This window comes from Azotobacter chroococcum (genome assembly GCF_004339665.1).
Classification (GTDB): domain Bacteria; phylum Pseudomonadota; class Gammaproteobacteria; order Pseudomonadales; family Pseudomonadaceae; genus Azotobacter; species Azotobacter chroococcum.
The window spans coordinates 1-57,045 of the sequence record NZ_SMMU01000021.1 but is presented as its reverse complement, the minus strand read 5'-3'; the positions used below and the strand labels follow the sequence as shown (position 1 = coordinate 57,045).

Here is a 57,045-nt window from a genome sequence, read left to right as displayed (position 1 = left end):
TGTGCGAAGGCTTCGCCAGAGGCTGCAAACCGCCCGATGACAACAACACGGGAAAACCCGAAAGGATCGTTGAATGGGAATATCGACATCGAGCACAGGTAAGCTGCTCATGGATATGGCCGGAGGGCACGATCACGGCTATGGCCTGGCTCTGCAATCCGATGGCAGGATTCTGATAGGCGGTCAGGGCTCATCGAACTTCGGCGTGGTCCGGTTGAACGCCAACGGCACTTTCGACCCCAGCTTCAGCGGCGATGGTAAGGCCACCTTCGATATCGCCGGCGACTACGATTACGGTCGAAGCCTGGCCGTGCAGCCCGACGGCAGGATCCTGCTGGCGGGGTACAGTTTCAACCCCGGCACTGGCAATCACGATTTCAGCGCGATCCGGCTGAACGCCAACGGCACTCTCGATACCGGCTTCAGCGGCGACGGCAGGTTCATCTTCGACAGCAGCGACGATTACGGCTATGACCTGGCCGTGCAGGCCGATGGCAAGATCCTGCTGGGCGGCAGCATCAATAGCGACTTCGGCGCGATCCGGCTGAATGCCGACGGCAGCCTCGATACCGGCTTCGGCAGCGCCGGCATGGTTACCTTCGATATAGCGGGCGACTCCGATTATGTTCATGGCCTGGTCGTGCAGCCGGACGGCAAGATCCTGCTGGCGGGATTCAGCTTCAACCCCGGCAACGGGACTTACGATTTCAGCGTGAGCCGGCTGAACGCCGACGGTACCCTCGATGCCGGCTTCGGCAGCGGCGGCACGGTCACCTTCGACGGTGGCGGCAATGGCGACGATCACGCTTATGGCCTGAGCGTGCAGGCTGACGGCAAGATCCTGCTGGGCGGCAGCACCAATGATGACTTCGGCGTGATCCGCCTGAACGCCGACGGCACTCTCGATACCGGCTTCGGCAGCGGCGGCAAGGCCATCTTCGATATCGCGGGCGACTCCGATGACGGCCGCAGCCTGGCCGTGCAGCCCGACGGCAGGATCCTGCTGGGGGGATTCAGCTTCAACCCCGGCAACGGGACTTACGATTTCAGCGCGCTCCGGCTGAATGCCGACGGCACCCTCGACACCGGCTTCGGCAGCGGCGGCAAGGTCGTCTTCGATATCGCGGGTAGCTACGACGAGGGCCAAAGCCTGGCCGTGCAGTCCGACGGCAGGATCCTGATCTCGGGTTCCAGCTACAACCTCGATAGCCGCAGGTATGACATCGGTGCGATCCGGCTGAACGCCGACGGCTCGCTCGACAATACCTTCGGGGCGCCGGACGAGGAGGCCGTGACTCTCGAGGGCAGCGACGGCGACGACCTGCTGATCGGTAGCGACGGGCGCGACTCGATCCTCGGCAAGGCCGGCAACGACCTCCTCGACGGCGGCGCCGGACGCGACAGCCTGACTGGCGGCGCGGGCGCCGACCTGTTCCGCGTCTCGGCCCGCGCGGACAGCTACCGTACCGGCAGCGAGAGCCTCGCCGACCGGATCCTCGACTTCGATCCCGGCGAGGACCGCATCGACCTCTCGGCGCTGGGCTTCTCCGGGCTGGGCGACGGACACGACGGCACCCTGGCGGTGCAGGTGAACAGCGCCGGCACGCACACCTACCTCAAGAGCTTCGAGGCGGATGCCGAGGAGCGGCGCTTCGAACTCGTCCTGAAGGGCGACTACGCCGGCCAGCTCGACAGCGGCAACCTGCTCTTCGCGCCGCTCGTCCTCGAAGGCACCGCGTCTGGCGACAGACTGACCGGCAGCCCGCTGGCGGAAATTCTCACCGGCGGGGACGGCGACGACCGCCTGCATGGCGCCGGCGGCACCGACCTGCTCGATGGCGGCGCCGGGCGCGACCGGCTGACCGGCGGCAGCGGCGCCGACCTGTTCCGCATCTCGGCCCGCGAGGACAGCTACCGCACCGACAGCGCGAGCTTCGCCGACCGGATCCGCGACTTCGATCCCGGCGAGGACCGCCTCGATCTCTCGGCGCTGGGCTTCGCCGGCCTGGGCGACGGCCACGACGGCACCCTGGCCGTGCGGGTGAACGAGGCCGGCACGCGGACCTACCTGAAAAATTTCGAAGTGGATGCCGAGGGACGGCGCTTCGAGATCGCCCTGGACGGCGACCTCGCCGACCGGCTCGACGGCAGCAATGTGCTATTCGAGCCTGTGGCCCTCGAAGGGAGCGCGGCGAGCGACAGCCTGATCGGCAGTGCGGCGGCGGAAAGCCTCGCCGCCGGGGCTGGCGACGACTATCTGCATGGCGGCGCCGGCGCCGACATTCTCGACGGCGGCCTCGGGCGCGACACCCTGGCCGGCGGCAGTGGCGCCGACCTGTTCCGCTTTTCGAGCCTCAAGGACAGCTACCGCACCGATAGCGAAGGCTTCAGCGACCTGATCCTCGACTTCGACGCCGGCGAGGACCGCATCGATGTGTCGGCACTCGGCTTCAGCGGCCTGGGCGACGGCCACGGCGGCACCCTGGCGGTGCGGGTGAACAGTGCCGGCACGCACACCTACCTCAAGAGCTTCGAGGCGAATGCCGAAGGACAGCGCTTCGAGATCGCCCTGGAGGGCGACTACGGCGAGCAGTTGTCCGCCGACGCCTTCCTCTTCGCCACGGCAGCCGACTCGACCGGCCAGCTCCTGATCGTCGGCATCCCGCAGATCGAGCCGGCGGGTTGAGAAAACCCGGGGCGCGGCTCGCTGGAAGCGGATGGCATCCTCATGAGAGCCTCGCCCTGCCGGTAGAGTCCGGACCCAGGATAACGCTCGGCCGACATGTCGTTGTCCCTGCTTGTACCGCCTTGCCGCATGCGCACTCGCTGCCTGGCGCTTTATCCGGCAGGCGCTCTCAGCCCATGAGCGCATCGTTTCGATGCCATCCTTGTTCGTCCATGCATTCCGCTCGACGTTTTGAAGGACGCGACAAGGGCCTGTTCGGTGCGGCAGCGCGGCTCGCGCCGAAACGCCAACGGATCCCTGCTTCATGTGATGTCGACGGCCTACTCCAAAACGTCGCCAGAACCTAGAATACCCGCCATGCATACCTCTCCCGATCATCCCCTGCTGCTGCGCATCGTCGACGACCTGGCCGGTCCCGGCTGGTCGGAGCAGAGCATCTTCCTGCCTGCGGAGCTGACCGAAGCGCTGGCGGAGGCGTGTCGTGCACGGGCGGCCGCCGGCGAGCTGACCCCGGCCGCCATCGGCCGCGGCGACCGGCAGCTGGTGCAGGAGGGCGTGCGCGGCGACTATACCGCCTGGCTGGAGCCCGGCCAGTGCGCGCCGGGCGATGCCTGGCTGGCGCTGATGGAGTCCCTGCGCCAGACCCTCAACCGCGAGCTGTTCCTCGGTCTGGAGGAGCTCGAATGCCACTTCGCCCTCTATCCGCCGGGCGCCTTCTATCAGCGCCATCTCGACCGCTTCCGCGACGACGACAGCCGCACGGTGACCGTGGTGCTCTACCTCAACGAGGCCTGGCAGCCCGACGAGGGCGGCGAGCTGCGCCTGTACCTGCCGAACGGGCGGGTCCACGACGTGATGCCGCAGGGCGGCAGCCTGGCCTGCTTCATGTCGGCGGACTTCCCCCACGAGGTGTTGCCGGCGACCCGCGAGCGGCTGTCGCTGACCGGCTGGTTCCGGCGACGCGCCGACAGCCCCCTGTAGGCGCGGTTCGCGCCGGAGTCCGGCCATGCAGAAGATCCTGGTCAGCCGTTGCCTGCTCGGCGAGCGGGTCCGCTACGACGGCGGCGCCCACGGCCCCTTCGCCCTGCTCGAAGAATGGCGGCGCCAGGGGCGCCTGGTGGCGGTCTGCCCGGAGGTCGCCGGCGGCCTGCCGACGCCCCGCCCGCCGGCGGAGATTCCCGGCGGGCAGGGCGTCCGGGTGCTGGACGGCGAATGCGCCGTGCTGACCATCGACGGCGCGGAGGTCGGCGCGGCCTTCCTCGCCGGCGCCCATGCCGCCCTGCAGCTGATCGAGGCCCATGGCATCCGCCTCGCCGTGCTCAAGGCGCGCAGCCCCTCCTGCGGCAACCGCGAGAACTACGACGGCAGCTTCAGCGGCCGGCGAGTGCCCGGCGCGGGCGTCACCGCCGCACTGCTGCGCCGCCACGGGGTGCGGGTGTTCAGCGAGGAAGAGCTGGTGGAGGCGGCTGCCGCCCTGGCGGCGCTGGAGGCGGACGGCGACGCGGAATGACCATTGGTTGCCACCAATGGCTACTCGGCGGCGGATAGACCTGATCAATTGTGCGGTCGATAATCCTCCCGGGCGTACGTTTTCGTACAGATGACACTCACCCTCGCCGTGGAGCACCCGAGGTGTCGCAGTCGCCGCGCTTTTCGCTTCGTACCTGGCCCGCCGCGCTGCAGTGGCTGGCCCTGCTGACCGCCGCCGGAACCGGCGGCTGGCTGCTCGGCCACCTGGGCCTGCCGGCCGCCTGGTTTCTCGGCCCCATGCTGGTGGCCGTGGCCTTCGGCGTCGGCGGTGCGACCATCCACATGCCCAGGCCGGCCTTCAAGCTGGGCCAGGGCTGCGTCGGCATCCTGGTCGCCCAGTCGATGACCCTGTCGGTGCTGCTGGCCCTGGCGCAGTCCTGGCACGTGATGCTGCTGGCGACGGCACTGACCCTGGCCCTCAGCCTGCTGGTGAGCCTGGGGCTGGTCTGGTTCGGTGGCATTCCCGGCAGCACCGCGGCCTGGGGGATGGCGCCGGGGGCGGCGTCGGCGATGGTCGCGATGGCCGAGGAAGACGGCGCCGACGGCCGCGTGGTGGCGACCATGCAGTACGTGCGGGTGGTCTGCGTGGTGCTGGTCGGGGCGCTGGTCGGGCATCTGACGGCCACGCCGGGCGTTGCGCCCGCCGGCCTGCCGGCGCTGCCGGTCGAGGCTGGGCTGGCGGATCTGGGCCCGAGCCTGGCGCTGATCCCGTGCGGCGTGCTGGCCGGCGCGCGCCTGCCGGCCGGCGCCCTGCTGCTGCCGCTGCTGGCCGGCGCCGCCCTGCAGGTGGGCGGCGTGCTGCGCCTGGGGCTGCCGGAGTGGCTGCCGCCCCTGGCCTATGGGGCGATCGGATGCTATATCGGGTTGCGTTTCGATCTCGCGACGCTGAGCCATGTCTGGCGCCGCCTGCCGGCGATGATCGTCGGCGCGGTGGTGCTGATCCTGCTCTGCGCGCTGTCGGCCTGGCTGATCGCGCTGCTGCTCGGCAAGGACTTCCTCTCGGTCTACCTGGCGACCACCCCCGGCGGGCTGGATGCCATGGCGATCATCGCCGTGGACACCCGCTCGGATGCCGGTCTGGTGCTGGCCATGCAGACCCTCCGCCTGTTCGGGGTGATTCTCACGGGAGCCTTCTTCGCGCGGCAGATCATGCGCCTGGCGCAGCGCTAGCGGCCTGCCGGCCGCCGGTCCCCCTTCACGCTGCCGGAGTTCTTCAGTAGTGGCCGTCCTGCAAGCAATCCTGCCCATTTTCGCCCTGATCGTGCTGGGCTACATCCTCGGTCGCCGTCAATGGCTGGGCAACCAGACCGCCCGGGAGCTGGGCAACCTGACCTTCAAGCTGTTCATGCCGATGCTGCTGTTCAGCGGCATCGCCAAGGCCGCGCTGGACGAGGGCTTTTCCCCCGCCCTGCTGCTGGCCTACTTCGTGCCGGCCCTGGGCATCTTCGCTGCGGTGAACCTGATCGGCCACCGGCTGCGCGGGCGGCCCACGCCGTTCGGCCTGACCGCCGGCTTCTCCAACAACGTGCTGGTGGGCATCCCGCTGGTCGCCAGCCTGTTCGGCAGCCCCGGGCTGGTCTACGTGTTCACCGTGCTGGCCTTCCACAGCCTGCTGCTGTTCTCCTTCCAGAGCCTGTACGGCGCGCTGGCCGCCCAGGAGGCCGTGAATGTCCGTTCCCTGCTGCTGAACCTGGCCAACCCGATGATCGTCGGGCTGCTGCTGGGCGTGCTGCTGAACCTCTCCGGCCTGCAGCTGCCGGCGCCCCTCGAGCACCTGACCCAGTGGCTGGCCCAGGCGGCGCTGCCCTGCGCGCTGATCGTGCTCGGGGTCAACCTCTCGAACTACCGCCTGCGCCCCAGCCGCGAGGCGCTCGGCATCGTCTTCGCCAAGCTGCTGGTGTTCCCGCTGGCGGTGCTGGTCTTGTGCGCGGCGCTCGGGCTGGGGCCGCTGGCCAGCTCGGTGCTGACCGCCATGGCCGCCTGCCCCAGCGGGGTCAACGTGTTCGGCTTCGTCCGCCATCCGGAGGACAGCGGGGTGGTCAGCTCGGCGATCACCCTGTCGACCCTGCTGGCGGTGCTGACCCTGCCGCTGTGGGTGTTCCTCAGCGGACATCTGTAGTCCCCGAAAACGACGAGGCCCGTACCGGGGGGTACGGGCCTCGTCGTCAGGCGACCTGCCGGCGCAGGCGCCGGCAGGTCAGAACAGCACGCGGCTGCGGATGGTGCCGCTTACCTGCTGGAGCTTCTCGAGGGCCATTTCCGAGTACTCGGCGTCGACGTCGATCACCACGTAGCCGACCTTCTCGTTGGTCTGCAGGAACTGGCCGGAGATGTTGATGCCGTTCTCGGCGAAGACCTTGTTGATCTCGCTCATCACCCCGGGGATGTTCTGGTGGATGTGCAGCAGACGGTGCTTGCCCGGGTGGGAGGGCAGGGCCACTTCCGGGAAGTTGACCGAGGACACCGAGGTGCCGTTGTCGCTGTACTTGACCAGCTTCTCGGCCACTTCCGAACCGATGTTGGCCTGGGCCTCCATGGTCGAGCCGCCGACGTGCGGGGTGAGGATGACGTTGTCGAGGCCGCGCAGCGGGCTGACGAATTCGTCGTTGTTGGAGCGCGGTTCCACCGGGAACACGTCGATGGCCGCGCCGTTCAGGTGCTTGTCCTGGATGGCGGCAGCCAGGGCGTCGATCTCGACCACGGTGCCGCGGGCGGCGTTGAGCAGGATGGCGCCCTTTTTCATGGCACGGATTTCCTTCTCGCCGATCATCCACTTGGTCGCGGCGGTTTCCGGCACGTGCAGGGTGACGATGTCGGCTTGGCCGAGCAGGTCGTAGAGGTTGCCCACCTGGCTGGCGTTGCCCAGCGGCAGCTTGGTCACCACGTCGTAGAACAGCACCTGCATGCCCAGGCTCTCGGCCAGCACCGAGAGCTGGGTGCCGATCGAGCCGTAGCCGACGATGCCGAGCTTCTTGCCGCGGATCTCGTAGGAGTGGCTGGCGCTCTTCAGCCAGCCGCCGCGGTGGCAGACCGCGTTCTTCTCGGGAATGCCGCGCAGCAGCAGGATCGCCTCGGCGAGCACCAGCTCGGCCACCGAGCGGGTGTTGGAGTAGGGCGCGTTGAACACCGCGATGCCGCGCTCGCGGGCCGCCTCCAGGTCGACCTGGTTGGTGCCGATGCAGAAGCAGCCGACCGCGACCAGCTTCTTCGCACAGTCGAAGACCTCCTCGGTCAGCTGGGTGCGCGAGCGGATGCCGATGAAGTGGGCATCGGCGATCTTCTCCTTCAGCTGGTCCTCGGGCACCGAGCCGGTCAGGTACTCGATGTTGGTGTAGCCGGCAGCCTTGAGCGTATCCAGTGCAGTCTGGTGAACGCCTTCCAGCAGAAGGAAGCGGATCTTGCTCTTGTCGAGAGAGGTCTTGCTCATCTACGTAAACCTGTTTTCCTGGAGGTGTGTGGCGATGCAGGCAGGCAGCCGGTAGTGCTGCCCGAAAAGGGCTACAGTCGCCCCGGAAATCGGCGGGAAGCACGACTCACGGGGCGGCTATGCTAGCATATCGGGCCTGCCAAACCGCCATTCCTGGTACTTGAAGGGTACTCAGGACGGCCATGAATCCTGTGAGAGTTGCCCCATGACCAATCCTGCCCTGATAGACGAGCTGAAGACCCTGGTGGAGCCCGGCAAGGTGCTCACCGACGCCGATTCCCTCAACGCCTACGGCAAGGACTGGACCAAGCATTTCGCCCCCGCCCCGCTGGCCATCGCGTTCCCGAAGAGCATAGAGCAGGTCCAGGCCATCGTCCGCTGGGCCAACGAGCGCAAGGTCGCGCTGGTGCCTTCGGGCGGGCGCACCGGGCTGTCCGCCGCCGCCGTCGCCGCCCACGGCGAGGTGGTGGTGGCCTTCGACTACATGAACCGCATCCTGCAGTTCAACGAGATCGACCGCACCGTGGTCTGCGAGCCGGGCGTGGTGACCAGGCAACTGCAGGACTTCGCCGCGGACAAGGGGCTGTACTACCCGGTCGACTTCGCTTCGGCCGGCTCCAGCCAGATCGGCGGCAACATCGGCACCAACGCCGGCGGGATCAAGGTGATCCGCTACGGCATGACCCGCAACTGGGTGGCCGGCCTCAAGGTGGTCACCGGCAAGGGCGACCTGCTCGAGCTGAACAGGGACCTGGTCAAGAACGCCACCGGCTACGACCTGCGCCAGCTGTTCATCGGCGCCGAGGGCACCCTGGGCTTCGTGGTGGAGGCCACCATGCGCCTGGACCGCGCGCCGACCAACCTCACCGCCATGGTCCTCGGCACCTCCGACCTCGATTCCATCATGCCGGTGCTGCACGCCTTCCAGGACAAGATGGACCTGACCGCCTTCGAGTTCTTCTCCGACAAGGCGCTGGCCAAGGTGCTGGCCCGCGGCGACGTGCCGGCGCCGTTCGAGACCGAGTGTCCCTTCTATGCGCTGCTGGAGTTCGAGGCGACCACCGACGAGCGCGCCGATCAGGCGCTGGCGACCTTCGAGCACTGCGTCGAGCAGGGCTGGGTGCTGGATGGGGTGATGAGCCAGAGCGAGCAGCAGCTGCAGAACCTCTGGAAGCTGCGCGAGTACATCTCCGAGACCATCTCCCACTGGACCCCGTACAAGAACGACGTCTCGGTCACCATCGGCAAGGTGCCGGCCTTCCTCAAGGAAATCGACGCGATCGTCGGCGAGCACTATCCGGACTTCGAGATCGTCTGGTTCGGCCACATCGGCGACGGCAACCTGCACCTGAACATCCTCAAGCCCGACACCATGGACAAGGACGAGTTCTTCGCCAAATGCGCCACGGTGAACAAGTGGGTGTTCGAGATCGTCGAGAAGTACAACGGCTCGATCTCCGCCGAGCACGGCGTGGGCATGACCAAGCGCGACTACCTGGGCTACAGCCGCTCGGAGGCCGAGATCGCCTACATGAAGGCGGTCAAGGCGGTGTTCGACCCGAACGGCATCATGAACCCCGGCAAGATCTTCGCCTGACCCTCGCGCCCCGGACGCAGGCCCCCGTGGCCTGCGTTTCCGTCCTTTCCCGCTCCTGGTGCCTGCGCCCGAAAAAGCCTTCGATGCCGTGCGGATTTGCCGTAGAGTCGCGCCATGGATTCCAGGCCACAAAGACACAAGGAGCCTTGCATGAGTTACCAGCATCAATACCTCGACGGTACGCGCATCCACTACCCGCTGGGCAAGGTGGTCTGCGTCGGCCGCAACTACGCCGAACATGCCCGGGAGCTGAACAACCCGGTACCTACCGAGCCCCTGTTGTTCATCAAGCCGGGCAGCTGCACGGTGCCGCTGGAAGGCGGTTTCGCCATTCCGCGCGACCGCGGCGAGGTGCACTACGAGGCGGAGATTGCCGTGCTGATCGGCAAGCCGCTGTCGCACCGGCCGAGCGCCGAGGAGGTGCGTGACGCCATCTCCGGCTTCGCCCCGGCCCTCGACCTGACCCTGCGCGACGTGCAGGCCAGGCTCAAGGAGAAGGGCCTGCCCTGGGAGCTGGCGAAAGCCTTCGACGGCGCCTACGTGCTGGCGCCTTTCGTGTCCGGCGACGCCGTCGAGGATCTCGCCGATATCGGCATCCGTCTGACCATCAACGGCGAAGTGCGCCAGGACGGCAACAGCCGCGACATGCTCAACCCCATCGTCGCCCTGATCCAGCACATCGCCGGGCATTTCAGCCTGCAGCCGGGCGACGTGGTCTCCACCGGTACGCCGGCTGGCGTCGGTCCGCTCGCCTCCGGCGATCGCCTGGTGCTGGAACTGGGCGGGCTGTCCCGCTTCGAAAGCCGCGTGCTCTGAAGCCGCCGGCCGGGCGCGTCGCGTGCCCGGCCGCTCGAATTCATCTTCGTTTAAGGCGGCCCCGGCACGCTTCCGGGCTGCCTTGTCCTGCGGAAGCCAATCCATGCCCATTTCCTTCGCCCGTGCGCCCCGCCGGCGCCTGCTGCTCAAACTCGCCCTGTTGCTGCTTGTCCTGGCCGTGCTGGTGGTCGGCCGCGAGTGGCGCTGGCTCGATCTGCTCCGGCTGTCCTGGCAGGAATGCCGGACGGAGCCGGCGGCGCGCGCCGCCGGCGTCTGGCTGCCCGATTACCGGCTGGCGCTGGAGGTCGAGCTGGCCGGCCTGGAGGAGGACGAAACCTCCGGCCTGACCTGGAACCCGCAGACCGGCACCCTGTTCACCGTCACCGGCAAGCATCCGCAGCTGGTGGAGATCAGCCCCGAGGGCGCGGTCCTGCGACGCATCCGCCTGACCGGCTTTTCCGATCCGGAAGGAGTGGAGGCGCTCGGCGACGGGCGTCTGGCCATCGTCGACGAGCGCCGCCGCCTGCTGGCGCTGTTCCGGCTGCCGCCGGGCGCGGACAGCTTCGATCTGGCCGACGCGCAGCGTGTCGATCTCGGTTTCGCCGCCGCCGGCAACAAGGGCTTCGAGGGGCTGGGCTGGGATGCGCGGACGAATCGCCTGCTGCTGGCCCTGGAGCGCCCGCCGGCGCTGTTCGGCCTCGCCGTTTCCGCCGAGGGCGCCGCCGGCGAGCTGCAGCCGCTGCCCGGCGAGGGGCTGCCGGTGCGCGACCTGTCCTCGCTGACCGTCGATCCGCGCAGCGGCCATCTGCTGTTGCTGTCCGACGAGTCGCGCCTGCTGGTGGAGTTCGACCGCGAGGGCCGGCCACTCAGCTTCATCAGCCTGCTCGGCGGCTTCAACGGCCTGGGGCGTGGAATCAAGCAGGCGGAGGGGGTGGCGATGGACGCGGCGGGCAACCTCTACGTGGTCGGCGAGCCGAACCGCTTCCACGTGTTCCGCAAGACCCATCCCTGAGTCCGGGCGGGCGTCCGTGCCCGCCGCCCCGGCCTCAGGGCTTCGGGCGCTCGATCCGCTCCACGCCGTTGCGGGTGCCGAGCAGCAGCAGGTCGGCCGGGCGCGCGGCGAACAGGCCGTTGGTGACCACCCCGACGATGTTGTTGATGTCGGACTCCAGCTGCCGGGGGTTGGTGATCTGCATGTTGTACACGTCGAGGATCACGTTGCCGTTGTCGGTCACCACGCCCTCGCGGTAGACCGGATCGCCGCCCAGCCAGACCAGCTGGCGCGCCACATGGCTGCGGGCCATGGGGATCACCTCCACCGGCAGCGGGAAGTCGCCGAGAAAGTCGACCCGCTTGCTCTCGTCGGCGATGCAGATGAAGGTCTGGGCCACCGCGGCGACGATCTTCTCGCGGGTCAGCGCGGCGCCGCCGCCCTTGATCAGCTCCAGGTGCTTGTTGCACTCGTCGGCGCCGTCCACGTAGAACTCCAGGTCGGCGACGTTGTTCAGGTCGTACACTTCGATGCCGTGGCCCTTCAGGCGTGCGGCGGTGGCCTCGGAGCTGGCCACGGCGCCGTCGAAGTCCAGCCGGTGACGGGCCAGCAGGTCGATGAAGAAGTTGGCGGTCGAGCCGGTGCCGACGCCGACGATGCTCTTCGAGGTGAGCTGCGGAAGGATGTGGTCGAGGGCGGCCTGGGCCACGGCCTGCTTGAGCTGGTCCTGGGTCATGCGGGAGTCTTCGTCGAATGGGTGGGATGGACGCGATTATAGCCGCGCCCGGGCCGGCCTGGCGTCCTCCGGCGCGCGATGGGTGGCCGGCCGCGACGGTGACGGAGTAGACTGGCCCATTCCTTTCCTGCTTCCCGATGTCCGCCGATGCTCGAACAGTACGTCAAGAAGATCCTCACCTCGCGCGTCTACGACGTCGCCGTCGAAACCCCTTTGCAGCCCGCCCGCCAGCTCTCCGAGCGTCTCGGCAACCAGATCCTGCTCAAGCGCGAGGACCTGCAGCCGGTGTTCTCCTTCAAGATCCGCGGCGCCTACAACAAGGTGGCCCAGCTGGGCGAGGTGGAACTGGCGCGCGGCGTGGTCACCGCCTCGGCCGGCAACCATGCCCAGGGCGTGGCCCTGGCGGCCAGGCACCTGGGCATCAAGGCGATCATCGTGATGCCGAGGACCACCCCGGAGATCAAGGTCCAGGCGGTGCGCGCCCGCGGCGCCAAGGTGGTGCTGCACGGCGACGCCTTTCCCGAGGCGCTGGCCCATTCGCTGAAGCTGGTCGAGGAGAAGGGCTACACCTTCATTCACCCCTACGACGATCCCGACGTGATCGCCGGGCAGGGCACCGTGGCCATGGAGATCCTCCGCCAGCAGCCGGGCCGGCTGGACGCCGTGTTCGTGCCGGTCGGCGGCGGCGGACTGATTGCGGGCATCGCCGCCTACGTGAAGTACCTGCGTCCCGAGGTGAAGGTGATCGGCGTCGAGCCGGCGGACTCCAACTGCCTGCAGGCGGCGCTGGCCGCCGGCGAGCGGGTGGTGCTGCCGCAGGTCGGGCTGTTCGCCGACGGCGTGGCGGTGGCGCAGATCGGCGCCCACACCTTCGACATCTGCCGTCACCATGTGGACGAGGTGGTCACCGTCAGCACCGACGAGATCTGCGCGGCGATCAAGGACATCTACGACGACACCCGCTCGATCACCGAGCCGGCCGGCGCCCTGGCGGTGGCCGGGATCAAGCGCTACGTCGAGCGCGAGGAGGCGGCCGGGCAGACCCTGGTGGCCATCGACTCCGGCGCCAACATCAACTTCGACCGCCTGCGCCATGTCGCCGAACGCGCCGAGCTGGGCGAGAAGCGCGAGGCGATCATCGCCGTGACCATCCCCGAGCAGCCGGGCAGCTTCAAGGCGTTCTGCCAGGCGATCGGCAAGCGGCAGATCACCGAGTTCAACTACCGCTACAACCGCCCGGACCACGCGCACATCTTCGTCGGTGTGCAGACTCACCCGGAGAACGATCCGCGCGAGCAGCTGGTGGCCAGCCTGCGCGAGCAGGGCTTCCCGGTGCTCGACCTGACCGACGACGAGCTGGCCAAGCTGCACATCCGCCACATGGTCGGCGGCCACGCGGCAGGTGTCAGCGACGAGGTGGTGCTGCGCTTCGAGTTCCCCGAGCGCCCCGGCGCGCTGTTCAACTTCCTCAGCAAGCTCGGCGGGCGCTGGAACATCTCGATGTTCCACTACCGCAACCACGGCGCCGCCGACGGCCGCGTGGTGGCCGGCCTGCAGGTGCCGGCGGGCGAGCGCCACCTGCTGCCGGCGGCCCTCGAGGCGATCGGCTATCCGTACTGGGACGAGACCGACAACCCGGCCTACCGGCTGTTCCTCGGCTGAGCCACCGGCAGCCCGCCCGATCTCACAAGGACGTGCACGCGATGGAACACTTCGCCCTGCTCAGGATGCTCCATGGCGTGGCCGGCGCGCTGCTGTTGGTGGTCTTGCTCGCGTTCGCCGGATTCTGCTGGCGCATGCGTCCCCGCCCGCAGGGGACGGCGCAGCCGAGCGCCGAAACGCAGGCCGAGACGGGCGCGGACGAGCCGGCGGAGGCGGACATGGAGATAGCCGCACCGGCAGAGCCGGAGGCGCCCTCGCGCACCTCGCCCTGGCCCGCGCTGTGCGCCGTCCTGCTGCTGCTCTGCCTGGTCGGCCTGCCGGTCAGCGGCTGGTGGCTGGCGCACCTGGCCGGCTGGCCGCTGGGGCAGCCCTGGCTGCTCGGCAGCTCGCTGCTGTTTTTGCCGGGCTCGCTCTGCGGGCTGTGGCTGGCCTCGAGGGTCGTCGGACGCAAGCCGGGCGTGCGGCGCGGCCTGGGGCTGGCGGTGATCGGGCTGCTGTGCTTCGGAGCCAGCCTCGGGCTGATGGTGGCCAAGCCCGTCTGAGGCGCGGCACAGTGCGATCCCGAGCCGTACGAGCAACCGCAGGATATAGTGGTGGCCTTTGGCTACTTCGCCTTATGCTGTCCGCTCGCAGGGAGGTGATCGCCATGCCCCATCGACAGAACTCCAACCGCCGTACCCGGCTTCGGGAGCCGTACTGATGCGCATCCTGCTGGTCGGTGCCGGCGGCTTCATCGGCCGTCACCTGCATGCCGCGCTGCGCGCGGCCGGCCACCGGGTGCAGGCCTGCGCGCGCTGTCCCGACCCCGCGGCGCCGGGCGACTGGTGCCGGCTCGAGCTGGCCGAGCTGGCTCGCGATCCGCAGGCCTTTGCCTGGCCTGAAGGTATCGAGCTGGTGATCAATGCCGCAGGCCTGCTATCGACGGATCGCAATCAACTGCATGAAGTCCAGAACCGCGGCGCCTGCGCCCTGTTCGAGCGGGCCGCGGCCCATGGCGCGCGGGTGCTGCAGATCTCCGCCCTGGGCGCGGAGCAGGGGGCGGATACCGACTTTCTTGCCAGCAAGGCCGCGGCCGATCACTACCTGCTCGGGCTCGGCATTCCTGCCGTGGTGCTGCGTCCGTCCCTGGTGCTCGGTCCCGGTGCCGCCAGCAGCCGCTGGCTGCAGCGCCTGTCACCCTGGCCGCTGATCCCGCTGCTGGACAACCGCGCACGGCTGCAACCCTTGCACGTCGACGACCTCTGCGGCGCGGTGCTGGCCCTGCTGCAGCGCTGGCCGGAGCAGCCGTGCAGTCTGGCGCTGGTCGGACCCGAAGCCATGACCCAGGACCAGTTGCTGGACCGCCTGCGTGCCGCCCAGGGTTGGGGGCCGGGGCGCTACCGGGAGCTGCCGCGGGCATTGACCGGACTCGGCGCGGCGCAGGGCGAGCGCTTCGGCTGGCGCGCCCTGAACCGGCAGACCCTGAAGCTGGCCCGGCGCGACAACCTGGCCTCGCCCGAGCCGCTGGCGGGCGCCTGCGGTTACCGCTGCCTGCCGCTCGAGGCGCGCCTGCACGACTGGCCGTCGCCCGCGGACAGCGTGCGCCTGGCCCTGCAGCCGCTGACGCTGGCGCTGTTGGTGGTGATCTGGCTGGGCACGGCGCTGGTCTGTCTCGGCCCCGGCTTCGACTGGGGGCTGCGCATCCTCGCCGAAGCCGGCATCGGCGGCTGGCCGGCGCGGCTGGCAGTGATCGGCGGCGCGCTGTTCGATGCGCTGCTCGGTTTCGGCCTGCTGCTGCCGCGCTGGCGCCGGCGCGCGCTGCAGGCGCAGATCCTCCTGATGCTGGGCTACACCGCCCTCATCACCTGGCTGCTACCGCACTACTGGCTCGATCCCTTCCAGGGGGTCGGCAAGAACCTGGTGCTGCTGCCTGTCAGCCTCTGGCTGCTGTGGTTGCAGCCTTCCCATGCACGGAGCCGGCCATGAGCTTCTACCTGCTGCTGAAGACGCTGCACATCCTGTCCTCCACCCTGCTGTTCGGCACCGGCCTGGGTTCGGCCTACTATGCCTGGCGCGCGTGGAAGAGCGGGCAGGTGGCGACCATCGCCACCACCTTCCGTCATCTGGTCACCGCCGACTGGCTGTTCACCACACCCACTGCACTGCTCCAGCCGCTCAGCGGCGCGGCCATGGTCTACCTGGCCGGCTGGCCGCTGGGGCAGGCCTGGCTGCTGGTGACCCTGGCCCTGTACGTCCTGGCCGGGCTGTGCTGGCTGCCCGTGGTCTGGCTGCAGATCCGCGTGCGCGATCTGGCCGTGCAGGCCGAGCGCGAGGGCACGTCGCTGCCGGCCCGCGCCGGGCGCTACATGGCCTGGTGGTTCGCCCTCGGCTGGCCGGCGTTCGGCGTCTTCGTGGTGATCTTCTTCCTGATGGTGCTCAAGCCGGCCTGAACGCCATCAACGAAAACGGCGCCCGCAGGCGCCGTCGGCATTCGGGCCGTCGCCCGTTCAGCGCAGCGAGATCACCGGCCAGCCGCGCCGTTCGGCTTCCGCCCGCAGGCTGGGGTCGGGATCGACCGCCACCGGGTGGCTGACCCGCTCGAGCAGCGGCAGGTCGTTGTGCGAGTCGCTGTAGAAGTGGCTGCCTTCCAGCGAGTGACCGGTTTCCGCCAGCCAGCGGTTCAGGCGCTCGACTTTGCCTTCCTTGAAGCAGGGCACGTCGGTGGTGCGCCCGGTGTAGCGGCCGCCGGCCATTTCGCATTCGGTGGCAAGCAGGGTGTCGACGCCGAGGCGGGCGGCGATGGGGCCGGTGACGAAGCGGTTGGTGGCGGTGATGATCGCCAGCTTGTCACCCTGGCTGCGGTGCCGCTCGATGAGTTCCCGGCCCTTGGCGAGGATGATCGGCTCGATGCACTCGTGCATGAACGTCCGGTGCCACTCGTCGAGCATGGCCATCTCGGTGCGGCCGAGGATCTCCAGGCTGAAGTTCAGGTAGTCGACGATGTTCAGCCGCCCGGCCAGGTAGTCCTGGTAGAAGGCGTCGTTGCGCGCCTTGTAGGTGTCGCCGTCGAGGATGCCGCGCTCGCAGAGCCAGTCGCCCCAGGCATGGTCGCTGTCGCCGGCCAGCAGGGTGTTGTCGAGATCGAATAGAGCCAGACGCACGCTAGAACCTCGGTCAGGGAAGGGGAGTCGGAGTGCGGCGAAGCATAACGGTTCCACGGCAAAAAAAGCAGGAGAGCCGCCGGCGCTCCCCCCTTGCCCTGCCCGCTTCTGGCGCGAACCTTTTTGTGGAACAATGCCTGCACATGCGTTCGCAAGGTTCATTGCCGTGATCGACCCCGATGGATTTCGTCCCAATGTCGGCATCATCCTGACCAATGAGATCGGTCAGGTGCTCTGGGCGCGGCGGATCAACCAGGATGCCTGGCAGTTCCCCCAGGGCGGCATCGACGCACGGGAATCGCCGGAGGAGGCGCTGTTCCGCGAGCTCAACGAGGAGGTCGGACTGGAGCAGCAGGATGTGCAGATCCTCGCCTGCACCCGTGGCTGGTTGCGCTATCGTCTGCCACAGCGCCTGGTGCGCTCGCACAGCCAGCCGCTGTGCATCGGCCAGAAGCAGAAGTGGTTTCTCCTGCGCCTGCTTTCCGATGAGCAGCGGGTGCGCATGGATCTTACCGGCAAGCCGGAATTCGACGGTTGGCGCTGGGTCAGCTACTGGTATCCGCTGGGCCAGGTGGTCGCCTTCAAGCGCGAGGTCTACCGGCGCGCGCTGAAAGAACTCGCCCCGCGCCTGTTGGCACGGGACTGATCAGACGGAGCTCAAGGCGGGCCATGCTCAACACGCTGCGCAAGATCGTCCAGGAAGTGAATGCCGCCAAGGATCTCAAGACGGCACTGGGCATCATCGTGCGTCGCGTCAAGGAGACCATGGGCAGCCAGGTCTGCTCGGTCTACCTCCTCGATCCGGAAACCAACCGCTTCGTGCTGATGGCCACCGAGGGGCTCAACAAGCGCTCCATAGGCAAGGTCAGCATGGCCTCCAACGAGGGCCTGGTCGGCCTGGTCGGCACCCGCGAGGAGCCGCTCAACCTGGAGAACGCGGCCGACCACCCCCGCTACCGCTACTTCGCCGAGACCGGCGAGGAGCGCTACGCCTCCTTCCTCGGCGCACCGATCATCCACCACCGGCGGGTGATGGGCGTGCTGGTCATCCAGCAGAAGGAGCGCCGCGAGTTCGACGAGGGCGAGGAAGCCTTCCTGGTGACCATGAGCGCGCAGCTCGCCGGGGTCATCGCCCATGCCGAGGCGACCGGCTCGATCCGCGGCCTCGGCCGGCAGGGCAAGGGCATCCAGGAGGCGCGCTTCATCGGCGTGCCGGCCGCGCCGGGCGTCGCCGTCGGCAAGGCCGTGGTGGTGCTGCCGCCGGCCGACCTGGAGGTGGTGCCGGACAGGGCGACGGAGGACGTCAAGGCCGAACTGGAACTGTTCCACAGCGCCCTGGAGTCGGTGCGCGCCGACATCCGCGCGCTGTCCGCCAAACTGGCCACCCAGTTGCGCCCGGAAGAGCGCGCGCTGTTCGACGTCTACCTGATGATGCTCGACGACGCCTCTCTGGGCTGCGAGGTGCAGCGGGTGATCAAGACCGGCCAGTGGGCCCAGGGCGCCCTGCGCCAAGTGGTCAACGAGCACATCAAGCGCTTCGAGCTGATGGACGACGCCTACCTGCGCGAGCGCGCCTCCGACGTCAAGGACCTCGGCCGGCGCCTGCTCGCCTACCTGCAGCAGGCCCGCCAGCAGACCATGGTCTATGCGGAGAACACCATCCTGGTCAGCGAGGAGCTGAGCCCGGCGATGCTCGGTGAGCTGCCCGAGGGCAAGCTGGTCGGCCTGGTCTCGGTGCAGGGCTCGGGCAACTCCCACGTGGCGATCCTCGCCCGCGCCATGGGCATTCCCACGGTGATGGGGGCAGTCGACCTGCCCTATTCGAAGATGGACGGCATCGACCTGATCGTCGACGGCTACCATGGCGAGGTCTACACCAATCCCAGCGAGCTGCTGCGCCAGCAGTTCGCCGAGCTGGTCGAGGAGGAACGCCAGCTGACCCAGGGCCTGGACGCCCTGCGCGAGCTGCCCTGCGAAACCCTCGACGGCCACCGCCTGCCGCTGTGGGTCAACACCGGGCTGCTCGCCGATGTCGCCCGCGCCCAGGAGCGCGGCGCCGAGGGGGTGGGCCTGTACCGCACCGAAGTGCCGTTCATGAACAACGAGCGCTTCCCCAGCGAGAAGGAGCAGCTGGCGATCTACCGCGACCAGCTGTCCGCCTTCCATCCGCTGCCGGTGACCATGCGCACCCTGGACATCGGCGGCGACAAGGCGCTGTCCTACTTCCCGATCAAGGAAAGCAACCCCTTCCTCGGCTGGCGCGGCATCCGCGTCACCCTCGACCACCCGGAAATCTTCCTGGTGCAGGTCCGCGCCATGCTCAAGGCCAGCGAGGGGCTGAACAACCTGCGCATCCTGCTGCCGATGATCTCCTCGATCCACGAGCTGGACGAGGCGCTGCACCTGATCCACCGCGCCTGGGGCGAGGTCCGCGACGAGGGCACCGATGTGCCGATGCCGCCGATCGGGGTGATGGTGGAGGTTCCCGCGGCGGTCTACCAGACGCGCGAGATCTCCCGGCTGGTGGATTTCCTCTCGGTCGGCTCCAACGACCTGACCCAGTACCTGCTGGCGGTGGACCGCAACAACCCGCGGGTCGCCGACCTCTACGACTATCTGCATCCGGCCGTGCTGCAGGCGCTCTACAAGGTGGTGCAGGATGCCCATGGCGAAGGCAAGCCGGTGAGCATCTGCGGCGAGATGGCCGGCGATCCCTCGGCGGCAGTGCTGCTGATGGCCATGGGCTTCGACAGCCTGTCGATGAACGCCACCAACCTGCCCAAGGTCAAGTGGCTGCTGCGCCAGGTCACCCTGGGCAAGGCCAAGGAACTGCTCGGCCAACTGATGGCCATCGACAATCCGCAGGTCATCCACAGCACGCTGCAGCTGGCCCTGCGCAACCTTGGCCTCGGCCGGGTGATCAATCCGGTGGCTTCGCTGCAGGGGTGAGCGGCAGGCCTGTAGCCAGCCGTGAGATCTTCCGAGGCTGGCGTCGGCGACAAGTCTGGAACGAAGCTTATGGATGAGCTCGAGGTTACCGGTAGTCCCTATGGTTCGGCCCCCGAGGCCGTCGCGCGCACCTTGCGCTTCGCGCTGGAAATCGTCAGCGACGGCATCTGGGACTGGGACATCCGCACCAATCACGTCAAGCGCAGCCCGGGCTGGTACGCCATGCTCGGTCATGCCGTGGACAGCCTGCCGGAGAACGTCGTGACCTGGCACGAGGTGATCCACCCGGAGGACTTCGAGCGGGTCATGCGCGGCTTCCAGGCCTACCTGGACGGGACGCAGCCCGTCTACGCCGAGGAGTACCGCTGCCGCTGCCGCGATGGCGACTACCTGTGGATCAGCGATCACGGCCGCTTCGTCGGGTTCGACGGGGAGGGCCGGCCGACCCGGATGATCGGCGCGCACCGCAACATTCACGAGCGCAAGCTGGCCGAGCTGGCCCTGCAGCAGAAGAACCAGGAGCTGGCGGAGCTCAACCTGACCCTCGAAGCGCTGGTGGCGGCGCGCACTGAGGCCTTGCACCAGACGAATCGGGCGCTGGCCGAGCAGGTTGCGCTGGCCATGCGCCTCAGCGAGATCGATCCGCTCACCCAGGTCGCCAACCGGCGCGGCTTCGAACGGCAACTGCAGGCCGAGTGGCACCGCCTGCAACGGCATGGCCATCCCTGTGCCTTGCTGATGTTCGACCTCGACCATTTCAAGCGGATCAACGACAGCCTCGGCCACCCCACCGGGGATCGGGTGCTGGTCGCGGTGGCGGAGGCGGTGCGCCAGGACCTGAGGGATGTGGACTGCTTTGCCCGCTGGGGCGGAGAGGAGTTCGTCGTGCTGCTGCCGGACACCGACGCCGCTGCGGCCTGTGCGCTGGCGGAGCGTCTGCGCCTGGACCTGCGGCGGATCGATGCCGCGTTGCCGATGCAGCTCACCGCCAGCTTCGCCGTGGGAGAGATGCGCCCGGACGAAGACCCGGTCGCGCTGGTCCGCCGCCTGGACAATGCGCTTTACCTGGCCAAGCGGCAGCGGGACTGCATCGTGGTCTGCTAGCCGCCTGGGCCGCACGGCTCACGGGAGATCGAGCTTCACCTCGCCGAGGCGGGCGCCGCAGGGGCCGAAGCTGCGCTCGAGCAACTCCACGCTGCCGTCGGCCCGCATGATCAGCGCGGTGCTGGAGCAGGTGCCGTAGTCCGCACTGACGATGAACACGCTCGACAGCAGGCGTTCCCTGGCCAGGCCGACGCCGGTGTCCGGCAGTTCCGCGTCCGCCGCCGGCCGCCGGTCCTGCACCGCTGCCAGCAGGCAGTCCGCCCGCGGCGTTTCCAGGCACTCGGCCAGGGCCGCCTTGGCGCGGCGCAGCTTCGGCCAGGGCGTGTCCAGGGCGGCGTTGGAGAGGCCGTAGAGTCCTGCCGGCAGGCGCCGCGGCGCCGTCTCGCGGGCGTGGTAGTACCAGAGTTCCCCGGCCGTGCCGGCCAGCAGGTTGAAGCCGGTATAGTCCTGCGCCCGCTCTGCCACCTGCTCCAGATAGGCTTCGGGCGACAGCGCGCCGAGCAGAAAGCCCGCCGGCAGCTCGCCGCGGCTGCGCCGGCCCGGCGGCTGGCGCGGGTCGCGGATGTTGGTCACGGCGGCGACGCGCCCGCCGGGGCCGACGCCCAGCCAGGTGCCGCCGGCCTCCAGGTCGCGTCCGGCATGGATGTCCGGCGCTTCCGGCCAGGCTGCCAGGGGCAGGCTGGGCCGGGCGTAGAACTCGTCGCGGTTGGCGGCCAGCACCAGCGGCGTGGCATGGCCGGGGCGCCAGGCGAAAACGATCAGGCACATGGAGCCTCCCGCCAGTGGGTACGTGGTCGTCGGCGGCCGGAGTGGTCAGTCCACCATAGCGCCGAAGCTGTCGGCCCGGGCCATTTTCCACATACGTGCATGGAGATGGAGCTTGCCCTTGCCCCTGGCTTCGCTGTCGAGCAGTTCGCCCGGCTTGAGGAAGACGTGCTGCTGGGAAAACAGCTTGATCTCGGTGGCGGAAATACGTCGCACCAGATGCTTGGCATCCACCTGCGAAGGGTGCTCGAGGCCGGCGGCGGCGAGCATTTCGGCCAGGGTCCTGAGGGTGTTGCGATGGAAGTTGTGGACCTGCTGGGCCTTGTCCTCGACCACGACCGCGCGCTGGCGCAGCGGATCCTGGGTAGCGATGCCGGTGGGGCACTTGTTGGTGTGGCACGATTGCGACTGGATGCAGCCGAGGGCGAACATGAAGCCGCGCGCCGAGTTGGCCCAGTCGGCACCGATGGCCAGCACGCTGAGGATGTCGAAGGCGCTGACGATCTTGCCGCTGGTGCCGAGCTTGATCTTGTCGCGCAGGTTCGCCCCGACCAGGGTGTTGTGCACGAACAGCAGGGCTTCGCGCATCGGCACGCCGATGTGGTCGGCGAATTCCAGAGGTGCGGCCCCGGTGCCGCCCTCCTTGCCGTCGACGACGATGAAGTCGGGCAGGATGCCGGTTTCCAGCATGGCCTTGACGATTCCCATGAACTCCCAGAGATGGCCCAGGCAGAACTTGAAGCCGACCGGCTTGCCGCCGGACAGCTCGCGCAGCTGGGCGATGAACTGCATCAGCTCGATCGGGGTGGAGAAGGCGCTATGGCATGCCGGCGACACGCAGTCCTCGTTCATCGGCACGCCGCGGGTCGCGGAGATTTCCGGGGTGATCTTGTGCTTGGGCAGGATGCCGCCGTGGCCCGGCTTGGCGCCCTGGCTGAGCTTGATCTCGATCATCCGCACCTGGGGACTCCTGGCCTGGACGGCGAAGCGCTCCGGGTCGAAGCGGCCGTCGCTGGTGCGGCAGCCGAAATAGCCGCTGCCCAGTTCCCACACCAGGTCGCCGCCGTGTTCGCCGTGATGGGGACTGATGCCGCCCTCGCCGCTGTCGTGGTAGAAGTTGCCGAGCTTGGCGCCCTTGTTCAGGGCGCGGACGGCATTGGCGCTGAGCGAGCCGAAGCTCATCGCCGAAATGTTGAACAGCGAGGCCGAATAGGGCTGGGTGCATTGCGGCCCGCCGATGAGGACCCGGAAGCTGTCGGGGTCGGCCAGCGGCGCCGGGCGCATGGAGTGGCCGATGAACTCGAAGCCGTTCTCGTAGACGTCGACCAGCGTGCCGAAGGGCTTGTCCCCGCTCTTGTTCCTCGCCCGCGCATAGATCAGCAGGCGCTGGGTCCGGGAGAAGGGCAGCCGCTCGTTGTCGCCCTCGATCAGGTACTGGCGAATCTCCGGGCGAATGCTTTCGATCAGGTAGCGCAGGTTGCCGAGGATCGGGTAGTTGCGCCGCACCGCATGGCGCGTCTGCAGCAGGTCGGCGATGCCGAGCAGGCTCAGCGCGGCGCTGGCCAGGGTGAAGGGGCGGAGCCATTCGTGCTCCCAGAGGGGAAGGCTGCACAGGGTGAATGCCACGCAGAAGGCGAAGAAGGCGTATCGGCTCAGCAGCGAGATGTTCATGGGCGGGACGTGCATGCAAGGACCTCGGTTTTTTGAGCGGTTGTCGGCATCCTGCATGGCATGCATACGACCTGCCAAGTGCGCGGTGACCATCGGGTGGACTGCGGCAGCGGCGACGGGCGGTCCGGCGGCGCCGATCGGAGCTCATGGGGAGCGCCCCTCAAGCGCCCGTGCTTGGCGGGCGGCCGCCGAATTCCGGTACCATGCCGCCTTTGCTCAAGAGGGGGTGGCGATGGAATTTCTGCTGTATCTGCCGCTGGGCGCGGCGGCCGGCGTGCTGGCCGGGCTGTTCGGCATCGGCGGCGGACTGATCATAGTGCCGGTGCTGGTGCTCAGCTTCACCGCCCAGGGCGTCGATCCGGCCGTGCTGACCCACCTGGCAGTGGGCACCTCGCTCGCCACCATCGTCTTCACCTCGATCAACTCGGTGCTCGCGCATCACAGCAAGGGCGCGGTGCTCTGGCCGATCTTCGTCTGGCTGACGGTCGGCATCCTCGCCGGCGCGGTGCTCGGCAGCCTGACCGCGGCGGCGCTGAAGGGCCCGATGCTGCAGAAGGTCATCGGCCTGTTCGCCATCGCCATGGCCGTCCAGATGGGCCTCGACCTCAAGCCCAGGGCCAGCCGCGAGGTGCCCGGCAAGCCCGGCCTGAGCCTGGCCGGCGTGGTGATCGGCTGGGCCTCGGCGATCTTCGGCATCGGCGGCGGCTCGCTGACCGTGCCCTTCCTGACCTGGCGCAGCGTGCCGATGCCGCAGGCGGTGGCGACCTCGGCGGCCTGCGGCCTGCCGATCGCCCTGTGCAGCGCGCTGAGCTTCATGCTCGTCGGCTGGAATGAAGCCCATCTGCCGGACTGGAGCCTGGGCTTCGTCTACCTGCCGGCGGTGCTCGGCATTGCCACGACCAGCATGTTCTTCGCCCGGCTCGGTGCCCACCTGGCGCACCGTCTGCCGCCGCGCGTGCTCAAGCGCCTGTTCGCCCTGCAACTGCTGGGCGTCGGACTGTTCTTCCTGTTCTGAGGAGCCTCGGATGCTGCCCTATCCGCAAATCGATCCCGTGGCCATCGCCCTCGGCCCGCTCAAGGTGCACTGGTACGGCCTGATGTACCTGGTCGGCATCGGCGGCGCCTGGTGGCTGGCCTCGCGCCGGCTGGCCGGCTTCGCTCCGGAGTGGAGCCGCGAGAAGCTCTCCGACCTGGTGTTCTGGGTCGCCCTGGGGGTGATCGCCGGCGGCCGGCTGGGCTACGTGCTGTTCTACGACCTGGCGGCCTACCTGAACGACCCGAGCCTGATCCTGCAGCTCTGGAAGGGCGGCATGTCCTTCCACGGCGGGCTGCTCGGCGTGCTCCTGTGCAGCTGGATCTTCGCCCGGCGCAACGGCAAGGGCTTCTTCGAGCTGATGGACTTCATCGCCCCGCTGGTGCCGATCGGCCTGGGCGCCGGGCGGATCGGCAACTTCATCAACGCCGAGCTGTGGGGCAAGGCCACCGACCTGCCCTGGGCGATGATCTTTCCCACCGATCCGGCGCAGCTGCCGCGCCATCCCTCGCAGCTCTACCAGTTCGCCCTGGAGGGCGTGGCGCTGTTCGCCATCCTCTGGTTCTACTCGCGCAGGCCGCGGCCGACCATGGCGGTGTCCGGACTGTTCGCCGTCTGCTATGGCCTCTTCCGCTTCATCGTCGAGTTCGTCCGGGTGCCGGACGCCCAGCTCGGCTACCTCGCCTTCGGCTGGCTGACCATGGGCCAGCTGCTCTGCCTGCCGATGGTCCTCGGCGGCGCCGGGATGATGGCCTGGGCCTATCGGCGCGAGGCCAGGCTCGCCGGTTGAGTCCTGTAGGGTGGAAAACCGCGCCAGCGTTTTCCACCCTCCCTGGCAACGGTGGAAAAGACCTGCGGTCGTTTTCCACCCTGCGTACCGGTTAGAATTCACGGCCTTTTCCAGCGCGCAGCCACTTGTCCCTTCATGAAACAGTACCTCGACCTGATGCGCCTGGTGCGCGAGCACGGCACCTTCAAGAGCGACCGCACCGGCACCGGCACCTGGAGCGTCTTCGGCCACCAGATGCGCTTCGACCTGGCCGAGGGCTTTCCGCTGGTGACCACCAAGAAGTGCCACCTGAAATCCATCGTCCACGAGCTGCTGTGGTTCCTGCAGGGCGACACCAACATCCGCTACCTGAAGGAAAACGGCGTGCGCATCTGGGACGAGTGGGCCGATGAGAACGGCGACCTCGGCCCGGTCTACGGCTACCAGTGGCGCAGCTGGCCGGCGCCGGACGGCCGGCACATCGACCAGATCGCCAACGTGGTGGAGATGATCAAGAAGAACCCGGACTCGCGCCGGCTGATCGTCTCGGCCTGGAACCCGGCGCTGATCGACGAGATGAAGCTGCCGCCGTGCCACGCGCTGTTCCAGTTCTACGTCGCCGAGGGCCGGCTCAGCTGCCAGCTCTACCAGCGCTCGGCGGACATCTTCCTCGGCGTGCCCTTCAACATCGCCAGCTACGCGCTGCTGACCCTGATGGTGGCGCAGGTCTGCGATCTCGAACCCGGCGAGTTCGTCTGGACCGGCGGCGACTGCCACCTCTACGCCAACCATCTGGAGCAGACCGACCTGCAGCTGTCCCGCGAGCCGCTGCCGCTGCCGACCATGCGGCTCAACCCCGACGTGAAGGACCTGTTCGCCTTCCGCTTCGAGGACTTCGAGCTGGTCGGCTACCAGTCCCACCCGCACATCAAGGCGCCGGTGGCGGTGTGACGGGCAAACCGGGGCTACTTGCGTAGCCCCCGTAGGGCGGCGAGGCTAGCCCAGCTCTGCGGCCAGCGCCCTGATCTGTTCCTGGCGCTCCGGCTGCTCGCGGCGCCGGCCCGGGTTGAGCGACGACCATTCCGGATGGGCGCGCGCCTTGTGCAGCGGCTCGGGCAGCCGGTCCTCGCGCCAGCTCCGCTCTTGCGGGGTGTCCAGCCGGATCGCCTGCTGCGCGGCGTGGCCGCGGGCGGCGAGGGCGGCTAGCAGCTGGCGCTGGCGCAGGGCGAGCAGGCGCAGCACGGCGTCGTCCACGCTCAGTTCGCGCTCGCCGCGCAGTTTGCCCAGGATGCGGTTGCCGTAGTGGCGGGCGGTCTGCGCGCCGCCGCCGGCCAGCGCGCCGAGCAGCGCCGCGGCGCCCAGGGTCAGGCCGCCGACCAGCAGGTCGACCCCGGCGCCGGCCGCCGCGCCTGCGGCCAGGCCGCCGCCGATCTTCACGCCGAGCTGCTTCAGGGTTTCCGGGTTGAACAGGTCGTCGCCCCAGCGCCCGCCGGCCAGCGGCAGGTCGGCGGCGGCGGCGTCCTCCGGGCGGAAGGCGTAGAGGCGCAGCAGGGCCTCGACGCAGCGCTGCTCGCGCTGGCGCACGGCCTCGTGCAGTTCGCGGACGGCTTCCTGCTCCGGCTCGGCCCGGGCCTCGACACTGCGCCGGCAGGCGGCGACGTCGAGCAGCAGTTCGGCGATCAGCCGGCGGCCGCCTTCCAGGCGGGTGGCCGCCTGGGCCTCGTGGGACTGGATCAGCCGCTCCAGCTGCGGGCGGGCCGGCTCCAGCAGCAGGGCCAGGCTTTCGTAGAGGCGCCGCTCGCCGTCCTGCGGCGGCGCCACGGTGTCGAAGCGCACCATGGCGTGCAGGCCGAGACGGCCCAGGGCGGCGCGCCAGGCGTTCTCGCGGGTGCCGGCGCGGGCGACGAAGTTCAGCACCGGCAGCAGCGGCCGGCCGCAGGCGGCGAGCACCTCGAGTTCGTCGCGGTACTTGGCCAGCACCGGCTCGCGGGCATCGATCACGTAGAGCCCGGCGGCCGAGCCGAGCAGCTGGCGCAGCACCTTGGCTTCCTGCTCGAAGCGCTGGCGCGCCTCGGCGCCGTCGAGGAAGCGGGCGATCCGCGCCGGGCCGTCGAGGCGCTCGCCGGGGCGGTCGAGGCGCTCGAGGTGCTCGAGCAGGGCGATGGCGTCCTCCAGGCCGGGGGTGTCGTACAGCTCGAGCAGCGCCTCGCCGTCCACCGACAGGCGCGCGCCCTCGACGTGGCGGGTGGTGCTCGGCCGGTGCGAGACCTCGCCGAAGCCGATGTCGCGGGTCAGGGTGCGCAGCAGCGAGGTCTTGCCGACGTTGGTGTGGCCGACCACGGCGAGTTTCAACGGCTCAGTCATGTCCGCTCTCCAGCCAGGCCAGCGGGCTGGCGCTGCCGTGGGGCAGGCCCAGCTGGTTGAGGGCGATGCGCCAGTCGTCCAGGCGCTCCTCGTTCAGCGTCTCGCCGGGCGGCGGCGGGAGCAGCCAGACGCGGGTCTGCCCGGCGCTGCGCGACAGTTCGCCGAGCAGCGCCAGGGTGCCGCGGTCCGGCGAGCGCAGCGGATCGACGGCCACCGCCAGGCGCGCCGGCGGTTGTTCGGCGAAGCGCTCGAGCAGCCGCCGGCGCTGTTCGCGGCTGTCGAGGATGCCGGCGTCGCCGACCGCGCCGGGCAGCGCCGGCGGCCAGGCACGACTCTCGTCCAGTTCGACCGCCACCAGCTGGGCGGGGGCGCCCACGGCCGGGCTGGCCAGGGCGCTGGCCGGAATCTCGGGCATGACCGCGGGCGCGGCATCGCAGACGCCGATGCGCTCGCTGGACGGCTGCAGGCGCTCGGCGAGCAGGCGATAGCCGGGCAGCGACAGGTCCAGGGCCAGGCGGGCGCGGCCGGAGAGCCAGCGGCCCAGGCAGAGCAGGGCGAGCAGCAGGCGCGGCAGCAGACCGTAGACCAGCAGCACGCCGAGCAGCCAGCCGGCCCAGGCCTGGCGCGCGGCCTCGGCGCTCAGCGCCTGGTCGGCGCTGGCGCGGATGGTGGCCGGATCCGGCAGGCTGAAGCCAAGCAGCGCCGGCAGGGCGCCGAGACCCTGGGTCAGGGCGACGAAGGTGTTGCCGTCGAGCAGGGTGGTTTCCCAGTAGAAGCCGTAGTTGCGGGTCGACAGCTGCGCCAGCAGGGTGACCAGCGCCGCGGTCAGGGCAAGCAGCCAGAAGCCGTGGACCAGCAGGCCCAGCCCCCAGCGGCCGAGGTGCCGGCGCTGCAGCAGGAGCAGCAGCGCCGGGGCCAGCTGCGCGGCCTGGGCGTCGCGGGCGAACTTCTCGCTGAGCCACAGCCACAGGCGGCCGAGGACGCCGCCGCTGTCGCCGGCAAAAAGCAGGCCGAGCAGCCAGCCGCAGAGGGTCAGAAGGTGCAGGCCGAGCAGGCTGCCCAGGGCCCAGAACACGTTGATCGGGCCCTTCTGCTCGCTGCCGAGGGCGGCCAGGGCCAGGCCGGCGCCGCCGACCAGGGCGAAGGCCAGCAGGGCGACCAGCGCCAGGCCGCCGCCCTGGCGCCAGTGGCGCAGGGCGGCGAGCAGGCCGTCGCGTTCGGCCAGCCAGATGGCGCGGGTCTGGATGCGTTTGCCGAGGTCGCCGCCGGCGGCACGGGCGCGGCGGTTGGCCTCGCCGTCCTCCAGCGGGCCGGCGAACTCTTCACGCAGGCGGATGGTTTCGGTCAGCCAGAGGCGGTGGAAATCGGTCTGTGGGGTGCTCACGCGGTCTCTCGATGGCGGTTCTGTTCCTGCCATGAGGATAACCGCTCAGGCCCGGCCGCGGGCAAGTCGATACGGGTGTACCGGGTGCGCCTGGCGCACCCGGCAGGCGGACTACGGCTGCTCGCGCAGGCGCAGGGCGATGTCCGGCTGGTCGCTGAACAGGCCGTCGATGCCGGCGTCGAGGAAGGCGCGGATTTCCGCTTCCAGGTCGCCGCGCTCGGCGGGGTTGCCGCTGCTGCGCAGCGCGGTCGGCAGGAAGTTGTTTTCCGTGCGGAAGGTGTAGGGATGCACCTTGAGGCCGGCAGCATGGGCGTTGGGCACGAAGTCGGTGGGGCTGCCCAGGTTGCCGTTGGCGTCGCGCGGAATGATGTAGCCCTTGTCCGGGCCGACGCCGTCGGCATAGGCGGCGATGGCCTGCAGCCCGGCCGGGGTGGCCATCTGCGCGTAGGTCAGGGCGCTGCCGATCACTTCCTGGTCGTAGGGCTGGCCGCTGCCGAACAGCTGGACCAGGCGCAGCGGGGTCAGCCGGTGCAGGGTCTTGAGGTTCTCCACCTCGAAGGACTGGATGTACACCGGCGCGTGGCGGCTGTGGTAGCCGTTGCGGCGGAGGACCTCCACCAAGGGCTCCTCCATGGCCAGGCCGAGGTGCTGGAAGTGGGTCGGGTGCTTGGTCTCCGGGTACAGGCCGATGCGCCGTCCCTCGCTCTTCTCCAGGCTCTTCACCAGGTCGATGATCTCCTGCAGGGTGGGCACCTCGAAGGCCTTGTCCAGGCGGGCGTTGCCGGGGCGAATCGCCGGAATGCGCTCGATGGTGCGCAGGGTCTTGATCTCCGCCAGGCTGAAGTCCTCGCTGAACCAGCCGGTCAGCTCGACGCCGTCGACGCTCCGGGTGCGCCGGCGGTCGGCGAATTCGGGACGGGCGGCGACGTCGGTGGTCAGGTCCAGCTGGTTGTCGTGGCGGGCGACCAGCTGGCCGTCTTTGGTCATCACCAGATCCGGCTCGACGTAGTCGGCGCCCTGCAGCACCGCCAGCGCGTAGGCGGCCAGGGTGTGCTCCGGCACGTAGCCGCTGGCGCCGCGGTGGGCGATGACCAGCGGCCGGGGTTCTTCGGCCCGCGGCTGTGCGGCCGCCGGCGGTTCCGCGGTGGCGCAGGCCACCAGGGGCAGCAGCAGGGCGCCGGCGGCGAGCCAGCGCCGGGACAGTACGGACGGCATGCGGGACATCGGTTCCTCTCCTTGGGACATGGAGCGCCCAGCCTGCCCGAGCGCAGTGACGCTTCGGCGATGGCCGGATAACGATCCCGTGGCGGTTGCGTGACGGCACGGGAAGCCGGTTCTGCTATCCTCGCCGCCATGAACAAGTCCCGACTTCCCCTCGCGCTGATCGCCGCCGTCGCCGCCAACGGCGTGATCGGCCGCGACAACCGCATGCCCTGGCACCTGCCGGCGGATCTCAGGCACTTCAAGGCCTGCACCCTCGGCAAGCCGATCGTCATGGGCCGCAAGACCTGGGACTCCCTCGGCCGCCCGCTGCCCGGGCGGCTCAACCTGGTGGTCAGCCGCCAGCCCGGCCTCGCCCTGGAAGGCGCCGAAACCTTCGCCTCGCTGGAGGCCGCCCTGACCCGCGCCGACGCCTGGGCCCGCGAGCAGGGCGCCGACGAGGTCATGCTGATCGGCGGCGCGCAGCTCTACGCCGAAACCCTGCCGCTGGCCGAGCGCCTCTACCTGACCCGCATCGACCTCGCTCCCGAGGGCGACGCCTTCTTCCCCGCCTGGAACCCCGCCGACTGGCGCCTGGCCTCCCGCGAGGAGCACCCGGCCACGGCGGACGCACCGGGGCATGCCTTCGAGGTGTGGGAGCGGAGGTAGGGGAGGACGACGAATCGGCATCCCCAGCCCCGCGATGCATCGTCAGCTCCGGGCCTCGAACGCCTTCTGGTAGGACACGTTGCCGGTCGGCATCGGCTCTCGAAAGGCAATGGCCTGGAAGTACTGCGGCGGAACCCCTGGCAGCCGCAGTGCCGGCTCCGTCCGGAAGCCGAAGCGGCCATAGTATTTCGGCTCGCCCAGCACCACGCAGCCGGCGGCGCCTCGCCTGCGCAACGTCGCCAGCGCCTGCTCCACGAGCCGGCTGCCGATCCCTGCCCCTGGCGTTCCGGCGCCACGGAGAGGGGCCCCAGGCCATACCAGCCGCCGCTGCCATCCGAGATCGATACCGGCGACACGGCGACACGGCGACGTGTCCGACGAGGGCGTCCCCGCTTTCGGCCACCAGCGAGAGGGACAGTTGCCCAGCATTGCGCAGTGCATCGACGATGAAATGCTCGGTGTGGCTGCTGTGGGGTGCATCGAGAAAGGCTGCGGCGGTCAGGGCTGCGATGGGCGCGATGTCCGCCGGTATTTCGCGGCGTATCCTGAGGGGCATGGCGAGGGCTCCTTGATTCGATGTCGGTGCATGCGCCGGCGGGAGATCGCCCTTCATTGACCGCCGTGCCGCTCGTCCCGGGGGCCGGGGCTGCGTGCTTCGCTGGCGGAAAAGCGCCGGGCGGGCCAGACGAAGAACGCGAACAGGACCGCCTCGACGAGCAGGGCCGCCGGCGTCAGGACCCGGGTCAGATAGCCGTCGAAGCCGATGGCGAGAAAGCCCGCGATCGAGACGGTCAGAAGCATGCCGGCAACGATACGCGCTTTCGGGTTCCGGGCGCCGGTCGCCAGCCCGGGCAGGCCGACGAGCAAGGGCCCCGAACCCAGGGCCAGGCCGATCATCAGGGTCGGCGGAAGGAACGTGGAGAATGCAAGGCTCGTATGGGGCTCTCCCAGGCCGTGTGCGAACAGCAGGAGCGCGTACGGCGGGATGGCGATCAAGGTGCCGCCGAGAAGAAGCGATGTCAGTCGAAGCAGTGTGATCATGGCCGTTGATGCTTCCGGCAAGTGGCAAGCGGAGCGCCGTGGGGGCGGAGCGAGACCGAAGCGTAGCGGCGGGCGGGTCTGCCTGGCGAGCGGCTGCGATCCTCCCCGTCATGCAGGTATCCTGCCGGCCGGAGGCCCTTCGATGATCCGTCGGGCAGGCGGCCTGCCAGCGGCGCAAGGGGGGGCTGCGCCATTGTGACGCAGCGCAGAGCATGACGGCGTTCCCTGTTATCGTATTCGGCTCTATCTCCTCCAGGCTCCGGGTGCTGCGCGCATGCCTTCCCCCCTCCATATCGGACTCCGCCAATGGATCTGGCGAGCATTTGCACGGAGCGCATTGATACCGCTGCTGCTGGTCGAAACGGTGCTGATCGCCGTTTATCTGCTCAGCAATGGCGCCATTCGCGACGCGCAGATCGATCATCTGCGGGAAGTCGCCCTGTTCGACCTGCAGGCGTCCGCCCGCCAGGAGTCGCGCAGCATCGACCAGCAACTGGCGCAGATCGGTTCGCTGACCGAGCTGTTCCGCAACCTGACCGCTCGCGCCCTGCTGGAGAAGCCGGCGACGCCGCTCTCCCCGCCAGCGTTGGCGACCACCCCGGACGGGGTGCGCTACAGCCCCGAGGACCGGGGCGGCAGTGCGGTCTTCTACGCCAACTCCACCCCGCTGGAGCGCCAGGACCTGGACAGGGTCGCGCGGATGGGCAGCCTCGATCCGCTGATGAAGGAGCTGCAGCAGCGCAACCCGCTGGTGGCCAGCCTCTACTTCAACAGCTGGGACAACTACAACCACATCTATCCGTGGTTTCTCACCCCCGAGCAGTATCCCCATGACATGCTCATCCCCCACTACAACTTCTACTACCTGGCCGACGCCCGGCACAACCCGGGGCGCGGCATGGTCTGGACCGATGTCTACCTCGACCCGGCCGGCCACGGCTGGCTGATGTCGGCCATCGCGCCGGTCTACCGGAGCGACTTCCTCGAGGGCGTGGTCGGGCTGGACATCACCGTCAGCACCCTGCTGAAGCAGATCGGCCGTCTGGCGGTGCCGTGGAACGGCTATGCCGTGCTGGTCAGCGACGACCTGGACATCATGGCCCTGCCGGCGCCGGGCGAGGCCGACTTCGGTCTCGGCGAGCTGACCTCGCACGCCTACGACGGAGCCGTGCACCGCGAGCGCTTCAAGCCCGAGGACTTCAACCTGAGCCAGCGCCCCGACACCGCCCGGCTGGCCGCCGCCGTCGCCGGGCAGCCCGAAGGCATGCTGACAGTGGAGTTGCGGGGCCGGCCGAAGCTGGTGGCCTGGACCCGCATCCCGCAGACCGGCTGGCACCTGCTGACCGTGGTCGACGAGGCCACGGTGTTCGCCGAAACCAACACCCTCGCCGGGCACTACGAGCGCGTCGGCTATCTGATGATCGCCGGCCTGGTGGTGTTCTACCTGGCCTTCTTCGCCGGCATGTGGCTGCGTGCCCGCCATCTCAGCGAGCGCCTGCTGCGACCCATCGACGGCATCTCGCGGATGATGGAGGAGGTCGGCCGGGGCAACTGGCGCCCGGCCCGCGTCACCTCGCGGATCGCTGAGCTGGATGCCATGGCCGGCCACGCCGAGCAGATGGGCGAGCAGCTCGAGCAGAGCGAGCGGCAGCGCCAGCGGACCCAGGAGCACCTCGAGCTGGTACTCGACAGCGCCACGGAAAGCCTCTGGGAGCTTGACCGGCGCACCCGGCAGATCAGCCTGCGCGGGCGCTTCTGCGAGCGTTTCGGCCTGCCGGCCGGCCCGCTCGGCCATGAGGCCTTCATGGCGCACGTCCATCCCGACGATGCGCCGCGGGTCGAGACGGGCTTCCGGCCCATCGACGGCGACCAGGGGCTGTGCGAGGTGGAGTTCCGCTTCCGCGACAGCCGCGGCGGCTACCACTGGCTGCTCTGCCGCGGCCGGGTGGTCGGGCGCGACCCGGCCACGGGGCAGGCCGTGCTGCTCGCCGGCACCCATGTGGACATCGATGCGCTCAAGCGCACCGAAGCCGACCTGCGCCTGGCCATCGGCGAGGCCCAGGCCGCCAGTCAGGTCAAGTCGCGCTTCATCTCCAGCATCAGCCATGAGCTGCGCACGCCGCTCAACGCCATCTACGGCTTCGCCCAGCTGCTGCGCCTGGAGCACGACGCCTGGGGCGAGGCGCAGGAAGTGGAATACCTCGACCAGATCCTGGTGGCCAGCAGGCACCTCAACCAGCTGGTCGACGACGTGCTCGACTGGGCCAACATCCAGGCGGAAAAACCCAGCCTGGAGCTGCAGAGCGTCGAGGTGGCGAGGCTGATGGGCGAGTGCGCCAAGCTGGTCCGCCTGGAGGTGGAAACCCAGGGACTGAGGCTCGCCCTGGACCTGCCCGGCGCGGATCTCCGGGTCCGCGCAGATCCGCGCCGCCTGCGCCAGGTGCTGCTCAACCTGCTGTCCAATGCGATCAAGTACAACAGGCCCGCCGGATGGATCGCCATGACCTGTCAGGTGACGGCGGATCATGCGCGTCTGATCGTCGAGGATGGCGGCCCCGGCATCGACAAGTCGAGCCAGGCACAGCTGTTCGAGCCCTTCCAGCGCCTGGGGCGGGAGAACTCGGCGATTCAGGGCTGCGGCCTCGGCCTGTCGCTGTGCCGGCAGTTCGCCGGCATGATGGGCGGCAGCATGGGCATGAGCAGCGAGCCGGGCATCGGCAGTCGCTTCTGGATCGAGCTGCCGCTCGTGCAGGATGAGGCGGACGCATGATCGCCCGCCGGCTCCTTCGCCCGTCCCGGGCAATCCCGGGGCGGGGCCGGCGTGCCGGGCGCCTGCTCGTGCGGTCGAGTGTCGCAGTTCGCTACGGGCGTCGAACTTCCGAAGTAACCCGTTGATCCATATCAAGTTCGACGGGGGCTCCGTGCTCGCTCCCCACCCCCCTGCAGCGGTAGCATTATGCCAAGCAGATCAATCAATCTCGGCGGAAGTAGCAGCATATGAAACAACAGATCACCCGGCTGTCCCCCCATCAAAATGGCAAGGTTTGCGGCATTCTGACGGCGGCCACGTCTTTCTTCGTCTTCGTGCCCTTCCTGCTGTTCATGTCGCTGTTCGTGCCCGCGGCAGGTCGCCCGCCGTTCATCACCATCCTGCTCGTACCGCTGTTCTACCTGGTCATGGGCTATCTCGCCGTGCTGATCGGCTGCAGCCTGTATAACTTCGCGGTCAAGTACATCGGCGGTCTGGAGTTCGACGCCAAGGATGAAGGCAAGTAATCCGTTCTTTCTTTCCCGGTCCGGAAGGCGCCCGCGAGCGCGGGGCTTTCCTGGCCTGACGAGCGCCGCCGGGCAGACACGCCGTCTGCCCGGCGGTGTCGTTTCCGCGGGCCGGAAATAGGACCGCCAGGTTTACGCCTCTTCTTTCCCGGCGACGGCCGCCCTACGACAAGTCGACCAACTCGGCGCACACCTCGTCACCCTCGATATGCAGCAGCCCGACCGCCAGCGGCAGCTCCGTAGGTCGGGTTAGCGTAGCGTAACCCGACAGCCTGCCCGGCATTGCCTGTCGCGTCGGGTTACGCCCTACGGGCTAACCCGACCTACACAGTTGCAGCAGTGATCCGGTATTTCATGAAAATGCTCTAGCTGCCGAGCAACCAACCATGCAGCAACCTTCCCGGCATGAACGCGAAGCTGCCGGCGATGAGCAGTCCGCCGACATACAGACCGATCATGGTGTTGCGATGCAGGGCTACCTGGCCGCTGCGCGCAGCGAAATAGGCGATCGGCACGCTGACCAGCGTGAGCAGGCTGAAGGCATGGATATAGCCGAAATGCCCGAAAAAACGCGGCCCGATCTCGGCGCCCATCGCCAGGGTGATGAGCGCCGTGGCCAGCATCAACACGAGATAGGTACGGCCCAGCCTCCTATGGTGCGCAGTGCCTTTCCGGCGAACCATCAGATAGGTACCAATGCCGAAGGCGGGAGCCACCGTGGCGAGGTGGGCATAGGCAAGCTGTAGATAGGTCATCGGCTCTTCCTTGTCCGGGATGCGTTCGATAAGTGCCATCTGCCGGCACCTGAGTGCTCCTCATCGACATCGGCGGTCGGTCGCCTTGCCGTGGATCACCTCGTTGCAGTGTATCGCTTGACGGGGGGCCACTGGGGTTGGGCAAGATCAGCTTGCCACGGTGCTGGTCGTTCTGCCCGTCGGTGGGCAGAGCCGGGACGGCAAGGGAGCACGCCTCCTGTGGCATTTCCCGGAGTCTGGCCAGTCTTCGCAACTGCCTGCGGCGACGTATGGACGTTCGGCAGGCGCTGTCCCAATTCCGCAGAGCTCATGAAAGGGATTTTCAATGACGGAACCTCCGCTACCCAGGATTACCCTGCTCCTGCCCTCTCTCGCTGCCGGTGGCGTCGGGCGCTCGATGCTTCACTTGGCCGAAGCCTTTCGTGCAGCTGGCCATCCGGTGGACCTGGTGCTGTGCTGCGCCGAGGGCCCCTATCTGTCCGAAGTACCGGCGGGCGTGCAGATCGTGGCCCTGCGCCGGCAGAGCGGTTTGTCCGCACGGCTGCAACTCGCCCGCCTGGACCCTGGCGGAATAACCGCGATGGCCCGCCCGGCGCTGCTGGCATGGCGGCCGGCGCCTGTCCAGCCCTATCTGGCCGATCTGGCGCACTATCTGGACAGGGTACGTCCAGCGGCACTGGTCGCCGCCAAAACCCCCACCAATCTGCTGGCACTTTGGGCACGTCGGTTGAGCGGCGTGGAAACCCGTGTCGTGGTCAGCGAGCGTACCCAACTATCCCAATCCATCTCGATGAACCGCAAATGGCGCTGGCGCCATATCGCGCCACTGGTCGCCCGCACCTATTCGTGGGCCGATGAGATCGCTGCGGTTTCCGACGGGGTTGCCGATGATCTGGCCGCCGTCACGGGATTGCCGCGGGATAGCATCACCACCGTCTACAACCCGGTCGTCACGCCCGAGCTTGCCGCGCTCGCTGCCGAAGCGGCGCCACATCCCTGGCTGGAAGAGGGTGGCGCGCCCGTGATCGTCGCGGCAGGGCGGCTGGTTCCACAGAAGAACTTTCCGCTCTTGTTGCGCGCTTTTGCCCGGTTGCGGCAACAGAGGCCAGCGCGGTTGTTGATTTTCGGTGAGGGTCCCAAGCGGTCGGAGCTCGAAGCCTTAGGCGGCTCGTTGGGAATCGGCAACGACCTGGCGATGCCTGGCTTCGTGGCCAACCCCTATGCGGCCTTTGCACGCGCCGCCTTGTTCGTCTTGTCATCGGAGTACGAAGGACTGCCCAATGTTCTGATCGAAGCCATGGCGTGCGGCTGTCCGATCGTGAGCACGGACTGTCCCAGCGGTCCGCTGGAGATCCTGCAGGGCGGTCGCTGGGGCGAGCTGGTGCCCCCGAACGACAGCGAGGCGCTGTCCGCGGCCATGCTGCGCACCCTCGATGCGCCGCTGCCCAGGGATACTTTGCGCGCCCGGGGTGGCGAATTCAGTCTGGAAAACAGCGCCAGGCATTATCTGGAGTTGCTGTTTCCGAATTAGGGGCGCAGCAGGCCGTGGGGGCGCTGTGATGGAAAACACTGCACGATTTTCCACCCGGCAATTTCCGGTAGGTTGGGCTTCGCGGGGCTCGGTCCAACCTACGGTCGCCGAGACCCCGCATCGCTGGGCAAGGCTGCGCCCTTGCCCAGCCTACGGCCTTGTCCCGTTCACTCCTCGAGCAGCGCCTTGTTGCGCACCGCGCCCTTGTCGGCGCTGGTGGCGAGCAGGGCGTAGGCCTTGAGCGCGGTGCTGACCTTGCGCGCGCGCGGGGCGGCCGGCTTCCAGCCCTTGTGGTCCTGGTGCAGACGGCGGGCCTTCAGCTCCTCGTCGGACACCAGCAGGTTGATGCTGCGGTTGGGGATGTCGATGAGGATCTTGTCGCCGTCCTCGACCAGGCCGATGGCGCCGCCCGCGGCCGCTTCCGGCGAGGCGTGGCCGATCGACAGGCCCGAGGTGCCGCCGGAGAAGCGCCCGTCGGTGAGCAGGGCGCACTGCTTGCCGAGTCCCTTGGACTTCAGATACGAGGTCGGGTAGAGCATTTCCTGCATGCCCGGGCCGCCTTTCGGGCCTTCGTAGCGGATCACCACCACGTCGCCCGGCTTCACCTCGTCGGCGAGGATGCCCTTCACCGCGGCGTCCTGGCTCTCGAAGATCTTCGCCGTGCCCTCGAACACCAGGATGGATTCGTCCACGCCGGCGGTCTTCACCACGCAGCCGTCCAGGGCGATGTTGCCGTAGAGCACGGCCAGGCCGCCTTCCTGGGAGTAGGCGTTCTCGACGCTGCGGATGCAGCCTTCGAAGCGGTCGGTGTCGAGGCTCGGCCAGCGGGTCGACTGGCTGAACGCGGTCTGGCTGGGGATGCCGGCCGGACCGGCCTTGAAGAAGGTGTGCACGGCCTCGTCCCGGGTCTGGGTGATGTCCCACTGGGCGATGGCATCACTCATGCTCGGGCTGTGCACGGTCGGCACGTCGGTGTGCAGCAGGCCGCCGCGGGCCAGCTCGCCGAGGATGGCGAAGATGCCGCCGGCGCGGTGCACGTCTTCCATGTGGTACTTCTGGATGTTCGGCGCGACCTTGCACAGCTGCGGCACGCGGCGGGACAGGTGGTCGATGTCGCGCAGGTTGAAGTCGACCTCGGCCTCCTGGGCGGCGGCCAGGAGGTGCAGGATGGTGTTGGTCGAGCCGCCCATGGCGATGTCCAGGGTCATGGCGTTCTCGAACGCCTTGTAGCTGGCGATCGAGCGCGGCAGCACCGACTCGTCGCCCTCGCCGTAGTAGCGCTGGCAGAGCTCGACGATCAGCCGGCCGGCGCGCAGGAACAGCTGCTCGCGGTCGCTGTGGGTGGCCAGGGTGGTGCCGTTGCCCGGCAGCGCCAGACCGAGAGCCTCGGCCAGGCAGTTCATCGAGTTGGCGGTGAACATGCCGGAGCAGCTGCCGCAGGTCGGGCAGGCGCTGCGCTCGTATTCCTCGACCTTCTCGTCGGAGCAGCTGGCGTCGGCGGCGGCGACCATGGCGTCGACCAGGTCGAGGCCGTGGCTGGCCAGCTTGGTCTTGCCGGCTTCCATCGGCCCGCCGGAGACGAACACCACCGGGATGTTCAGGCGCAGGGCGGCCATCAGCATGCCGGGGGTGATCTTGTCGCAGTTGGAGATGCACACCAGGGCGTCGGCGCAGTGGGCGTTGACCATGTACTCCACGGAGTCGGCGATGATCTCGCGGCTCGGCAGCGAATAGAGCATGCCGTCGTGGCCCATGGCGATGCCGTCGTCGACGGCGATGGTGTCGAATTCCTTGGCCACGCCGCCGGCCTTCTCGATCTCGCGGCAGACCAGCTGGCCCAGGTCCTTCAGGTGCACATGGCCGGGCACGAACTGGGTGAAGGAGTTGGCGACGGCGATGATCGGCTTCTTGAAGTCCTCGTCCTTCATCCCGGTGGCGCGCCACAGCGCGCGGGCGCCGGCCATGTTGCGGCCGAAGGTGGAGGTTTTCGAGCGATAGTCAGGCATGACGGTTCTCGGAAATCAGGCGGATACGGGACTGCGCAGGATAGCGCGATTGGCGGGAGGGTGCATCGGGCGGGCGACGTGGCGGGGAGGGCATAGGGTGAAGGATTGACCCTTCCGCTGCTTGTGGCTGGAGTCGACCCAAAGCGGACGGTTGAGCGTCTAGAAAAGCCTCGACGAGGTACAACGATAAAAGACTAAAAATGGCAGGCCTGAGTGATCTGCCATTTTAGGTTGAGCTAAGGTTGAGTCTACTTATCCTATTCGTTGTGATTAGCTGAGTCAGCCCGCATTTTAATAAAATCGAGTTGATCCTTTACCTCAAGCAGCATAGGACTACTAACTTTACTGCTTGAGATCGCATGAAGAAGCCCCTTGAGATACTCACTTCCCTTTAGGCCTCCATCGGCTAGCTTGGCGACATAGTCAGAATTTGAGTGCTCACTGCGAATTGCTGCCCATGTTCGTCGGATGGCATCAATGGTGAAGTCTAAGTTTTCAAACTTGCATTCGGCAGCCCGACGCAGTGAAATCAACACACCTGTATGTCGGATGTTTCGCTCTGCCGCAGAATTATTTTCGGAGTTGGCCCATACTTCGGCTATAGCAAGCTCTTTTAGGCGTTTACTCAGCTGTTCCACTGCATCTGAATGACGGTACATGCTGTAGTATGCTTTAGCTTTTTGGACAAAAAATTCAGGCTCGGACCCTCGCAAAACCTCTAAACGTTCATAAAAGTTCAAGATTAGATCACCGGCGCCGCCTGAATCCCCGCCAAAGGCGAAGTTGAGATTATCAAAAAGTGAGAGATCAATGGAAAGTCGTTTTTCGTCTTCCGGTAGGTCGCGAACAAGATTGTAAATCGCATCGATGCACCAAGCTTCCCCCCGCGAACGATAAAGTTCAGAAATCACTGCTAGGAGCCAGGCCTCTGAATTGCAGACCACCTTATATCCGGAGTGATTCGCAATTTCGGTTCTATCGACTTTCTCAAATTCGAGATAAGGAGAGCAAGTCAAAATAAGCTGATCTAGTTTTTGTAGATGTGAGCTTATAAATCTACTCCAGTCTCCATCTACTTTCCTTTTTACGCTCATTATATAAAGAAGCTGTAGCAGTTCTTTTTCTTTAGGTGCGCGCTTGATTACGGAGCTTTGTCCAAGGGCCTCGTAGACGAAAAATAAATTGTCTAGAAGCTTTTTACCACCCTTGAATGTGGGGCACCGAACTGCTTTCAAACCTTGGTTTGCCAATTGAGTTTCAACTTTGTTAAAGACACGACTAATTTCGACAACCGGCACATGGACTAGTTTCGAAGGACTTAGCGCATCAATTATGTACTCTTCGCTAGCATCAAGAGTAACCAATACAGACGTTTTTCTTTCTTTAAGTTTTGCATCATGATTGCGAATGATTTTTGCGAGCTCGAGATCTACTGTTTTCGAGTCAAAGATTATCAGGGAGTTATTTAGGCCGAGCAAACGGTTAATGAAGTGTGTTTCTAATTCAGTTCCAGACTCAATGAAAAAAACTTTCCGGTCTTTAAAAAATTTCGCAATAAATCTCAAAGTTAATGTTCTGCCTGAGACCCGGGGCCCCAACACAACAAATGCTCCGCTGGATTGTATGTTGGAAATTACTTGTTTTTCTTTAGAGCGATTACCGTAGTAGTGGGGGAGTACTGCCGCAGTTTTTGAGCTTTGCTCGCTGACTTCGCTAACTCCCTTGATTAAAAAATCCTGGTTGGTTTGAGAGTTGGTGTCCAGTGTTTTTACCTGAAATGCATATTTTTCCAGCTCGGCATCACCTTCAGCCGACTGAGAATACGCTCTCTGTATCAGCGAGTATATCTGGTCGTATCGGCCGTTCTCGATAAGGATGACTGTGTTAACTCCATGTCGTCGTAATACGCTGCTTTCTAGGGGGCCAGGGGCTTCGCTTCGAAATATTATACGCCTCGTCATAGAGTCTTTTGGAAGTCTTTGGCCTGAGACTAGAAAAGCTATATCATCTTCATCAGTAAGAGAGCAACCTATGAAAAGAATATTTTTATGAAGCAGGTCTTCCTCTAATATCTCAAGCATTCGTCTATTGGTTTCGATGCTTTCAAGGTAAGAGGCTTTACGGAATACTAAGCGCTCGGAAGAGTGTGTTACCTCGTAAAATACGTCGCCGTGCAGTTTATAGATAGGCCTAAAGTCTCGAGACTTATTGCTCAGATTAGCATCGTAAGGGTAGATCGGGGTATAGCCGGAGTGTCGCTCAATAGCGTTGTCTATATTGAGGGTGTAAATATACTTCCAGTCAATATCTTTTATTAGTGAAACTTTCTCTGGGGCCAGCGAGACGTTGTAAAAATATTGGTGTATGGTTTTTTTGGTGAGTTCTTGAGGGAGGATATTCTGATCGAAATAAATTTCGCAGATATCCGAAAACTTATACCCGTTAAGTGTTGCATGATCGTTTTCCGACAAGCCTGCGCCGTTCTGCGTAAGTTGCTCCAGCATAATTGTCGAAAGCTGAGTTCCTGAGGGTACCCTAGCACCGCTCTGAGCTGTCTCTCCAACAGTAAACCCCGCCCCAAAAACCGGAACAAGCGTTCCACGCCTGAAATACTCTGAAAGCATCTCTATGGTTTCTGGCGCATCATGGCGAAAGTTTTCCAACATTGTCTCCTATCCTAGAACTCCGTCCCAGTGCTTCATGCGACTAGGCCAAGCCTATAGCATGCCACGCTCTGTCGGAGTGGAGTAGCATTTGGCCATCCAATAAAAAGTATTGAAGCTTGGGGTCAACTGATTGATATCGCAGGATGGGCACGGCGGTCGATGAGTTTTGCTGATCTTGTACTGTGTTTGCCGAGAACCCTATTCCTAAACTCGGCATGAATGACACTGAAGACTGGCGAGAACCACGCGTGATCGCACAGGGGGGCACAGCGGTTCTCCATGGGATATTTGTTGTAGACCTCATACAGACACTGATGTCAAGACGGTCGCCCACTGTCCACTTCTGGCCGGTTTCTGCCGGCCATTACAGACTGTTTTTGCGTCCTATCGGCCATCCGGCGTTGTAATCCGATTGACGCTGATAATTTGGCTGCTCCAGATCATCTCGTAATGAGCGGTCTGGATGATCGATGTAACGGGTCGCGGTGTCATCAGCGCCCAACAGACGCTGCCTGAACAACGGACCGAGTGGTAACGCAGGCCCAGGCATGCCTCTCGCTTCGCTTCGCTTCCCAATTGATGAGCGTGGGTGTAATCGTCGGGGGCATATATAGGGTCCGACAGCGGCACCCCTGTAGCGTCCCTCATCCCGGTATCCGTGAAGCTGCAGGTCAGTCCTCTGAAGACAAAGCGGTCGTAATTGAGGCCTTGCACGTTCGACCAGTAGCGCTCCTGGTGATGGCGCACCTCGGCAATCGCCGTGTCCATCCTATCGGCCAGATACAGCACGCCGAAGCTGCCATTGCTAAAGCGCGAGCCGGCCGGGTTCACATGGGTAAAGGGCGCCGTTGCGTACGAGCATCCGGGAATACCGAACGGGATCTCGCCACGAGGGATCAGCTCCAGCCGGCCAATTTCGTTCTGCAACCGTGGATTCGTCATTGCCTGAAGCCGATATAGCGCTTCGAAGTCTGCTTCGTCGGCAACGTCATCGAACAAGGCAATGGGCGGAAACTTGGAGTTGACCAGGCGGTAGGCCTGCAGACTCTCGCCGCCCAGGACGGCAAGGCTGCTCAGCATTACCACTGGGCACCCCGCAGCGTATCGATTCGTCGGAACGTCTCGTACAGCGAGATCATGTCGCCCTGTGCCATGACGTCGAGCGGCGCGCGCCCGTTGAAGAACTCGTTGCGGTTCTCCATCGAGGGGAAGCCATAGACATTTTCGGGGTTGTCGAACACGAGGCGCAGCGCCGCGTGGATATTCAGCACGATGCTGATGCGCTGCATCTGATCGGAGTCCAGGCCTACCGCCCACGCCGAATCGCGTTGCCTGGCCCGGGTGTAGGTGCTGCGCGAAATGCGCAAGATCCGGCAGGCCTGTTCGCAGGAGGCCTTCCATTTGTCCAGGATGTTCAGCGCCGCACGCAGGCCGGCCACGCATTGGCTTTTCGAAAAGTCCTGAGCCTGGATAGTTACTGTCATCGCCAGCACCTCAATATGCTCCTTGGACACAAATCTAGCATATCTGAATCTACAGACGCAATTTAGCTCCAGGCAACCCCAGGGATCTTGAACGCCAACGCGCAATCATGGGTGATAACGGCAGCATTAAACACGAGGCATCCACATGGCTTTGGTTCCACAACGGTTGTATCTGGCCGCTCTCTGCCTGCCATGACGCCACTGCACCCAGCCGTTCGCCAATGCCCCCGCATCCCCGCTCGGCCTAGGAGAAAACCCCATTTCTATCCCCCAACCACCGCGCCGGCGGTGGAAAATCGCTGCGCGAGTTTTCCACCCTACGGTCGGGAATGCCTCAGCTCGGCAGAATCCGGCAGGTCAGGCTCTTGATGTAGCGGGTCTCGGCGATGGCCGGATGGACCGGGTGGTCGGGGCCCTGGCCGCCGCGTTCGAGCAATTGGATGTGGCGGTCCAGATGGCGGGCGCTGGAGAGCAGGATGTTCTGCAGGTCGTCCTCCGGCAGGTGCATGGAGCAGCTGGCGCTGACCAGGATGCCGTCCTTGGTCAGCAGGCGCATGGCCGCCTCGTTGAGGCGGCGGTAGGCGGCCTCGCCGTTCTTCAGGTCCTTCTTGCGCTTGATGAACGCGGGCGGGTCGGCGATCACCACGTCGAAGCGTTCCTCGGCGGCCTTCAGCTCCTTGAGCGCCTCGAACACGTCACCCTCGACGCAGGTCATCTTCTCGGCCACGCCGTTCAGCGCCGCGTTGCGCTCGACGCCGTCCAGCGCCAGCGCCGAGCCGTCCACGCACATCACTTCGGTCGCGCCGAACGCCGCGGCCTGCACGCCCCAGCCGCCGACGTAGCTGAACAGGTCGAGCACCCGCTTGCCCTTGACGTAGGGTGCCAGGCGCGCGCGGTTCAGGCGGTGGTCGTAGAACCAGCCGGTCTTCTGCCCGCCCTGCACCGGGGCCTCGAACTTCACGCCGTTCTCTTCCAGCGTCACCCACTCCGGCATCACGCCGAAGGCGGTCTCGACGTAGCGTTCGAGGCCTTCGGCATCGCGGGCGCTGGAGTCGTTCTTGAACAGGATGCCGGCGGGCTTGAGCACCTGCACCAGCGCCTCGACCACCGCGTCCTTGTGGCGCTCCATGGCGGCGGAGGCGAGCTGCACCACCAGATGGTCGCCGAAGCGGTCCACCACCAGGCCGGGCAGCAGGTCGGAGTCGCCGTAGACCAGCCGGTAGCAGGGCGCGTCGAACAGCCGCTCGCGCAGCGACAGGGCGACGTTGATGCGGTGCACCAGCAGCGACTTGTCCAGCGGGTGCTTGAGGTCGCGGGAGATCAGTCGCGCGCAGATCAGGTTGTTCGGCGAGAGCGCGACGATGCCGAGGGGCTTGCCGCCGGCCGCCTCGAGGATCGCCTGGTCGCCGGCCTGGAAGGCGGTCAGCGGGGTGGCGAGCACGTCCACCTCGTTGCTGTAGACCCACAGGTGGCCGGCGCGCAGACGGCGCTCGGCGTTGGCTTTCAGTCGCAGACTGGGCAGGGACATGGGGCACTCTCGCAAAAAGCGCGGAGTATAGCGAAAGCCGGGGGCGGTTCAGGTCTTCAGCCGATAGCCCGTGCGGAATATCCAGCGCACGCCGGCCAGGCAGAGGACCAGGAAGAGCGCGGTCATGCCCAGGCTGACCGGCAGGCTGACGTCGGCCACGCCATAGAAGCTCCAGCGGAAGCCGCTGATCAGGTAGACCACCGGGTTGAACAGCGACACCGTCTGCCAGAACGGCGGCAGCATGTCGATGGAGTAGAAGCTGCCGCCGAGGAAGGTCAGGGGTGTGACGATCATCAGCGGGACGATCTGCAGCTTCTCGAAGCCGTCGGCCCAGATACCGATGATGAAGCCGAGCAGGCTGAAGGTGACTGCGGTCAGCACCAGAAAGGCGACCATCCACAGCGGGTGCTCGATCTGGAAGGGCACGCAGAGCCGCGCTGTGGCCAGCATGATGGCGCCGAGCAGGATGGACTTGGTGGCGGCCGCGCCGACGTAGCCCAGCAGGATCTCGATATAGGAGACGGGCGCGGAGTGGATCTCGTAGATGGTGCCGGTGAAGCGCGGCATGTAGATGCCGAACGAGGCGTTGGAGATGCTCTGGGTGAGCAGGGCCAGCATGATCATGCCGGGCACGATGAAGGCCCCGTAGCTGACGCCGTCGATGTCCACCATGTGCGAGCCGATGGCCGAGCCGAACACCACGAAGTACAGGGCGGTGGACAGGACCGGCGAGGCCACGCTCTGCATCAGCGTGCGCCGCATGCGGGCCATTTCGAACAGGTAGATCGCGCGTATGCCGTACAGGTTCATGAGGGGTGCACCAGGCTGACGAAGATTTCCTCCAGGGAGCTTTCCGAGGAGCTGAGGTCCTTGAATTCGATGCCGGCCTCGCCCAGCCGCTGCAGCAGGCGGGCGATGTCTCCGCCATGTTCCTGGTTGTCGTAGGTGTAGACCAGCTGGCTGCCGTCGGCCGACAGTTCCAGGCGGTAATCCTGCAGCGCTTGCGGAATCCGCGCCAGCGGCTCGCCCAGGGTCAGGGTCAGCTGGCGCTTGCCGAGCTTGGCCATCAGCGTATCCTTCTCTTCCACCAGGATGATCTCGCCCTGGCGGATCACGCCGATGCGGTCGGCCATCTCCTGGGCCTCTTCTATGTAGTGGGTGGTCAGGATGATGGTGACGCCGCTCTCGCGCAGGCGCCGCACCATGTCCCACATGCCGCGGCGCAGTTCCACGTCGACCCCGGCGGTGGGTTCGTCGAGGAACAGGATCTGCGGCTCGTGCGACAGCGCCTTGGCGATCATCACGCGGCGCTTCATGCCGCCCGACAGGGCCATGATGCGGCTGTCCTTCTTGTCCCACAGGGACAGATCGCGCAGCACCTTCTCGATGTAGGCGGGGTTGGCCGGCTTGCCGAACAGGCCGCGGCTGAAGGTGACGGTGCTCCACACGCTCTCGAAGGCGTCGGTGGACAGCTCCTGCGGCACCAGACCGATCCGGGCGCGCGCCGCGCGGTAGTCGGCGACGATGTCGTGGCCGTCGGCCAGGACCCGGCCCGCGCTGGGGTTGACGATGCCGCAGACGATGCTGATCAGCGTGGTCTTGCCCGCGCCGTTGGGGCCCAGCAGGGCGAAGATCTCGCCCCGGCGGATTTCCAGGTTCACGTTGCGCAGCGCGGTGAGACCCGAGGCATAGGTTTTGGACAGGCCGTGGATGGCAATGGCTGGCTGCACGCGAGTCTCCCCGTTTCTCTCGTGCCGCGATTCTACCCGGCCCGGCCCTCGCACGTCTGCGCGGGCAGGATGCGCTCAGGCCATCGCCGGCAGGTCGCGGGCCGCGGTTTCGCGCGTCCTGAAGACGGCCACACGCTGCTGCATCAGGGCCGCCTGCTCCTCCAGGGCGGCGGCGGCCGCGCGGGACTGTTCCACCAGGGCGGCGTTCTGCTGGGTGGTGCCGTCCAGCTGGCCGATGGCGCCGTTGATCTGGCCGAAGCCGCTGCGCTGTTCGCGGGTGGCGGCGGAGATCTCCTCCATCAGGCTGGCCAACTGGTGGATGGCGTCCACCGCGTCGCGGATGCTCCGGCCGCTGTACTCGGCCTGGCGGGCGCCTTCGCCGATCTTCTCGCCGATACCCTCGATCAGGCCGCGGATCTCCTGGGCCGAGGTGGCGCTGCGGCTGGCCAGGTTGCGCACCTCGGCGGCGACCACGGCGAAGCCGCGGCCCTGCTCGCCGGCGCGGGCCGCCTCCACCGAGGCGTTGAGGGCGAGGAGGTTGGTCTGGAAGGCGATCGCGTCGATGACCCCGATGATGTCGTTGATCTTCTGCGAGCTGTCGGCCAGCTCGCGCATCAGCAGGATGCTCCGCTCCACGTCCTGGCCGCCGCTCTGCGCGGTGCGCGCGGCAGTCGCGGCGAGCCGGTTGGCCTGCTCGGTGGCCTCGCTGGTCTGCCGGGCGGTGGCGCTGATCTGCTCCATGCTGGCGGCCGTCTGCTGCAGGGCGCTGGCCTGCTCCTCGGTGCGCGCAGCCAGCTCCTGGCTGCCGTGGAAGACTTCCCGGGCGCGGCGGTAGACGCTTTCGCTGCCGCCGTGCAGGGAGCCGACCAGCTCGGACAGCTTGCGGTTGGCTTCATCCATGGCATTGAGCAGCTGGCCGGTCTCGTCGTGGGCGTGGCCGGCGAGATCCTGGGTCAGGTCGCCCTCGGCCACCCGGCGGGTCGCCGCCAGTGCCCGCTGCAGGGGGCCGGTGATGCTGCGGGTGATGTACAGGGCCATCAGCACGGCGATCAGCAGGGCCAGGGCGGCGAAGCCGAGCAGGCCGACCAGGGCGTTGCGCAGTTGCGCGGCGACCTGCTCCCTGGCCCGGGCCATGTGCTCGGCGGCCTTGCGGTCGATGGCCGCGCCGCCTTCGTCCAGACGGTAGACCTCGTCCTTGTAGCGGCCCATGGCACTGTTGGCGGCGGCCGTGTCGGCGAGCTCGCCCGCCCGCAGGCGCCGGTGGATCGCGTCGAAGCCGTCGGCATAGCCGGCCAGCGCCGCGACGGACGCCTCGTACAGCCCGGCCAGTTCCGCATCGGGCGCCTGGGCCTTGCCGGCCTGCAGGGTGTCCTGCAGTTTCTTGAGGGTCGCGTCCCAGCGCGCCTTGTAGGACTGCACCTTTTCCGCATCGCGCAGGTTGATGAAGATGTCCTTCTCGAAGCGGCGTTCCTCCAGGGCCAGCAGGCGCACCTGGGCGGCGTTCTGCGCCAGTTTGGCGTTGCGGTCGAGGGCGTCGGCCGACTCCCGCAGCTCGCGCATGCCGTACAGGGCGACCGCGGTGGCCGAGACGAGGAGCAGGACGAGGGTACCGAAGGCGATGCCCAGGCGGGCACCGATGGGACGGCGGGACAGCATCGGGAGGGGCCCTCCTGGCATGGGCTGAAAGTCCCCCTTAGATCGGCCGCTATCCTGCGTCCTTGAGAGTTTTTTCGGCAGAATTGCCGGATCTTTTGCCGGCCGATGGCGGCGGGCTGCCGATGGCGCCCATGAAAAGGGCCCCCGGGCGTCTGCCCGGAGCCCTGAGGGGGTCAGGCGGCCGAGACGTGCTCGGCCTTGCCGCCCAGCATGTCGATCAGCGCCTGGCTGAAGGCCGGGAGGTCGGCGGGCTTGCGGCTGGTGATCAGCTGGCCGTCGACCACCACCGGCCGGTCGACCCAGGTGGCGCCGGCGTTCTGCAGGTCGTCGCGCAGCGACGGCCAGCTGGTCAGGGTCTTGCCCTTGACCAGGTCGGCGGAGATCAGCAGCCAGCTGCCATGGCAGATCGCGGCGATGGGCTTGTTGGCGCGGGCCGCGTCGCGCACCAGCTCCTGGGCCATCTCGTCCAGGCGGATGTTGTCCGCATTGACCACGCCGCCGGGCAGCACCAGCGCGTCGCAGTCCTCGATCTGCAGGGTGTCGAAGGTGCGGTCCACATGGAGGCGGTCGGCGGGCGTGGTGTGATTCCAGGCGATCACCTTGCCCGGTCTGGCCGCGGCGATCAGGGTCCGGGCGCCGGCCTGTTCGAGGGCCTCGCGGGGGGCGGTGAGTTCGACGCGCTCGAACCCGTCGGTCACCAGGAACGCCACGCGCTTGCCTTTCAGGGATTGTCTCATCGGGTGCCTCCCGAGCGGTGAATGGGGCGCCTGCGGGCGCGGGATCTACAAGGAATCCGACCATCCTCGCGGGCAAAGTTCTGCCGCCGGTCGGCGGGCGGGATTTGCGCGCCGCGGCCTTCCTGCTATGGTCGGTGCCCGTTTTTTTCGCCCTGTCGTGCCGCCATGCCCGAATTGCCCGAAGTCGAAACCACCCGCCGCGGGATCGCGCCGCATCTGGTCGGCCAGCGTGTCGAACGGGTCGTCGTCCGCGAGCGCCGGCTGCGCTGGCCGATTCCCGAGGACCTCGACGTGCGCCTGTCCGGCCAGCGCATCGAGGCGGTGGAGCGCCGCGCCAAGTACCTCCTGATCCGCGCCGGGGCGGGCACCCTGATCGGCCATCTGGGCATGTCCGGCAGCCTGCGCCTGGTCGAGGCCGGGTTGCCGGTGGCCAAGCACGAGCACGTCGACATCCTGCTGGAGTCGGGACTGGCGCTGCGCTACACCGATCCGCGGCGCTTCGGCGCGCTGCTCTGGAGCCTTGATCCGCTGGCGCACGAGCTGCTGCGCAAACTCGGCCCGGAGCCTTTGGGCGAGGACTTCGACGGCGAGCGCCTGTACCGGCTGTCGCGCGGCAAGAGCCTGGCGGTCAAGCCGTTCATCATGGACAACGCGGTGGTGGTCGGGGTGGGCAACATCTACGCCAGCGAGGCGCTGTTCGCCGCCGGCATCGATCCGCGGCGCGGCGCCGGCTCGATCTCGCGGGCCCGCTACGAGCGGCTGGCCGGGGAGATCCGGCGCATCCTCGCCGAGGCCATCGAGTGCGGCGGCACCACCCTGCGCGACTTCGTCGGCGGCGACGGCAAGCCCGGCTACTTCCAGCAGACCCTGCTGGTCTACGGGCGCGGCGGCGAATTCTGCAAGGTCTGCGGCGCTACCCTGCATGAGGTGCGTCTCGGCCAGCGTACCAGCGTCTACTGTGGCCGCTGCCAGCGCTGACCGGCGCCAGGCCGCGATCTTCGCCGATTGATGGCCGTCACGCCGGCAATATCGGGGGCACTGCTATAGTCACGGCACTGCCAAAAACACCGATGAAGGACCGCCGCATGTCTCCGCTTCGCTCGCTCGCCCTTGTCCTGGCGCTGACCACTGGCCTTTCGACCCTGCCGGCGCACGGGTCGCACGCCGAGGTCGAGCAATCCAATGTCAGTGGCGATCCCCTCTATTCCGTCGAGGCGCCGCCGGCCTACGCGATGATGGGTGACCTGCTGATCGCCCGGCCGCTGCTGATCGCCGGCACCATCATCGGTGCGGCGGCCTTCGTGATCAGCCTGCCGTTCACCGCGCTGGGCGGCAACGTCAAGGAGGCCGGTCAGGCGCTGGTCGTCGATCCGGGCCGGGAGGCGTTCGTGCGCTGCCTCGGCTGCAGCACCAGCGGCTATCGTCAGGACTGAGCCGCCGCCCGGCATTCCCTGCGGCGCGCCAGCGCCCCGAGGCTTCCCGGCATCCCGCCGGCAGCGTAGGCTTTGTTCCCCTTGTCCGCGGGGCGAGGCGCTGTCCGGCAATGGGAAATCCTGGTCCTTGAATCACTATTCCAAATTCCTGCTCGCCTTTCTGGTCGCCCTCGGGCTGGCCTACTCCTTCTGGCTCAGTTCCGGCTGGCTGCAACTGTGTGCGGGGCTCGCGCTCTTTCTGTTCGGCATGCAGTGCCTGGAGGAGGGGCTCAAGGAGCTCGCCGGCGGCCGGCTGGAGGCGCTGCTCAAGCGCAGCACGGCCACGCCGTTCAAGGGCTTCATGTTCGGCCTGGCCGGCACCGTCCTGGTGCAGTCCAGCAGCCTGGTCTCCCTGCTGACCGTCGCCTTCATCGGCAGCGGGCTGATTTCCCTGGCCGGCGGGCTGGCCATCGTCTTCGGCACCAACCTGGGCACCACCAGCGGCATCTGGCTGCTGGCGCTGGCCGGGCAGGACATCTCGCTCGCGCCGCTGGCCCTGCCACTGCTGGTGTTCGGCGTGCTGATCGGCTTCAACGGGCCGAAGAGCCGGGCGGCCGGGCGCATCCTGCTGGGCATCGGCTTCCTGTTCCTCGGCATCGACCAGATCAAGACGGGCTTCTCCGGCTTCGGCGAGGCGCTGGAGCTGGGCAGCTGGCAGGTCGACGGGCTGTCCGGGGCGCTGCTGTTCGTGCTGCTCGGCCTGGCGGTCACCGTGGTCCTGCAATCCAGCCACGCGACCCTGATGCTGACCCTCACGGCGCTGGCCGGCGGTCAGCTCGAGCTGGAGCAGGGACTGGCCGTCGCCATCGGCTCCAACGTCGGCACCACGGTCAGCACCGCGCTGGCCGGCATCCTCGGTGGCGAGCGCGGCGGGCAGCGCCTGGCGCTGGCCCATGTGCTGTTCAACGGCGTCACCGCGCTGGTGACGCTGGCCCTGCTGACGCCCCTGGCCGCTCTGGTGCAGTGGCTGGCGACGCCGCTGGGGCTGGCGGACAACCGGCTGATCCAGCTGGCGCTGTTCCATACCCTGTTCAATGCCCTCGGCGTGCTGCTGTTCTGGCCCTGGCAGGCGCAGCTGGTGCGCCTGCTGGAGCGCTGGCTGCCGGAGCGCCGCGAGCCGCAGGTGCTGATCACCGAGCTGGCGCCGGAGACGGACGAACTGCCCCGGACCCGCGCGCGCTATCTTGGCGACAGCCTGCTGGAGTCGGCCGACGCCGCCGCCAGCGCGGTGCTGCGCGAGTTGCAGCACCTCGGCCGGCTGAGCCTGGAGGTGATCTGCCACGCGCTCTACCTGCCGGTCGAGCAACTGGCCAGCGACCGGGCGGACGAGGCGCTGCTGCGCGCGCGGCCGGACGGCCACCATCTGGATGCCGAGGCGCTCTACCAGCGGCACATCAAGGGCGTCTACGGCGACCTGCTGAGCTTCATGGGCCGCGTGGACGCGCCGCGGGACGAGGCCCGCCAGCAGTTCTGGATCGCCTGCCAGCTGGCTGCGCTGCAGCTGGTGGACGCGGTGAAGGACGCCAAGCACCTGCAGAAGAACCTCGGCCACTACCTGCGCGGCGAGGATTCGCCGGTTCGCGAGGCCTACGTCGACCTGCGCCGGCACCTGCTGGCGATGCTGCGCGAGGTCCGCGAACTGGGCCGCCTGGAGGTACCGGACGAGGCCTGGCACGAGCGCCTGCAACTGCTCGACGAGCGGGCGGCGGACTTCGACGCGCAGTTCCGCGCCCGGCTGTTCGCCGCCGCCCGTCGCCGGGAGCTGGACGGTCTGCAGACCGGCTCGCTGATGAACGACCTGGGCTACGTCAGCCGCATCGTGCAGAGCCTGCGCAACGTGCTGCAGCTCGGCGACGGCCAGTCCCGTGCGCTGCGCCGGCTGGCGGTCGAGGACGAGCCGTTGATCCAGTTGAAGTGAAGGGAGCCGCCGCGCTTCCGGCAGGCGCTCGCCGGGCGCGGCGCCGCTACTTCCGGCTTTTGCCCGCAGCGCGCGCCATGCAGCGCCGGTGACGTTCGTCGACCCGCTTGGCGAACCAGGCGGTGGTGAGGTTGCGGGTGATCTTCGGGCTCTGCAGCTTGATGCCCGGCAGCACCGCGCGCGGCAGCGGCTTGCGCTCGAGCCGCTCGGCCAGCGCGAACACGCGCCTGTAGAGTCTGCTGTCCTCGAAGTCGAGGCGATCGCCCTGTTCCAGGGCGCGGCGGATGGCCGTGTCGCCCATGTCCAGCTTCCTGCCCAGCGAGCGCACCGCCAGCTCCGTCGCCCCCGGCGTGAAGGAGTCGTGGCGGATGAGGTCGCCGTCGAGTTCCAGCGGAATGCCCGAGGCGCGGCTGACGGCGTTCTGGAAGGCGGCATTGCGGCTGGCGTACCAGCCGGCATTGAAATCGGCGAAGCGATACAGCGGCCGGCTGTAGCTGGCCGGATAGCCCAGCAGGTGGGCGATGCCGAAGTACAGGCCGCCGCGGCGGCTGAACACTTCGTGGCGGATCGAGCCCTCGACCGGATAGGGATAGTCACGCGCCCGGCTTTCGGCGAAGGCGATGCTGACCTGCATCGGCCCGCCGGTCTGTACGGGGTTGAGGCGGCCGAACAGCTGCCGGCCCAGCGGCACCATGCCGATGAAGTCCTCGAAGATGGCGTTCAGCCCCTGCTCGGTGCGCACGGCGCCCAGGCGCTCGCTGTAGGTCTTGCCGCCGGGCGAGTCGAGATTCAGGGCGGCCCGCACCAGAAACTCCGGTATGTGCAATTGGTCGGCACGGCGGTCGATCTCCTTGCGCGCGATCCTGGCCAGCCCCGGCACCGGCGGATTGACCTGGAAGGTCGATTCCTGCTCGGTCACGGCCAGTACCGCGCACAGGTTTTCGGCGCTCGGGGCGATGTCCTGCGCCGCGAACGCCGCATAGATGTCGATCGCCCAGCCTTCGCGGTCGGGAATCCTGGCCGGTATCAGCCGCACGATCTGCGCGCGCACCTCGGCCGGGCGGGGCTCCTGCGTGCGCTGCGCCGTGCAGCCGGCCAGCGCCAACAGCAGAGCGAGGCTCAGCGCGCCGCGGCCGGGGCGCAGCAATCCCGTCATGGCAGGTAGGCTGGTGCTGCGAGTGGGAGGTTTCAAATGCATGCTTTTCCGAGTCGTCGTGGCGGTTCTGGTTTGGCAATGCGACGGCTGCGGCGGTTGCAGCGCACGAGCGAAAAATCGCCATCGTCCAAGGCCGAGTCGCGTACAGGCGAAGGCCTGTCATGGGCGATGACCGTCGAGACCGTGATGGCCTGCTGATATCATGCGCCGCCGCTCAAGTGCGGGCTTCGCAAGCCCGCCATCCTCCACGATCTGACTCGTGCCCACGGGCACGCCACGGAAAAGGCATCGCAAATGGCTCAATTCTTCCCCGCCCGCTCCGCCTGCCGCTTCGACACCCCGGGCGAGCGGCGGCTCGCGGAGCGTCTGGAGAAAAAACTCGAAGACGACTACCTGTGCTGGTTCAACATCCCGGTCGGGCCCAAGGCGCTGCAGCCGGATTTCGTCGTCCTGCACCCGCAGCGCGGGGTGCTGGTGCTGGAGGTCAAGGACTGGAAGCTGGAGACGATCCGGAGCATGGATCGCGGCAAGGCGCAGATCCTCGATGGCGGCCAGCTCAAGTCGGTGGCCAACCCGATGGTGCAGGCGCGCGTCTACGCCCTGGAAGTGGCGGTGACCCTGCAGAAGGACCCGGCGCTGAAGCAGCCGGCGGGTTCGCCCCATGCAGGCAAGCTGATCATGCCCTACGGCTGGGGCGTGGTGCTGGCGGGGATCACCCGTCGGCAGTTCGAGGCGACCGATCTGGCCGACGTGCTGGACCCGCAGCGGGTGATCTTCCAGGACGAGATGACCGAGTCGGTGGACGCCGAGGCCTTGCAGCAGCGCCTGTGGGACATGTTCCATCATGTCTTCCCCTGTCACCTGACGCTGCCGCAGATCGACCGCGTGCGCTACCACCTCTACCCGGAGGTGCGGGTCAACGCGCAGCCCGGCCAGTTCGGGCTGTTCGCCGAGGAGGCCGCGCCGCTGCCGTCGCTGATCAGGGTGATGGACCTGCAGCAGGAGCAGCTGGCGCGCTCGCTGGGCGAGGGCCACCGGGTGATCCATGGCGCGGCCGGCAGCGGCAAGACGATGATCCTCGGCTACCGCTGCGCGCATCTGGCCCAGGTGTCGAGCAAGCCGATCCTGGTGCTCTGCTACAACAAGTCGCTGGCCGGGCGCCTGCAGCAGGTGATGGACGAGCGCGGCCTGGGCGAGAAGGTGGCGGTGCGCAACTTCCACGCCTGGTGCCGCGACATGCTGGTGGCCTACAACCTGGACCTACCGGTCCAGAATCTGGCGGTCGACGAAAAAATGGCGCTGATGGTGCAATACACCATCGACGGCGTGGAGCGCGGCCGGATTCCGCGCGGCCAGTACGCGGCGGTGCTGATCGACGAGGGCCACGACTTCCACCCCGAGTGGTTCCGGCTGGTGGTGCAGATGGTCGACCTGGACACCAACGCGCTGCTGGTGCTCTACGACGATGCGCAGTCCATCTACCGCAGCAAGGGCGGCCGGCGCGGCATGGACTTCAGTTTCGCCAGCGTGGGCATCCAGGCCCAGGGCCGCACCACCATCCTGCGCCTGAACTATCGCAACACCCTGGAAGTGCTGTCGGTGGCGCGCGCCTTCGCCAGCGAGCTGCTGAGCGGGCGCGAGGCCGCCGAGGACGGCGTGCCCGTCGTCGCTCCGGAGAGCGCCGGGCGGCGTGGCGCCTTCCCCGAGCTGATCCGCTGCGAATCGGACTGGCACGAATGGAACTGCATCGTCGAGCGCATCCGCGACGAACAGGGCAAGGGCCGGGCGCTGAGCGACATGGCGGTGATCTACCGCAGCAACGCCCAGGCCCGGCAGGCCGAGCAGACGCTGGCCAGAGCCGGGTTGCGCTACGCATCGGGTATCTCGTCCCAGGGCCGGGGCGCACTGTACGGCGACGAGGACGCGGTCAAGATCGTCAGCATGCATTCCAGCAAGGGCCTGGAGTTCGGCCTGGTGCTGATCCCCGGCCTGGGCGAGATGCCCCACAAGGGCGAAGCGGAAGCCGACGAGGCGCGCCTGCTCTACGTGGCCATGACCCGCGCCATCGATCGCCTGGTGATGACCTACCGCGAGCATTCCGACTTCACCCGAAGGATTCAGGATTCGATCGGCGGTGTGCGGCAGCGTCTGGCGGAGGTCGATGCGCGGGAGGCTGGCTGAGCAGGGGCAGGTCGGCTGGCGTGGATCGGACGTTGCCGAGGGTCGCCTCCGGCGTTAGCCCGGCGCGTGCTGTTTCCCCAGCGGATGCACGGTACTGGCCTGCGGCCCCTGCTCTCCGGCCTCCTCGGCAAAGCGCACCTCCTCGCCCATGTGCAGGTGATCGAAGGCCGCGTTCAGCACGCTGTGGCGATGGAAATAGATCTGCCGTCCGTCCGGGGTTTCGAGCATGCCGTAATCCATATCGCCATGCAGTTCGACCACCGTCCCCTGCTGCGCGGGTTCGTGGCTTTTGACGTGGACCTGGCGCTTGCGCGCGTAATCCTCCAGCTGGCGACGCACGGCCTTGAAACTGTCGCGAATCGCCACGTACGGATCCTCGTGGGCATGCTCGTCGTGGTGAGCATGCGTGGAGTGGATTTCGCCGTCCGGCAGCGTCAGGTGCACCTTGACCTGGTAGAGCCTGCCCTGGTGGTGGCGCTGATGCGGGGCGCCGAAGCTAACCGAACAACCGATGATCCGGTCGTAAAACTCTTCCAGCTCATCGCACTGCTCGCGGATACGCGCCTCGATGGCCGGAGAAGGATCGATCTGGTGGAAATGGATCTGCAGTGGCTTTTGCATGGCGGGCCTCGCAAGAACAGGAGCGCGCATCGGGATCAAACCACCCTGGCACGCGGGACGGGCCGGAACTTGAGTGAAACGCTGGAGATGTCGCTGTCGATCGACCGGATGAGGGGTTGCCACTACGGAGACATCGACGTCGGGTGAAGTTTTCAAGCCGGGCCATCCCTGAAGTCTGGACCACCCGGAAAGAGCACGCAGATTCCTGGCCTCGATCCCGAGACCGTTTGCCGACAGACTGCGCCGATTTTTCCATACGCTGGATGCGCGGCAGGTCGGGCTTTTCCAGGCGCATCGAGTACGGCGAATGCCGATCTGGTGCTCGCAGCTTTTGCCGAAGGCAACTTGGGGGCGTTGTATGAGTGCGTTCATGCTCCCCAGCGGCTCAACTCGCCAATTGCCTGAAGGATTTAATCTCGTATCCGAGCGGCCTGCCCGGCAGGTCTGATTGCGAAAGAACAATTCGAAAAAAACTGCAGCAGTTGTGCGGGGGGGTGGGAATAAGTTCTCTCCATAAGCGGAGGGGCGCTCTTTCCTCGGGCGGTATGCAGAAAGCGGATTCATAGACTTTCTCTGCTGGAGGCCTTGGCCCCGAAGATCAGAAGTTCACCCGATTATTGAAGGATTCGCCTGGAGCCTGTACCGGTTCCGTTGCGTGTACGACCATGGCCGTACCGGCTACTGGCTACTGGCTACTGGCTAGGTTCTGTTGACGCAAGCCCAGTGCTAAAACTGGGCTTTTGCCATGACTGACAGAAGCCGACTGAGCGACAGGGAATGGTCCCGCATACAAA

At 67.1% G+C, this 57,045-nt stretch carries 47 protein-coding genes and 1 pseudogene; 26 read left to right on the top strand and 22 right to left on the bottom strand.

Going from position 1 to position 57,045, the window contains the following annotated elements; translation table 11 throughout:
• The first annotated feature begins 115 nt into the window (after nt 1-115).
• From EV691_RS16115 to EV691_RS16095, 5 genes are all read left to right on the top strand, one after another.
• On the top strand, nt 116-2,686 hold the full coding sequence (locus EV691_RS16115) for a M10 family metallopeptidase C-terminal domain-containing protein (protein WP_131298404.1): 2,571 nt from the start codon (nt 116-118) through the stop codon (nt 2,684-2,686).
• A gap of 357 nt (nt 2,687-3,043) precedes the next feature.
• Nucleotides 3,044-3,667 (top strand): 2OG-Fe(II) oxygenase, encoded by a 624-nt coding sequence (locus EV691_RS16110; protein WP_131298381.1) that lies wholly within the window; start codon nt 3,044-3,046, stop codon nt 3,665-3,667.
• Nucleotides 3,668-3,692: 25 nt separating this feature from the next.
• Complete coding sequence (locus tag EV691_RS16105; protein WP_131298379.1) at nt 3,693-4,196, top strand: 2-thiouracil desulfurase family protein; 504 nt, start codon at nt 3,693-3,695, stop codon at nt 4,194-4,196.
• A 122-nt stretch (nt 4,197-4,318) separates the two neighbouring features.
• On the top strand, nt 4,319-5,386 hold the full coding sequence (locus EV691_RS16100; protein ID WP_039801318.1) for an AbrB family transcriptional regulator: 1,068 nt from the start codon (nt 4,319-4,321) through the stop codon (nt 5,384-5,386).
• Between the two features lie 49 nt (nt 5,387-5,435).
• Nucleotides 5,436-6,335 carry an AEC family transporter gene (locus tag EV691_RS16095; RefSeq protein ID WP_131298377.1) on the top strand — a complete coding sequence of 300 codons (900 nt, stop codon included), beginning with the start codon at nt 5,436-5,438 and terminating at the stop codon, nt 6,333-6,335.
• A gap of 78 nt (nt 6,336-6,413) precedes the next feature.
• Here the strand turns inward: EV691_RS16095 and serA are convergent, their stop codons facing one another.
• Nucleotides 6,414-7,643: a phosphoglycerate dehydrogenase gene (gene serA, locus EV691_RS16090; protein WP_131298375.1), complete on the bottom strand. Its 1,230-nt coding sequence runs from the start codon at nt 7,641-7,643 to the stop codon at nt 6,414-6,416.
• 205 nt (nt 7,644-7,848) lie between these two features.
• Here serA and EV691_RS16085 point away from each other — a divergent pair, with 205 nt between their 5' ends.
• The 3 genes from EV691_RS16085 (at nt 7,849) to EV691_RS16075 (ending at nt 11,068) form a co-directional block, all read left to right on the top strand.
• On the top strand, nt 7,849-9,240 hold the full coding sequence (locus tag EV691_RS16085) for an FAD-binding oxidoreductase (RefSeq protein WP_131298373.1): 1,392 nt from the start codon (nt 7,849-7,851) through the stop codon (nt 9,238-9,240).
• A gap of 150 nt (nt 9,241-9,390) precedes the next feature.
• Nucleotides 9,391-10,056, top strand: coding sequence for a fumarylacetoacetate hydrolase family protein (locus EV691_RS16080; RefSeq protein ID WP_131298372.1), 666 nt, complete (start codon nt 9,391-9,393; stop codon nt 10,054-10,056).
• A gap of 103 nt (nt 10,057-10,159) precedes the next feature.
• Complete coding sequence (locus EV691_RS16075; protein ID WP_131298370.1) at nt 10,160-11,068, top strand: SdiA-regulated domain-containing protein; 909 nt, start codon at nt 10,160-10,162, stop codon at nt 11,066-11,068.
• Nucleotides 11,069-11,102: 34 nt separating this feature from the next.
• On the opposite strand, the gene rpiA is transcribed toward EV691_RS16075, so the two are convergent.
• Nucleotides 11,103-11,783: a ribose-5-phosphate isomerase RpiA gene (gene rpiA / locus EV691_RS16070; protein WP_131298368.1), complete on the bottom strand. Its 681-nt coding sequence runs from the start codon at nt 11,781-11,783 to the stop codon at nt 11,103-11,105.
• A 147-nt stretch (nt 11,784-11,930) separates the two neighbouring features.
• On the opposite strand from rpiA, the gene ilvA reads away from it, so the two are divergent.
• From ilvA to EV691_RS16050, 4 genes are all read left to right on the top strand, one after another.
• Complete coding sequence (ilvA, locus tag EV691_RS16065; protein WP_131298366.1) at nt 11,931-13,445, top strand: threonine ammonia-lyase, biosynthetic; 1,515 nt, start codon at nt 11,931-11,933, stop codon at nt 13,443-13,445.
• Nucleotides 13,446-13,486: 41 nt separating this feature from the next.
• Nucleotides 13,487-13,987 carry a DUF2269 family protein gene (locus EV691_RS16060; RefSeq protein WP_131298364.1) on the top strand — a complete coding sequence of 167 codons (501 nt, stop codon included), beginning with the start codon at nt 13,487-13,489 and terminating at the stop codon, nt 13,985-13,987.
• A gap of 157 nt (nt 13,988-14,144) precedes the next feature.
• Nucleotides 14,145-15,410 (top strand): SDR family oxidoreductase, encoded by a 1,266-nt coding sequence (locus EV691_RS16055; RefSeq protein WP_131298362.1) that lies wholly within the window; start codon nt 14,145-14,147, stop codon nt 15,408-15,410.
• Nucleotides 15,407-15,874 carry a DUF2269 family protein gene (locus EV691_RS16050; RefSeq protein WP_131298360.1) on the top strand — a complete coding sequence of 156 codons (468 nt, stop codon included), beginning with the start codon at nt 15,407-15,409 and terminating at the stop codon, nt 15,872-15,874. The genes EV691_RS16055 and EV691_RS16050 overlap by 4 nt, the downstream gene beginning before the upstream one ends.
• Before the next feature lie 57 nt (nt 15,875-15,931).
• Here the strand turns inward: EV691_RS16050 and EV691_RS16045 are convergent, their stop codons facing one another.
• Nucleotides 15,932-16,585 (bottom strand): histidinol-phosphatase, encoded by a 654-nt coding sequence (locus tag EV691_RS16045; protein ID WP_131298359.1) that lies wholly within the window; start codon nt 16,583-16,585, stop codon nt 15,932-15,934.
• 166 nt (nt 16,586-16,751) lie between these two features.
• On the opposite strand from EV691_RS16045, the gene EV691_RS16040 reads away from it, so the two are divergent.
• From EV691_RS16040 to EV691_RS16030, 3 genes are all read left to right on the top strand, one after another.
• Nucleotides 16,752-17,231, top strand: a complete 480-nt coding sequence (locus EV691_RS16040) for an RNA pyrophosphohydrolase (protein ID WP_039801345.1) — start codon at nt 16,752-16,754, stop codon at nt 17,229-17,231.
• A gap of 23 nt (nt 17,232-17,254) precedes the next feature.
• Nucleotides 17,255-19,534, top strand: a complete 2,280-nt coding sequence (gene ptsP, locus EV691_RS16035) for a phosphoenolpyruvate--protein phosphotransferase (RefSeq protein ID WP_131298357.1) — start codon at nt 17,255-17,257, stop codon at nt 19,532-19,534.
• A 69-nt stretch (nt 19,535-19,603) separates the two neighbouring features.
• The gene (locus EV691_RS16030; protein WP_131298355.1) at nt 19,604-20,638 is read left to right on the top strand and encodes a sensor domain-containing diguanylate cyclase; all 1,035 of its coding nucleotides are present in this window, start codon (nt 19,604-19,606) and stop codon (nt 20,636-20,638) included.
• Between the two features lie 18 nt (nt 20,639-20,656).
• Here the strand turns inward: EV691_RS16030 and EV691_RS16025 are convergent, their stop codons facing one another.
• Together EV691_RS16025 and EV691_RS16020 are read right to left on the bottom strand one after the other, a co-directional pair.
• Nucleotides 20,657-21,406 (bottom strand): NRDE family protein, encoded by a 750-nt coding sequence (locus tag EV691_RS16025; RefSeq protein WP_131298354.1) that lies wholly within the window; start codon nt 21,404-21,406, stop codon nt 20,657-20,659.
• A gap of 45 nt (nt 21,407-21,451) precedes the next feature.
• Nucleotides 21,452-23,074 (bottom strand): FMN-binding glutamate synthase family protein, encoded by a 1,623-nt coding sequence (locus EV691_RS16020; protein WP_131298402.1) that lies wholly within the window; start codon nt 23,072-23,074, stop codon nt 21,452-21,454.
• Between the two features lie 232 nt (nt 23,075-23,306).
• Between EV691_RS16020 and EV691_RS16015 the strand changes: the two genes are divergently transcribed.
• The 3 genes from EV691_RS16015 to EV691_RS16005 all read left to right on the top strand — a co-directional run bounded on the left by EV691_RS16015 (nt 23,307) and on the right by EV691_RS16005 (nt 25,827).
• A complete protein-coding gene (locus tag EV691_RS16015; protein WP_089166936.1) occupies nt 23,307-24,089 on the top strand; it encodes a sulfite exporter TauE/SafE family protein in 783 nt (260 codons plus the stop codon).
• 10 nt (nt 24,090-24,099) lie between these two features.
• Nucleotides 24,100-24,897, top strand: coding sequence for a prolipoprotein diacylglyceryl transferase (gene lgt, locus EV691_RS16010; protein ID WP_131298352.1), 798 nt, complete (start codon nt 24,100-24,102; stop codon nt 24,895-24,897).
• A 135-nt stretch (nt 24,898-25,032) separates the two neighbouring features.
• The gene (locus tag EV691_RS16005) at nt 25,033-25,827 is read left to right on the top strand and encodes a thymidylate synthase (RefSeq protein WP_131298350.1); all 795 of its coding nucleotides are present in this window, start codon (nt 25,033-25,035) and stop codon (nt 25,825-25,827) included.
• Between the two features lie 45 nt (nt 25,828-25,872).
• Here EV691_RS16005 and EV691_RS16000 read toward each other — a convergent pair whose 3' ends face one another.
• The 3 genes from EV691_RS16000 to EV691_RS15990 form a co-directional block, all read right to left on the bottom strand.
• Nucleotides 25,873-27,240: a DUF3482 domain-containing protein gene (locus tag EV691_RS16000; RefSeq protein WP_165496537.1), complete on the bottom strand. Its 1,368-nt coding sequence runs from the start codon at nt 27,238-27,240 to the stop codon at nt 25,873-25,875.
• Nucleotides 27,233-28,657, bottom strand: a complete 1,425-nt coding sequence (locus tag EV691_RS15995; RefSeq protein ID WP_207390189.1) for a DUF2868 domain-containing protein — start codon at nt 28,655-28,657, stop codon at nt 27,233-27,235. Before EV691_RS15995 ends, EV691_RS16000 begins: the two co-directional genes overlap by 8 nt.
• 78 nt (nt 28,658-28,735) lie before the next feature.
• Nucleotides 28,736-29,848, bottom strand: a complete 1,113-nt coding sequence (locus EV691_RS15990; protein WP_131298346.1) for a glycerophosphodiester phosphodiesterase — start codon at nt 29,846-29,848, stop codon at nt 28,736-28,738.
• A 129-nt stretch (nt 29,849-29,977) separates the two neighbouring features.
• Here EV691_RS15990 and EV691_RS15985 point away from each other — a divergent pair, with 129 nt between their 5' ends.
• A complete protein-coding gene (locus EV691_RS15985) occupies nt 29,978-30,493 on the top strand; it encodes a dihydrofolate reductase (protein WP_131298344.1) in 516 nt (171 codons plus the stop codon).
• A gap of 42 nt (nt 30,494-30,535) precedes the next feature.
• Here EV691_RS15985 and EV691_RS15980 read toward each other — a convergent pair.
• Both EV691_RS15980 and EV691_RS15975 read right to left on the bottom strand, forming a co-directional pair.
• Nucleotides 30,536-31,049 (bottom strand): annotated as a pseudogene (locus tag EV691_RS15980) (GNAT family N-acetyltransferase).
• A gap of 53 nt (nt 31,050-31,102) precedes the next feature.
• Nucleotides 31,103-31,534, bottom strand: a complete 432-nt coding sequence (locus EV691_RS15975; protein ID WP_131298342.1) for a hypothetical protein — start codon at nt 31,532-31,534, stop codon at nt 31,103-31,105.
• A 274-nt stretch (nt 31,535-31,808) separates the two neighbouring features.
• On the opposite strand from EV691_RS15975, the gene EV691_RS15970 reads away from it, so the two are divergent.
• Nucleotides 31,809-34,304 carry an ATP-binding protein gene (locus EV691_RS15970; protein WP_131298340.1) on the top strand — a complete coding sequence of 832 codons (2,496 nt, stop codon included), beginning with the start codon at nt 31,809-31,811 and terminating at the stop codon, nt 34,302-34,304.
• A gap of 227 nt (nt 34,305-34,531) precedes the next feature.
• Nucleotides 34,532-34,810, top strand: coding sequence for a hypothetical protein (locus EV691_RS15965; protein ID WP_039801371.1), 279 nt, complete (start codon nt 34,532-34,534; stop codon nt 34,808-34,810).
• A 365-nt stretch (nt 34,811-35,175) separates the two neighbouring features.
• Here EV691_RS15965 and EV691_RS15960 read toward each other — a convergent pair whose 3' ends face one another.
• Nucleotides 35,176-35,604 (bottom strand): DUF2306 domain-containing protein, encoded by a 429-nt coding sequence (locus EV691_RS15960; RefSeq protein WP_207390188.1) that lies wholly within the window; start codon nt 35,602-35,604, stop codon nt 35,176-35,178.
• A 286-nt stretch (nt 35,605-35,890) separates the two neighbouring features.
• Here EV691_RS15960 and EV691_RS15955 point away from each other — a divergent pair, with 286 nt between their 5' ends.
• Entirely contained in the window at nt 35,891-37,096 is a 1,206-nt protein-coding gene (locus tag EV691_RS15955; RefSeq protein ID WP_131298338.1) for a glycosyltransferase, read from the top strand.
• Nucleotides 37,097-37,263: 167 nt separating this feature from the next.
• Here EV691_RS15955 and ilvD read toward each other — a convergent pair whose 3' ends face one another.
• From ilvD to EV691_RS15910, 9 genes are all read right to left on the bottom strand, one after another.
• Nucleotides 37,264-39,102, bottom strand: coding sequence for a dihydroxy-acid dehydratase (gene ilvD, locus EV691_RS15950; RefSeq protein ID WP_131298336.1), 1,839 nt, complete (start codon nt 39,100-39,102; stop codon nt 37,264-37,266).
• A 257-nt stretch (nt 39,103-39,359) separates the two neighbouring features.
• Nucleotides 39,360-41,768 carry an SIR2 family protein gene (locus tag EV691_RS15945; protein WP_131298334.1) on the bottom strand — a complete coding sequence of 803 codons (2,409 nt, stop codon included), beginning with the start codon at nt 41,766-41,768 and terminating at the stop codon, nt 39,360-39,362.
• Nucleotides 41,769-42,152: 384 nt separating this feature from the next.
• Nucleotides 42,153-42,848 (bottom strand): RES family NAD+ phosphorylase, encoded by a 696-nt coding sequence (locus EV691_RS15940; protein WP_131298332.1) that lies wholly within the window; start codon nt 42,846-42,848, stop codon nt 42,153-42,155.
• On the bottom strand, nt 42,848-43,252 hold the full coding sequence (locus EV691_RS15935) for an antitoxin Xre-like helix-turn-helix domain-containing protein (RefSeq protein WP_039807403.1): 405 nt from the start codon (nt 43,250-43,252) through the stop codon (nt 42,848-42,850). The genes EV691_RS15940 and EV691_RS15935 overlap by 1 nt, the downstream gene beginning before the upstream one ends.
• Before the next feature lie 334 nt (nt 43,253-43,586).
• On the bottom strand, nt 43,587-44,780 hold the full coding sequence (locus EV691_RS15930) for a class I SAM-dependent rRNA methyltransferase (protein WP_131298330.1): 1,194 nt from the start codon (nt 44,778-44,780) through the stop codon (nt 43,587-43,589).
• A 48-nt stretch (nt 44,781-44,828) separates the two neighbouring features.
• Entirely contained in the window at nt 44,829-45,590 is a 762-nt protein-coding gene (locus EV691_RS15925; protein WP_039801394.1) for an ABC transporter permease, read from the bottom strand.
• A complete protein-coding gene (locus EV691_RS15920) occupies nt 45,587-46,510 on the bottom strand; it encodes an ABC transporter ATP-binding protein (protein WP_131298328.1) in 924 nt (307 codons plus the stop codon). The genes EV691_RS15925 and EV691_RS15920 overlap by 4 nt, the downstream gene beginning before the upstream one ends.
• A 75-nt stretch (nt 46,511-46,585) precedes the next feature.
• The gene (locus tag EV691_RS15915; RefSeq protein WP_131298326.1) at nt 46,586-48,166 is read right to left on the bottom strand and encodes a methyl-accepting chemotaxis protein; all 1,581 of its coding nucleotides are present in this window, start codon (nt 48,164-48,166) and stop codon (nt 46,586-46,588) included.
• A 173-nt stretch (nt 48,167-48,339) separates the two neighbouring features.
• Entirely contained in the window at nt 48,340-48,903 is a 564-nt protein-coding gene (locus EV691_RS15910; protein ID WP_131298324.1) for a type 1 glutamine amidotransferase domain-containing protein, read from the bottom strand.
• A gap of 165 nt (nt 48,904-49,068) precedes the next feature.
• On the opposite strand from EV691_RS15910, the gene mutM reads away from it, so the two are divergent.
• The 3 genes from mutM (at nt 49,069) to EV691_RS15895 (ending at nt 52,293) form a co-directional block, all read left to right on the top strand.
• The gene (mutM, locus tag EV691_RS15905; protein ID WP_131298322.1) at nt 49,069-49,881 is read left to right on the top strand and encodes a bifunctional DNA-formamidopyrimidine glycosylase/DNA-(apurinic or apyrimidinic site) lyase; all 813 of its coding nucleotides are present in this window, start codon (nt 49,069-49,071) and stop codon (nt 49,879-49,881) included.
• 107 nt (nt 49,882-49,988) lie between these two features.
• Nucleotides 49,989-50,336 (top strand): multidrug transporter, encoded by a 348-nt coding sequence (locus EV691_RS15900; RefSeq protein WP_131298320.1) that lies wholly within the window; start codon nt 49,989-49,991, stop codon nt 50,334-50,336.
• A gap of 127 nt (nt 50,337-50,463) precedes the next feature.
• Nucleotides 50,464-52,293 carry a Na/Pi cotransporter family protein gene (locus EV691_RS15895; protein WP_165901258.1) on the top strand — a complete coding sequence of 610 codons (1,830 nt, stop codon included), beginning with the start codon at nt 50,464-50,466 and terminating at the stop codon, nt 52,291-52,293.
• 46 nt (nt 52,294-52,339) lie between these two features.
• On the opposite strand, the gene EV691_RS15890 is transcribed toward EV691_RS15895, so the two are convergent.
• Nucleotides 52,340-53,449 (bottom strand): DUF1615 domain-containing protein, encoded by a 1,110-nt coding sequence (locus EV691_RS15890; protein ID WP_207390186.1) that lies wholly within the window; start codon nt 53,447-53,449, stop codon nt 52,340-52,342.
• A gap of 294 nt (nt 53,450-53,743) precedes the next feature.
• Here EV691_RS15890 and EV691_RS15885 point away from each other — a divergent pair, with 294 nt between their 5' ends.
• The gene (locus EV691_RS15885; RefSeq protein WP_131298316.1) at nt 53,744-55,630 is read left to right on the top strand and encodes a 3'-5' exonuclease; all 1,887 of its coding nucleotides are present in this window, start codon (nt 53,744-53,746) and stop codon (nt 55,628-55,630) included.
• A 54-nt stretch (nt 55,631-55,684) separates the two neighbouring features.
• Here the strand turns inward: EV691_RS15885 and EV691_RS15880 are convergent, their stop codons facing one another.
• Complete coding sequence (locus tag EV691_RS15880) at nt 55,685-56,251, bottom strand: HPF/RaiA family ribosome-associated protein (protein ID WP_131298314.1); 567 nt, start codon at nt 56,249-56,251, stop codon at nt 55,685-55,687.
• Nucleotides 56,252-57,045: the final 794 nt, after the last annotated feature.

Coding starts and splice junctions, on each gene's coding strand:
- EV691_RS15960 (WP_207390188.1), bottom strand. CDS start 35,604: ATGGCACTTATCGAACGCATCCCGGACAAGGAAGAGCCGATGACCTAT.
- EV691_RS16005 (WP_131298350.1), top strand. CDS start 25,033: ATGAAACAGTACCTCGACCTGATGCGCCTGGTGCGCGAGCACGGCACC.
- EV691_RS16050 (WP_131298360.1), top strand. CDS start 15,407: ATGAGCTTCTACCTGCTGCTGAAGACGCTGCACATCCTGTCCTCCACC.
- ptsP (WP_131298357.1), top strand. CDS start 17,255: ATGCTCAACACGCTGCGCAAGATCGTCCAGGAAGTGAATGCCGCCAAG.
- EV691_RS15885 (WP_131298316.1), top strand. CDS start 53,744: ATGGCTCAATTCTTCCCCGCCCGCTCCGCCTGCCGCTTCGACACCCCG.
- EV691_RS16025 (WP_131298354.1), bottom strand. CDS start 21,406: ATGTGCCTGATCGTTTTCGCCTGGCGCCCCGGCCATGCCACGCCGCTG.
- EV691_RS15975 (WP_131298342.1), bottom strand. CDS start 31,534: ATGATCACACTGCTTCGACTGACATCGCTTCTTCTCGGCGGCACCTTG.
- EV691_RS15930 (WP_131298330.1), bottom strand. CDS start 44,780: ATGTCCCTGCCCAGTCTGCGACTGAAAGCCAACGCCGAGCGCCGTCTG.
- EV691_RS15965 (WP_039801371.1), top strand. CDS start 34,532: ATGAAACAACAGATCACCCGGCTGTCCCCCCATCAAAATGGCAAGGTT.
- ilvA (WP_131298366.1), top strand. CDS start 11,931: ATGCTCGAACAGTACGTCAAGAAGATCCTCACCTCGCGCGTCTACGAC.
- ilvD (WP_131298336.1), bottom strand. CDS start 39,102: ATGCCTGACTATCGCTCGAAAACCTCCACCTTCGGCCGCAACATGGCC.
- EV691_RS15945 (WP_131298334.1), bottom strand. CDS start 41,768: ATGTTGGAAAACTTTCGCCATGATGCGCCAGAAACCATAGAGATGCTT.
- rpiA (WP_131298368.1), bottom strand. CDS start 11,783: ATGACCCAGGACCAGCTCAAGCAGGCCGTGGCCCAGGCCGCCCTCGAC.
- EV691_RS15910 (WP_131298324.1), bottom strand. CDS start 48,903: ATGAGACAATCCCTGAAAGGCAAGCGCGTGGCGTTCCTGGTGACCGAC.
- EV691_RS16115 (WP_131298404.1), top strand. CDS start 116: ATGGCCGGAGGGCACGATCACGGCTATGGCCTGGCTCTGCAATCCGAT.
- EV691_RS16080 (WP_131298372.1), top strand. CDS start 9,391: ATGAGTTACCAGCATCAATACCTCGACGGTACGCGCATCCACTACCCG.
- EV691_RS15925 (WP_039801394.1), bottom strand. CDS start 45,590: ATGAACCTGTACGGCATACGCGCGATCTACCTGTTCGAAATGGCCCGC.
- EV691_RS15880 (WP_131298314.1), bottom strand. CDS start 56,251: ATGCAAAAGCCACTGCAGATCCATTTCCACCAGATCGATCCTTCTCCG.
- EV691_RS15995 (WP_207390189.1), bottom strand. CDS start 28,657: ATGGCAGGAACAGAACCGCCATCGAGAGACCGCGTGAGCACCCCACAG.
- EV691_RS15890 (WP_207390186.1), bottom strand. CDS start 53,449: ATGACGGGATTGCTGCGCCCCGGCCGCGGCGCGCTGAGCCTCGCTCTG.
- EV691_RS16110 (WP_131298381.1), top strand. CDS start 3,044: ATGCATACCTCTCCCGATCATCCCCTGCTGCTGCGCATCGTCGACGAC.
- EV691_RS16105 (WP_131298379.1), top strand. CDS start 3,693: ATGCAGAAGATCCTGGTCAGCCGTTGCCTGCTCGGCGAGCGGGTCCGC.
- EV691_RS16015 (WP_089166936.1), top strand. CDS start 23,307: ATGGAATTTCTGCTGTATCTGCCGCTGGGCGCGGCGGCCGGCGTGCTG.
- EV691_RS15940 (WP_131298332.1), bottom strand. CDS start 42,848: ATGCTGAGCAGCCTTGCCGTCCTGGGCGGCGAGAGTCTGCAGGCCTAC.
- EV691_RS16085 (WP_131298373.1), top strand. CDS start 7,849: ATGACCAATCCTGCCCTGATAGACGAGCTGAAGACCCTGGTGGAGCCC.
- EV691_RS15990 (WP_131298346.1), bottom strand. CDS start 29,848: ATGTCCCGCATGCCGTCCGTACTGTCCCGGCGCTGGCTCGCCGCCGGC.
- EV691_RS16020 (WP_131298402.1), bottom strand. CDS start 23,074: ATGAACATCTCGCTGCTGAGCCGATACGCCTTCTTCGCCTTCTGCGTG.
- EV691_RS15900 (WP_131298320.1), top strand. CDS start 49,989: ATGTCTCCGCTTCGCTCGCTCGCCCTTGTCCTGGCGCTGACCACTGGC.
- serA (WP_131298375.1), bottom strand. CDS start 7,643: ATGAGCAAGACCTCTCTCGACAAGAGCAAGATCCGCTTCCTTCTGCTG.
- EV691_RS15915 (WP_131298326.1), bottom strand. CDS start 48,166: ATGCTGTCCCGCCGTCCCATCGGTGCCCGCCTGGGCATCGCCTTCGGT.
- EV691_RS15985 (WP_131298344.1), top strand. CDS start 29,978: ATGAACAAGTCCCGACTTCCCCTCGCGCTGATCGCCGCCGTCGCCGCC.
- EV691_RS16000 (WP_165496537.1), bottom strand. CDS start 27,240: ATGACTGAGCCGTTGAAACTCGCCGTGGTCGGCCACACCAACGTCGGC.
- mutM (WP_131298322.1), top strand. CDS start 49,069: ATGCCCGAATTGCCCGAAGTCGAAACCACCCGCCGCGGGATCGCGCCG.
- EV691_RS15970 (WP_131298340.1), top strand. CDS start 31,809: ATGCCTTCCCCCCTCCATATCGGACTCCGCCAATGGATCTGGCGAGCA.
- lgt (WP_131298352.1), top strand. CDS start 24,100: ATGCTGCCCTATCCGCAAATCGATCCCGTGGCCATCGCCCTCGGCCCG.
- EV691_RS15955 (WP_131298338.1), top strand. CDS start 35,891: ATGACGGAACCTCCGCTACCCAGGATTACCCTGCTCCTGCCCTCTCTC.
- EV691_RS16060 (WP_131298364.1), top strand. CDS start 13,487: ATGGAACACTTCGCCCTGCTCAGGATGCTCCATGGCGTGGCCGGCGCG.
- EV691_RS15935 (WP_039807403.1), bottom strand. CDS start 43,252: ATGACAGTAACTATCCAGGCTCAGGACTTTTCGAAAAGCCAATGCGTG.
- EV691_RS16055 (WP_131298362.1), top strand. CDS start 14,145: ATGCGCATCCTGCTGGTCGGTGCCGGCGGCTTCATCGGCCGTCACCTG.
- EV691_RS16075 (WP_131298370.1), top strand. CDS start 10,160: ATGCCCATTTCCTTCGCCCGTGCGCCCCGCCGGCGCCTGCTGCTCAAA.
- EV691_RS16030 (WP_131298355.1), top strand. CDS start 19,604: ATGGATGAGCTCGAGGTTACCGGTAGTCCCTATGGTTCGGCCCCCGAG.